Below are 57,671 nucleotides of genomic sequence, written 5' to 3'. Positions count from 1 at the left end.
AAGCGTCCGCCGGACCTGCCGACATTGGCACAGATGACTGGAAAGGCGATCGAGCTTCTCAAGATCAACGAAAAAGGCCTCTTTCTGCAGGTCGAAAGCGCCTCGATCGACAAGCAGGACCATGTCGCCAATCCCTGTGGTCAGATCGGGGAAACCGTCGCACTCGACGAAGCCGTGCAGGTTGCGCTGGATTTCGCTCGCGAAGACGGCAATACGCTGGTGATCGTTACGGCTGACCACGCCCATGCGAGCCAGATCATCGATCCCGATGTGCGGGTCCCCGGCCTCAGTCAGGCGCTGCGGACGAAGGACGGGGCGATCATGGCCATCAGTTATGCGACTTCGGATGAGCCCGACCATCAAAACCACACCGGCACGCAATTGCGCGTCGCGGCCTATGGTCCGGGTGCGGCCAATTTCACCGGCCTCACCGACCAGACGGATATGTTCTACACCATCCGGGACGTTCTGGGGATTCAGGACAAATCGGGAGTGGCAGCGAAGCTGCGTTAGAGCGGGGTGCGGCGGGCCTACAGGCCCGCCATGTCAGCCAGTATCTCGAACGACCGGATGCGGGCGGCGTGGTCGAATATCTGCGCCGTCACCATCAGCTCATCGGCGCCTGTTCGTTTGACGAAGGCGTCTAGGCCTTCTTTCACCGTCTGCGGCGAACCCACGATCGAGCAGGAGAGCGCGTGCTGGAGAAGCGCGCGCGCCGTGGCATCCAGCCCCTCCTCATAATTCTCGACGGGTGGCGGTAGCTTCCCCGGCTTACCGGTGCGCAGATTGACGAAGGCCTGCTGCAACGAGCTGAAACGCAGCTTCGCCTCGCGGTCGGTCTCCGCGGCGAAGACATTGAGGCCCAGCATCACATAGGGTTTGTCCAGATGCTCCGACGGCTCGAAGCGGGCGCGATAGATCTCGATGGCATGGTCCAGTTCGGCGGGGGCGAAATGCGAAGCGAAGGCATATGGCAGCCCCAGCGCGGCGGCAAGCTGTGCACCGAAAAGGCTCGAGCCCAGGATCCAGACAGGCACGTCAAGGCCGGCACCAGGCACGGCGCGCACCCGCTGGCCGGGCTCAGCCGGCCGGAAATAATTCATCAGCTCCACCACATCCTGCGGAAATGCATCCGCATCGCTGTTGAGATTGCGGCGCAAGGCACGGGCGGTCAGCTGATCGGTACCCGGCGCGCGCCCCAGGCCGAGATCGATGCGCCCCGGAAAAAGGGCCGCCAGCGTGCCGAACTGCTCGGCAACGAGAAGCGGCGCGTGGTTGGGCAGCATGATGCCGCCTGCTCCGACGCGGATGGTCGAGGTGCCGGCGGCGACATGGCCGATCACCACGGCGGTGGCCGCACTGGCGATGCCCGCCATGTTGTGGTGCTCGGCGAACCAGATGCGGCGATAGCCGAGACGCTCGGCATGGCGGGCAAGATCGAGCGAGTTGCGCAGGGACTGGCCTACGTCGCTGCCTTCGGGAACAGGTGAAAGGTCAAGAACGGAAAGCGGGATCATGATGCTCACAGAATATAGAACCGGACACGCGTGAAGCGCATGTCATGCTTATGAAAGGTCGATCCGTTTCATCTCCAAAAACGAAAACGCCAGCTATCAGGGATAGCTGGCGTTGCGCGTTGCAGTAAATGCAAGTTTCAGTGATGTGCCGGAGCCGGCGCCTGACCGTCGGGCGGAGTCCCTTCGCTGGTTGCTTCCGCGAGCCCCTCCTTCTTGGAGATGTAGGTATAGAACATCGGCACCACGAATAGGGTGAAGATCGTTCCAACCAGGATGCCGGTGAAGATCACCAGCCCCATGGAGTAGCGCGCCGCGGCGCCCGCACCCGTGGCGATGATCAGCGGCACGACGCCGAGCGCCATGGCGGCCGTGGTCATCAGGATCGGGCGCAGACGGGTCTGGGCCGCAACGACGATCGCCTCACGGCGCGAGAGGCCATGCAGCTCGCGCTGCTGATTGGCGAACTCGACCATCAGGATACCGTGCTTGGTGATCAGTCCCACAAGGGTGATCAGGCCGACCTGTGTATAGATATTGAGCGTACCGAGGCCGAGATTGAGCGGCACGATGGCGCCGAAGATCGAAAGCGGCACCGACATCATGATGATGAACGGATCGCGGAAGCTTTCGAACTGGGCGGCCAGGACCAGATAGATGACGACAACGGCGAGAATGAAGGCGACGAGAATCGTGTTGCCCTGCGTGGCTTCCAGGCGGGACTGGCCGGAATAATCGATGAAATACCCTTCCGGCAGGTTCTTCGTGGCGATATCGACAACGGTCTGGAGGCCCGCGCCCGATGTCACGTTCGGCAGCGGCAGGGCGGAGATCGTGGCCGAGTTCAACTGGTTGAACTGCTCGATCGCCGCCGGCGCCGCGTTCTCGGAAATCTTGATGACCGAGTTCAGCGGTATCATCTGGCCCGAGGCGCTGCGCACATAGTACGCACCCAGATTGTCCGGATTGATGCGATAGAAATCCGGCACCTGCGGGATGATATCATAGCTGTTGGAATCGCGGTCGAACTTGGCGACCGACGCGCCACCGGTCAGAAGCCCGAGCGTCTGGCCGATATCGCTGACCTTGACGCCCAGCGCCGCAGCGCGGTCGCGGTCGATGGTGACCGTCGTCTGCGGCGAATCGTAGGAAAGCGAATTCTGCACCACAATGAACTGGCCGGAAGCCTGTGCCTCGTTCTTGATTTTCTCCGCCACCTCGTAGACCTGATCGGCGGGGCCGGTGGACTGGATGACGACAGAAATAGGCAGGCCGCCGCCGGCGCCCGGCAGCGAAGGCAGCGCAAAGGCAAACGCCTGCACGCCCGCCAGCTTGGAGAGGCGCTGGGTGATTTCCGCCTGCAACTCCTTCTGCGACTTCGTGCGCTGCGACCAATCCTTGAATGCCCAGAGCGCGATGCCGGAATTGGTGCTGCCGTCCATGCCAACGATCTGGAAGCGCGCGCGAAGCTCCGGGATATCCTTGGTCAGATTGTCCATCTGGTCGGAATAAAGCTTCATATATTGCGAAGTCGCGTATTTCGGCCCTTGGATCTGCGCGAAAAGCGCGCCCGAATCCTCCTCCGGCGCAAGCTCCGTCTGGGTGTGCGTGAAGAGGAAACCGGTCACGCCGATGAGCGAAAGGACGATCAGCAGCGTGATCGGACGGAAATTCAGCGAACCATCGACGAGGCGCGCATACCAGTTCTCGAACTTGGTGAAAGTGCGGTCAATGAACTGCTGGAAGCGTGAGGCATTGCCATGGGACAACATGCGCGCGCACATCATCGGCGAGATCGTCAGCGCTGCGATACCTGAGATGATGACCGCGCCGGCGAGCGTGAAGGCGAATTCGCGGAAGAGCGAACCCGTCAGACCACCGGTGAAGCCGAGCGGCGCGAATACGGCGGCGAGCGTGATCGTCATGGCGATGATCGGGCCGGTGATTTCACGCATGCCCTTCAGCGCCGCGTCGATGGGCCGAAGCCCTTCCTCGATGTGCCGGTGGATGTTCTCCAGCACCACGATGGCGTCGTCAACTACGAGGCCGATGGCAAGCACCATCGCCAGAAGCGAGAGAAGGTTGATCGAATAACCAAGCGCATAGAGGAAGAAGCAGACGCCGATCAGCGAGATCGGGATCGTCACGATGGGGATCAGAACCGACCGGAACGAACCCAGGAACAGGATGATGACGATGACGACGATGGCGACGGCTTCGCCGATGGTCGAGAACACCTCGTAGATCGAAGAACTGATCTGCTCGGTCGCGTCGTAGACGACGACGAGCGACATGCCCTCCGGCAGCGTCGACTGGATTTTGGGCATTTCCTTGTTGACCGCCGCCGCCACGTCGATTGGGTTGGCGCCGGGGGTAGGCATGATGCCCATGAAGGTGCCATCCTGGCCGTTGAACCGGACGATGGTATCGGTGCTTTCGGCGGCAAGCTCGACCTTGGCGACATCGCGCAGGCGCACGATGTTGTCACCGTCCGACTTGACCACCATGGCACCGAACGCCTCCGGCGTCTGGATCGTCGACTTCAGGAGAATCGACGTGCTGACGAATTGGTTCTTGGTCTTGCCGGGAGCCGATAGAAAGTTCGAGGCATTGATGGCCTGCAATATCTCGGCGGCGGTGATATTGCGCGCAGCAAGCTTGATGGGGTCGAGCCAGACGCGCATCGAATAGGTCTGCCCGCCCAGAATCTGCGCCTCGGCCACGCCGGGCACGGTCGAGAGGCGCGGCTTGATCACCCGATCCAGATATTCGGTGATCTGCTCGTTCGTCATGTTGGGGTTCTGCGCAGCCAGATACATGGTCGCGAAGCTTTGCCCGGTCCCCTTGAGGATAACCGGGTCCTTGGCCTCCTCAGGCAGTTCGCCGCGCACCTGGTTGACCTTGGAGATCACCTCCGTCAGCGCCGCGTCGGGATTTGCACCCAACCGCATGTGCACACTGACCGTGCTGGTCGACGGCGCGCTGGAGGAGGTCACATAGTCGATGTTCTCCGTCGTCGCCACCGCCTGCGCGATGGGCGATGAGATGAAGCCCTGGATCAGGTCCGCATCGGCGCCCGGATAGGACGTGGTGATGGTGATGACCGTCTCATCGACCTTCGGATATTCACGCACCGAGAGGTTGGCGATGCCCAGCGCACCCAGAAGCAGGATCATCAGGGCAACGACGGTGGCAAGAACCGGGCGACGGATGAAGATGTCGGAAAAACTCATGATTCCCGCCTATTGTTGCTTCGCTGCGTCGGCTGGATTGACAGTGTTGTCGATGGCCACATGCATTCCGGGGCTGAGGCGGTTCTGGCCGGCGTCGACGACGATATCCCCCTCCTTGAGGCCGCTGGTGACCTCCACTTGGCCTTGCGAACGGCGCCCGAGCTTGACAAAGACCTGATAGACAGCAAGGGGCTTGGCCTGCTCTCCGTCGGCCGGCTTCTCCGCGGCCTGTGCGGCCGTTTCCGAGGAAGAGTTCGCATCAGGCGCGTCCTGCGGACCCGGCTTTCTTTCCGGACGCACAGCGTAGACATAGTCACCATAAAGGCTGGTCACCACGGCCGTCTGCGGCAGGGCGATGACGTTGTCCTCCTTCGGCAGTTGCACGCGAACCTGCACGAACTGGCCGGGATTCAGCTTGCGGTCAGGGTTTTCCACCTGAGCTCTCACGGACACCAGACGGGTCGTAGGATCGATCTTGGGATCGATACCGATGATCTTGCCCTTGAATTCGAGGTTGTTGTCGGTGAGGCCGACCACGACGGACTGACCGATCTTCAACTGCGAAAGCGACTGTTCGGGAACGGTGAAATCCACCCGCATGGTATCGAGGTTCTGCAGCGTGGCAACGACATTTCCGGGCTGCAGATATTGCCCGATATCGATCTGGGGAATGCCGATCATGCCCGAGAACGGTGCGACCAGCCGCTTCTGGTCAAGCGTCGCCTGAAGCTTGGCCACCTGCGCCTGCGCCGATTCAAAAGCCGCCCTGGTGGTATCGACATTCGACAGCGCGCCAACGCCTTGCGTGCGCAGGGTCTGGGCGCGCTTGTAGTTCTGCTCGCTCAGCACGGCGTCGGCCTGTGCCGCGACCAGATCCGCCTGCTCGATGCTGTCATCGAGCTGCATGAGCACATCGCCTTGTTTGACGCGCTGGTTGGCCTTGAAGCGGATTTCCTTGACGATACCGGACAGCTGCACGGTGAGGTCAACGCCCTCGGAAGCATGTGCCGTGCCGATCGCCTCGATATTGGGCGTCCATGAGGTCGGCTTTACCGTGATGGTGGAGACCGTCTGCGCCGGCTGTTGCATGTTCGCGAAATAATCCTGGATCATCTTTTCGCGAAAGAAATTGAACCAGACGAGGCCACCGCAAATAGCCAAGATGAGCAGAAGAAGCAGATAGGGAAGAAGACGGCGGAGGAAGCGAAGGATGGCCATCGGTCGGAGGCTCCAGCAGGGCGTGTAGGTTAGACGAAATGCCCGCCGCGCCGATCAGAGTCATGGCAGGAGCATCGTTTTGACTTGAATACTATGCGCGAATTACTGTACCGTCTGGACGGTATTGTCAACTCTGCGTTATCATGAAAGCCTTAGATGCACGGGAAAAAACTGTCGTCGCGTGAAAGAATTCTGCTGGCCGCCACTGCATTGGCAAAGGAAGTGGGGCCCGCGCATCTTTCCCTCGATGCCGTTGCCGCCCGCGCCGGTCTTTCCAAAGGCGGCCTGCTTTATCGATTCCCCACCAAGGCGAAACTTCTCGAAGCAGTCGTCGAAGAGCATCTGAAGGAACACGACAAGGCGCTGCGCGCGGAGGAAGAAAGCCGCAAAGGCGTCCCCAACAGCATTGCGGAGGCTTTTCTGGAGGTTTTCCGGAGCGAGTACCGTCACAAGGAACCGCCGCCATCGGGCGTCCTAGCGGCGCTTGCCGAAAATCCTGAGTTCATCAGCCCCATTCGGCGTTACAACCGGCAACTGCTCGACCGGATGCAGGCCCAGTCAAATGATCATGCCTCCGCCCTCGTCACCTTCCTGGCGATCGAAGGCATGCGGAGCATGCAGCTTCTGGACTGCGATGTGCTGACGGACACCGAACGCGACGCGATCATGCAGCGTCTTGCAGCGCTGCTGCGCGGCGTCGGTCCTGACAGCACCGATACCGGCAACATCCTCGAAACCTCTGGGCATTAAACATTTCTGCAACCGGATGAGATCATCCATTAAACCGCGGCCGCTGCGGTAAAATGCCGTCGACCGATCATCCCTCACGGCTGATGAATGGTCTTGACCTCGAGGAAATCTTCCAGCCCGAATTTCCCGCCTTCACGGCCGTTGCCGGATTGCTTGTAGCCGCCGAACGGGCTGCCATAGCGATGCGGTCCGCCATTGATGTGCACCATGCCGGCCTTCAGCCTGGAAGCCACCCTTTCGGCGCGCTTTGGATCACCCGTCTGCACATAGGCGGCAAGGCCGTAGGGGGTGTCGTTGGCGATGGCGATCGCCTCTTCCTCCGTGTCGAACGGGATCAGCGACAGGACCGGGCCGAAGACCTCCTCCCGGGCGATGCGCATGTCGTTGCGGACATCGGCAAAGATCGTCGGGCGAACAAAATAGCCTGTCTCGAAGCCTTCCGGTCTGCCAGCGCCGCCGACAAGGACGCGCGCACCCTCTTCTATGCCCGCCTCGATCAGCTTCCGCACCCGGTCGAACTGGATGTGGCTGACGAGCGGGCCGATATGCTCGCCCTCCTGTTCCGGATTGCCGACGCGCGCCTGTCTGCCCGCCTCCTCGGCGATCTTCACCACTTTGTCATAGACCGAACGCTGCACCAGCATGCGCGTCGGTGCATCGCATGACTGGCCTGAATTGTTGAAGCATTCAAGCACGCTGCTGGTGACGCGATCTTCCAGATCGGCATCCTCGAAGACGATGTTGGGCGATTTGCCACCAAGCTCCAGCGTCACCCGCTTGACCGTATCCGCCGCATCCTTGCTGACGGCGATGCCGGCGCGGGTCGAGCCGGTGAACGACATCATGTCGACATCCCTGTGCCGGGAGAGAGCCGCCCCGACGGTCGCGCCATCGCCATTGACCAGATTGAAGGTTCCCGCCGGGAAGCCGGCCTCGTCGATCATTTCGGCATAGAGCATCGCGTTGAGCGGTGTGAATTCGCTCGGCTTCAGGATGCAGGTGCTTCCAGTCGCCAGCGCCGGAATGACCTTCAGAGCGATCTGGTTGATCGGCCAGTTCCACGGCGTGATGAGGCCGCACACGCCGATCGGCTCCCGCACGACGATATCGCCGTTCGGCAGTTCCTCGCGCATCGGCAAATTCTTCAAGGCGGCGATGAAACCCTTGAGATGCCCGACGCCGACATCCGCCTGCTGTTCGGTGCTCATGGTGATCGGCGCACCGAGTTCAAGCGTGATGGTCCTCGCGACTTCATCATAACGTCGTTCGTAGATCGCCAGCAGCTTTTCCAGCAGCGCCAGCCGCTCCTCGACATAGGTCCGGCTATAGGTCTCGAACGCCTTCTTCGCCGCCGCCACAGCCCTGTCGATATCCGCGGCAGTACCCATCGAGATCACGGCGATTGGCTTTTCCGTTGCCGGGTTGATCACCTCGAAATCATGGGGCTCGAGAGGCGGGACCCATTTTCCGTCGACATAGAAATCCCGTTTGATGAGCATGGCACTCCCTCGGTTGATCCATTCGGCCTATTGTTGCGATCAGTCGGGCGAACGCAAGAGCGCCTGCGCCATGCAATGGATTCCGCCGCCGGTTTTCGAGATTTCGCTCATGTCGACGCTGGCCACTTCAAAGCCCAGCGCCGTCAGCTTTTCGATCAGCGTCTTGCTCGACGATGGTGCGATGACGCGATCGCTGCCCAGCGACATGAAGTTGCAGCCGAGATTGATCGTATCCTGAAATGGCACGTCGACGATCTCATGCCCCTTATTCTTCAGCCAGTCGACGATCCCCGGCTCGGTGCAGGCAAGGCAGACGGCGGTGAGCTTCGGGGCGATCGGCACGACCATCAGGTCAATATGCACGTAGTATTCATCGATGAAGGCAAGCCGCGTTTCCCAACCCTCCTTGCGGAACCAGCTCTCGACCTGCCGCGCGCCCTCCTCCTGCGTGCGTGCGCCGCCGCAGCCGATCAGCACGCAACCTTCCTCTATGACGTTGAAATCGCCACCCTCGAAAGTTCCCGCCGTCACCATGTCGTAGATCGGGATGCCGAGCCGCTCATAGGTACGGATCGCGGCATAGTTCTCGCCGCGCCGCCACCAATTGGCCATCGCCGTGATGATGGCGCCATAGGGCGTCATCACGCTGGAATCGCGGGAATAGACCTGCATCGGCAGTTCCGGCTCCGGCTCATGCCAGTGGATCCGCACGCCGAAATGCTCATAGGCCGCGACCAGCTCCTTGTGCTGCGCTTGCGCCACCTGGATGTTGCAGGGCGCTTCCCGCAGATGCTTGCGCGACAGCGAGCTCGTCGCCATGTGCCTGAGATAGGCTGGCGAGCCCAAAAGCACGTCGGTGAGCCGATCCGTCTCGTTGCGGAACCCCCAATGTTGCAATGGTGGGGTGCCGCCATCCGGGTTACGCCGCTGCAGCGTGAAGCCATCAGTCGCAAAGGCCTGTTCATGACGCGTCATCGATCAATCTCCTCTCGGTATCCACCAGTCGTGGCCGCGGGCTGTCGTTACATATTCAGGCCAGCGGAAATGGATGGGCGGCTCGTAATCGCAAAGCGGCGCGATCCATTTTTCGCCGCCGGTCCCGCCCTCCGTGCGCTCGACAAATTCAGCTCTTGCCGTCTGCCGTGCGCCCTCGTCCTCGAGCAGGCGCAAGGCCGTCAGGGCAATCGTCTTCGATGCACAGACCACCATCGGGTCGATCGTTTCGGCAATGCCGCCGAGCGCGTTCATCACCCAGCCGGGATAGGCAAAGCCGCGCGGTGCCTTTAAAGCCGGCCGCGCCACGTAAAGACGCGCGGTCGGCGCATGCCATGTCATGTCCGTATAGTCGTCTGAGGTTGAATTGACCTGCGAAGGCGGAAGGTCGCGGCGCAGAATGGCCTCGGCCTCGCGCGGGGGGATCAGCTGCTCGCATTCGTCGATGAACGGCTCCTCCATCGCCTCGGCGCCGACGTTGACCTGGATCTCGCGCGCGATCGCCTTGGCCTCCTCATTCCAGCGCGGCGGACCGACCGCCTGCAAAGCCTCCCAAGCGATTTCCGCCATCGCGTGATTGGCGAGACCCGGCCGCGACTTACAGACCCAATGCCGCTCCGCGCGGCATCCGGTCATGGCGGCCGCGTGCTCGGCATTACTGTCGAGAACAGCGGTTACCTGCTCAGCCATCGCAATGGTCGGCACGCGGACCATGTACTGGATTTCGGCAAGCCCGGCCGGCAGATTGTCGGCCGTCGCCTGTCCCGCGGTCAGGATCGCCTCGCTGATCGACCAGCCGCCCTGATGCGGCAGCATGGAATCGCGCAAGGCTTTCGACGTCATATACATCGTCATCAGCGCATCGTTCGCACCCGGCGCCCGCACCGCGGAATGCGATTGCGGGATCGGTGCGCCGTCGCCTGCGCCCCATTTCTCCGGCTGATCGCAGATAAAGCGGTAGATCATCGAATAGGCCGCGCCGCAATGCGTGTCCCAGCGCACGGTGTTGCAGAGCGGCAGCATGTAGAACGGGTGAAACGAGATCATCCCGTCCAGCCCGTCATAATAGCCCTTGGCGGCATGGATGGGCTTCGATCCTCTCACCTTTTCCGCCGGTTCGCCGGTAAAGCGCAACGTGCCGGCAATGCCGTGCCGTTCCATGGCCGCCTTCACCGCCAGAAGGCCGCCGAGGCTTGATATCCCAAGCGCCGAATGCGGGTCTGTATGACCGCCCGCATGTTCGCTCAAGCCCGGCCGCGGACGCCTGACGGTTGCGGCATCCTGGCAATTGCCGGGAACGGCGTCATATTCGGCATACATGCCGATCGTCGGAGCCGGGCTGTTCGTTCCCGCCCGGTTCGACCAGTGGGCGCAGAAGGCCGTCGGCATGCCGCCCGAACCGGCCTCCACATCGAAGCCGTGGCCACGCAGTAGCGTCACGTACCACTCTGCCGAGCGGTACTCGCGCCATGCCGTCTCGCCGAAATCGAAGATCGTGCGGGTCCAGGACGACAGATCGCCGCGATGGCTGTCGATGAAACCGAGCGCCGTTTCCTGAGCAGATGTGACCACGACATATCTCCCCTCACCGACGAGATAATCACCTGGATGGCGGGACAAAAAGTGATATGTTTTCGCAAAACCTGCAAATTCCATTCACCTCAAAGCTCGTGGCACCCGAAATGCGCATCCCTTCCACTCAGGCCCTACGGGCGCTGGAAAGCTTTGCGAGACACGGAAGCGTATGGCGGGCCGCGGAGGAACTGCATCTGACGCGCAGCGCCGTGAGCCATCAGCTGCGGCTGCTCGAGCGCGATCTCGGCTTCGAGCTCCTGCAACGCAGTGGAAAAGGAGTGATGCTCACCCCGCGCGGACGCAAATATGCCAACGACATCCGCAAGGCGCTGATCGTCATTGACGATGCGGGCGGAAGCCGGGGCCCGGCCGGCATCGAAGGCACGCTGCGCATCAGTTGCACCGCCGGCTTCGCCTCGCTCTGGCTATGCACCCATATCGCCGAGTTCCAGGAGAAATATCCTGATATCGCGCTGCGTATCGTCACGCCCCGCAAGCTCGACGATGTCAGCGATGCCAGCGTCGATCTGTTCATCGCCTTTGGCGACGGCAACTGGCCGGGCCGCGCAGTGGAGCTCCTTTGCGAGGTGCAGTTCACCCCGCTCTGCAGCCCGGTCCTTCTCAACAAGATCGGCGGGCTGGCGGAACCAAAGGACGTGTTGAGGGCGCCGCTCCTCCACCTCGACGATTTCGAGGACTGGACACGCTGGCTGGCGCTCGCCAATGTCGACAACCCGGATTGCGAGCGCGGCATCGTCTTCTCCGACATGAATCTCGTCTTTTCCGCCGCTATCACCGCGCAAGGTATCGCCATGGGCGACGAACTGACGTGCCGGAAGGCCATGAGAGCCGGTCAACTCATCAAGCCGTTCGACTTGAGCATCAAGTCCCCGAAATCCTATTTTCTGATCACCGACTTCGCCAAATCGGACCATCCCGCGCAACTTGCCTTTGCCGAATGGCTCAAATCCCGCCTTTCACAAACCTATACGGCGGAATGAAAAGAAATCCGCCTGGCGTGAAATTCATTCACGTGTCCCGGCAATATAATTCAATTGTCGTTGTGACGGATTGTGCCTAGGCTTTCCCGAAAAGGGGAAGAGGTCGATCGATGCCTCAACACAATCGAAAAGTCGAAATCGGGCAAATGGACGAAGCCAGAGCTGCCGAAATCACGGCCGAGGGCATTGGCAAGACATTCGGCGCCTTCCGCGCGCTGAAGGACCTCTCCCTCGATATCAGGCGCGGTGAATTCCTCACCCTTCTCGGGCCTTCCGGGTCCGGCAAGACTACGTTCCTGATGATCCTTGCCGGTTTCGTCGATCCGAGCGAGGGCCGGTTGATGATGAACGGCAAGGACATCACCAATATCCCGGCGGAAGACCGCTCCTACGGCATGGTCTTTCAGGGCTATGCGCTTTTTCCGCATCTGACCGTCGAGCAAAACATCGCCTTTCCGCTCAAGGTCCGCCGCCGCACGCCATCCGATATCAAGCGCCGCGTCGGCGCGATGATCGAGCGGGTGGGTCTCGGTGGGCATGAGAAGAAACTGCCGGCAAAGCTCTCCGGCGGGCAGCAGCAGCGCGTGGCGCTTGCCCGCGCCCTCGTCTTTGGGCCTTCGGTGCTGCTGCTCGATGAGCCGTTCTCCGCGCTTGACAAGAATCTGCGCGCGATGATGCAGGAAGAGGTCAAGCGCCTGCATCAGGAAACCGGCACGACGTTTGTCTTTGTCACCCATGACCAGTCGGAAGCGCTGGCGCTCTCCTCTCGGGTCGCCATCTTCAACCACGGGGAACTCCTGCAGATCGGCAAGCCGCAGGACGTCTACGAACGGCCCGCCAGCCGCTTCGTCGCGGAGTTTCTGGGCGAGATCAATCTGCTGCCGCTTGAGCATGTCAGCCGCAACGGCAGCGGGGCGACCGGACGGTTCGAGGACCGGGCGATCATCTTCGACCAAACGGCGGAGAAGATCGGTCACGAGGCTGTCGCCGCCATCCGGCCCGAACATATGCACCTGACCGAGACGCCGCCCGCCGGCTGCAATGCCATTACCTGCTGCGTCGAGGGCACTACCTATCTCGGCGCGCTGACGAAATACCATCTGAAAACGAAAACCGGGACGCAAATCGCAGTCTCGATGCCGACGGCCGCGATGTCTTCTTTCCATCCTCAAAAGGATGTCTGGGTCTCATGGCCGACCAGGGAGGGATTTTTGCTGCCGGCAGGCAAGTAGCATTCGGAATGTGACGATAACAATCCAGAGGGAAACAAGATGGATCACGCATTTCAAAAGGATTGCCTCGAAATCCTGGCCGACAAGACGGCACGCGGCGAGATCAGCCGGCGGCGCTTCACCCAGATGGCGGCGCTCATCCTGGCGGGCGCACCAGCCCTGCTGCGCTCGACCGGCGTTTCCGCCCAGGCGAAGGATCTCGTCCTCGTCAATTGGGGCGGCGATGCCATAGCCGCCTATGACAAGGCCTACGGCCAGCCCTTCACCAAGGAGACAGGCATCGCGGTCAAGATGGACGGCTCCGGGCCGACCGAGGGTGCCATCACGGCGCAGTTCAAGAGTGGCAAGCCGAGCTGGGATCTGATGGATATCGACCCCTTCTCCGGCATCACGCTTGGCAGGGAAGGCATGCTGGAGCCGATCGACTATTCGGTTGTCGACAAGAACAAGATGCGCCCCGGCTTCGGCTGGGATCATGCCGCCTCCACCTATTTCTTCTCCTACGTCATCGCCTACGACGCATCGAAATTCGGTGATCAAGCGCCAACGGGAATGGCCGATTTCTTCGATGTGGAGAAATTCCCAGGCAAGCGTTCGCTCTATAAATGGGGCTCCGCCATGTGGGAAGCAGCCCTCATGGCCGACGGCGTGGAGCCGGAAAAGCTCTACCCGCTGGACCTCAAGCGCGCGCACGACAAGCTCGCCGCCTTCAAGGAGCATGTCGTCGCCTATTGGGGCGGCGGGGCAGAAAGCCAGTCGGTGCTGCTCGACGGCGAGGCCTCGATGGCCATCATCTGGTCGACACGCGCCCAGCTTCTCGAGCAGGATACTGGCGGCCAGATCAAGTTCATATGGGATCAGGGATTGATATCACCGGGTGCGCTGGGCGTGATGAAGAACAATCCCGGTGGCAGGGAAAATGCGATGAAATTCATCGCCAGCGCTCAAGCGCCCGAGCGGCAGCTTGAGATGTTCAACCTCCTTGGCCAGGGACCGGCCAATCCCGCCACCGATGCGCTCATTCCGGCGGACAGGAAGCGGATCAACTGCGTCGATCCCGCCAATATGGCCAAGCAAGTCCCGCTCGACATGGAGTGGTATGCCGAACACTACGCCTCGGCCTTCGACGAATATACCAAGATCATCTCGGCCTGAGCAAAGCGCCGGAGCGGTGTGCAGTTCCCCAAGACAGCGCCGCTCCGATCAATTTCGGTCTTCGAAAGACAATGAATGATCGCAAAACCATCCGGAAAATTTCTTCTGCTCGCGCCACTGCTCCTGTTTCTCGGCCTCGCCTATGCGGTACCGTTTCTGGGCGTCGTCCGATGGAGCTTTACGCTGCCCGAGCCAGGCATCGGCCAGTATAAAGCCGTCTTTTCCGATCCTCTCGTGCGATCCGTCTTCCTCAGGACATTGCGCATCTGCCTGATCGTCACCGTCGCTTCGCTGCTGGCGGCCTATGCCATTGCCTATGTCTGGGTGCGCGGCACACGCACGCAGCGCATGCTTGCCGAATTCTGCATCCTCGTTCCCTTCTGGATTTCGGTATTGACGCGCGCCTTCGGCTGGCTGGCGCTTCTCTCCAACCGTGGCCTGATCAATACCTGGTTGCAGGCGGCGGGCATCATCGGATCGCCTCTGGCGCTCGCCCGCAATGAGCTGGGCGTGATCATCGGCATGACGCATTTTCTCATTCCCTTCGCGGTCTTCCCCATCGCATCGGCCATGCGCAGCATCGATGAGCGTGTTCTACTCGCGGCACGCGGCATGGGTGCATCACGCAGCCGGATCTTCTGGACGGTCTTTGTGCCCCTGACCTATGGCGGGCTGATCGGCGCAGCCCTCATCGTCTTCGTCTTCGCGCTCGGCTTCTTCGTAACGCCTGCTATCCTTGGCGGTGGCCGCAGCGTCATGGTGGCCGAATTGGTCTATCTTCGAATTTTTCAGAGCCCTGACTGGGGTCTAGGTGCTGCGATCAGCGTCATTCTCGTGCTGTTCATTGCCGCGCTGCTGGCGCTGATGCGGCGCTTCATCAAACCGGCGCATCTCATTGGATAGGCGGATACCATGCGATCGTCGCGGCCAGGTCCTGTAATCCTCATCCTCGCGACAGCCGTCGCGCTGTTCCTGCTGATGCCGCTTGTCGCGGTCGTGCCCGTGTCCTTCACGCCAGCGCGTTTTCTTTCCATGCCTACGGGAACGCTGTCGCTTCGCCACTATCAGGCGCTCATCGAGAACCCGGCCTGGGCGGAGAGCATCCTGCTGAGCCTGCGTATCGGCATTCTCTCGAGCTTCATCGCCACGCTGCTCGCCACCCTCTTCGGCCTCGGCATCTGGATGTATCAGCCGCGCTTTTCCGCCCTGCTGATCGGCTTCGTACTGCTACCGCTCATCGTCCCACCGGTTGTTTCCGCCATGACGCTCTACTTCCTGATGACGGCGCTCTCCGCCTTCAACAATTGGATCGGCTACGACACATGGATCGGCGTCGCCCTCGCCCATGCGGTCATGATTACCCCCTTTGCGGTCGTCCTCATTCTGGTATCGCTCTACCAGGTGGACCGAAGGATCGATCTCGCCGCTCGCGGACTCGGCGCCAATCTCGCCACCCGTGCCTTCAGGGTGATCGTGCCCAACATCAGATTCGGCATCGCAACGGCGGCACTCCTCTCCTTTGTCCTCTCCTGGGAGGAGATCGGCGTCACCCTGTTCATCACCAGCATCAATGCCATCACCCTCCCGCGACTGATGTGGATGGGCCTGCGCGACAATATCGACCCGGCCATCGCGGCGATTTCCGTCCTGCTGATCATTGTCACCGCCCTCATCCTTGGCGTACGGATGATCGTCGAGCGACGCCGGCCGAACGACGCGCAATAAACGGAGATTTTGATTGATTTCAGCAGCGATAATCGCCGCGCTCGAAGCTATCGTCGGAAAGCGCGGTATCAGGGATGCCGACGCCCTGCGGCCAATCCATCCGGGCTTCGACAGCCGCAACCTCGATGCAGGCCTCATGGTCATCCCGAAATCCACTGCCGAAGTTGCCGGCGTGCTGTGCCTTTGCAACGAGCACGGGATTGCCGTCGTTCCTCAGGGCGGACGCACCGGTCTTGCGGGCGGCGCGACCTCGACGGCGGGCGAAATCATCCTTTCTCTGGCGAACTTGAACAGGATCGAGACGATATCGCCCGATGCACAGGTAGCGATTGTCGAAAGCGGTGTCACCCTGCAGGCCTTGCAGGAAGCGGCGGAACATCACGGCCTCTCCAGCGGTATAGACATCGCCGCGCGCGGCAGCGCCACCATCGGCGGCATGATCTCGACCAATGCCGGCGGCATGGAGGCTTTCCGGCTCGGCGTCATGCGCCAGCGCGTCCTCGGTCTTGAGGTGGTGCTTCCCGACGGATCGGTCATGAGCGATATGGCGCAGGTGACCAAGAGCAATGAAGGATATGACCTGAAACAACTCTTCATCGGCGCCGAGGGAACGCTTGGCATCGTCACCCGCGCTGTCCTGAAGCTTGCGCCGAAGGATGAATTCACCGCAACGGCGCTCGTCGCCTGCCCTTCCGTGGCAGCAGCCGTTACTCTTTTCGGCCGGCTGCAGCGCAGCCGCTCCATCCGCGTGTTGCGGGCCGAATTCATGGAGCGGTCTTACTTCCGGCTGGCCGCCGAAACCCTCGGGCCTCCAGCCCTCGCTGCCTTTACCGATGCCTCCGCCTATCTCATCCTCGAATCCGAGGCCCCGGATCAGCACACGGCGCAGACCTCCCTGGAGGAGGCGCTGGCGGCAGCCGTCGAAGACGAACTGATCCTCGATGCGATCATTGCACAAAGCGAAAGCGACCGGCAGCTTATCTGGAAGGTGCGTGAGGAGAGCGATACTGCCACCCGCGCCTATCCCGCCGGATATTGGTTCGACATTTCCGTGCCCTTGCAGGCCCTGCAGGCCTATCTCGACCGGTTTTCAGCTGAAATCACCGCCCTTGGCGACGGGACACGCGGTTTTGTCTTCGGTCATCTCGGCGATGGCAATCTGCACATCTGCGTCGCCAGTGACGGCACGATGCCGGACAAGAACGCGGCCAAGGCTATCGTCTATGTCGGCCTCAAGGAGATGGGCGGTTCTTTTTCCGCTGAACATGGGATTGGCCTCGACAAGAAGGCGGAACTGGAGGCCTTGGTAGATCCGGTGAAATTATCTGTGATGCGAACGATCAAGAAGGCACTGGACCCGAACGGCATCATGAATCCCGAAAAGATCATCGGTTAACGGCGGGCGCAAGTGTAGAAGCACGTGGGCGTCTTGCACTTCGTCCCATCATGTAATATGTAAAGTTACATGAAACGTGACAGCCGCCTCTCCTCCGTTCTCCACGCCCTTCTGCACATGGCCGCCAATGATGGCCCCATGACTTCCGAAGCGCTTGCCCACTGCATGCACACCAACCCGGTCGTCGTCCGGCGCACCATGGCCGGCTTGCGCGAGGCCGGACTGGTGCGCTCGGAGAAAGGGCACAATGGCGGCTGGACGATCGCCTGTGACCTGAGCGAAGTGACGCTGCGCGATATCCACATGGCACTTGGCGAGCCGGCGGTCTTCGCCATGGGCAACCGCAACGAGACGCCGGAATGCCTCGTCGAGCAGGCTGTCAATGCGGCGCTGGACGATACGTTTCACGAGATCGAAACATTGCTGATGGAGCGGTTCGGCCGCCTGACCCTGGCACAATTGGCCGAGGACTTTGCCCGGCGCCTCGCAGCGTATCGGCAGAAAATGGGAAACGAACAGAATGCAATATGATGTCATCATTGTCGGCGGCAGCTATGGGGGCATGGCGGCTGCGTTGCAGCTGGCGCGCGCCCGCCGCAAAATCATGGTGGTCGATGCCGGGCTTCGCCGTAACCGTTTCGCCGAGCACTCGCACGGCTTCCTCGGCCGCGATGGCCACGCCCCGGGTGCGATTGCGCAAGAAGCGAAAGAGCAGCTTCTCGCCTATCCCACCGTTACCTGGGTCGAGGGCAAGGTCCTGAGTGCGATCCGGACAGATAAAGGCTTCCGCGTCGAAACCGATGCCGGGCAGACCCCTGACGGCAGGCGGCTGATCCTGGCGCTCGGGGTCGAGGATCTCCTGCCCGACCTTCCCGGCCTGAAGGAGCGCTGGGGCAAGAGCATCTTCCATTGCCCCTATTGCCATGGCTACGAGCTTGACGAAGGCGATATCGGCGTCCTTGCCGTCGGGCCCGCTTCGATGCATCAGGCGCTGATGTTGCCCGACTGGGGCAAGACGATCCTTTTCACCAATGGTGTCTTCTCGCCCGATGAGGAACAGCTTGCCCAGCTTTCCGCCCGTGGCGTGACCGTGGAGCCCGTGCCGGTCGACGAAATCACCGGCCATGCCGATGTGCACCTCGCCGACGACAGGGTGGTCTCCCTCGCCGGCATTTTCACCGCACCGGCCACCCGGCCGGCAAGCCCGCTTGCCGGACAATTGGGCTGCGCGCTCGATGACGGGCCGATGGGCCCTTACATCCGCGTGAACGACCTCAAGGAGACGTCCGTCCCTGGCGTGTTCGCATGCGGCGACGCGGCCCGCGCCGCGGGTTCCGTCTCGCTTGCCGTCGGCGATGGCGCGTTCGCCGGAGCGTCGGTACACCGCTCGCTCATGTTCGGATAAGCATCACTTCAGAAAGGTCGACAGCGCCGCCGCCGTCTCGCGCGGATTTTCCTCCGGAAAGAAATGTCCGCCGGGGATCGGTGCACCGCTCACGTCATCGGCCCAATCCCGCCAAAGCGCCGAGGGGCCGCCTGCATCGGCATACCATTTCGCCAGTCCGCCCTCGGCGCTCCACAGCACCAGGGTTGGACAGGCGATCCGGCGGCCGGCCGCCAGATCGGCGGCATCATGCTCGCGATCCAGTGTTGCCGCGGCGCGATATTCCTCGCATATCGCATGCACATGCGCCGGGTCGCTCAAGGCTTCGATATAGGCTGCCCGTACCTCTGCGGGAAAGGCATCGTCCCGGGATCCCCATTGCGAGATCGCATTGTCGATCACCGCTTCCGGCGCAGCGATGATCAGGCGCTCGGGCAGCGGCTCGGCTTGCGCGAGCAGGCTCCACGGCCAGAATGCGAGTGCAAGCCGCGCGTCGGCGCGGTCCCAGACTGTCGCCGTGGGCACGATATCAAGGGCCGCCAGCCGGGAGACCGCACCGGGATGGTCGAGCGCCATGCGGTAGGCGACCCGCCCTCCCCGGTCATGTCCGACGACTGCGAATCTATCGAAGCCGAGCGCCTTCATGACCTCAACCATATCGTTGCCCATTGCCCGTTTGGCATGGGGCGAATGATCGGATAAAGCGCTCGGGCAACCGCTGCGGCCATAACCCCGCAGATCGGCACAGACCACCGTGAAATCCTGCATGAGCAGTGGCGCCACATCCCGCCACATCAGATGCGTCTCGGGAAAGCCATGAAGCAGAAGTAGCGGCGGTCCGGATCCCGCGAAGCAAACGAAGATATTCGTCCCGGCGGTCTCAATCCGTGCGTCCCGAAATTCGCTCAGCATCTTCTCGCTTCCGGTTATTGGATAAGCGCAACGCTCGCCGCGATGAAGCTCGCCATGGCGAAAACGGCGCGCGCGACATGGGAATACTCCCAGATGTCCCTCAATTTGGTCCAGTCGGCGCTGCCGTCACCGGCGCGGACCGAGAAGAACAGCCCGCCCGCGCCCTCCAGCTTCATGTCCTTCAGCCAGAAATTATTCACCGGGTGGGTAAAGAGCCAATAGGTCAGATGCGCCGTAGCCAACAGCACCAGCGATGCAAAAAGCCACCAGAATCGCCCTTCTCCGAACGGAACGAGGAAGAGCAGCACGACAAGCGCGATCATGCCGCCGATCTCGCTGAAGCCGCCATAGGTGAAGCCCGGATAATAAATCTGCTGGACGGCAAGATAGGTCTCCTTTGGCAGCCGCATCTTGCCCGGCAGCTCCAGCGCATGCGCAAGCGACAGGGCCATCGCGACCGAGACCAGTATCAGCGTGAAAATGTGGAAGGCGTCGACCATGGGTCCGATCCTCCTCTCGCATAGCCCCATACACCCTACATAGGCCTCGCGCTTTCAGATCAACCCCACGCTCTCAGCTTCGCGGCAGCGCGGTCGAGCCGCGGACGACGAGGTCCAAGTCGATTTTCTCGCGCCAGACTTCGCCTGCGTGGTCAAGGACCGCCCTCACCGCCCGACGGCCGATCTCCGCGATCGGCTGCTGGATGGTGGTGAGCGGCGGAATGGAGATGGCGCTTTCCGGCACGCCGTCGAAGCCGACGATGGAAACGTCGCCGGGCACCGAAAGCCCCTGCGCTTTCAGCCAATCGAGCGCGATGAATGCAATGCGATCCGACTGCGCCAGGACCGCCGTCGGCGGCGATGGCGAAGAAAAGATTTCCTCCAGCGCCGGAAAAACCGTCTCCTGATTGCCATGGGTCTCGTAGATCGGTACCTCCGTGGTGTCTATGCCGGCCGTCTCCAGCGCCTGGAAATAACCCTTCACGCGATCGCGCGAGGCAAGGAAGCTGGTGGCATTGACCCGTTCCATGTTCACCCGGCCGGACGCTCCGTGCTCGTCGAACCGCATGCCGAGAATGGCAAAGCGGCGATGGCCGAGATCGAGCAGGTGCTGCGCGGCGAGCCGCGCCCCGGCCACATCGTCGATGCCGACCACCGACATGGTCTCATCGTCACTGCCGAGCGCCAGCGCCACGAACGGCAATTGCCGCTCGCGTGAGGACTGGATCAGCTTGTCCGCGCCCTCGAGGCAGAAGAGGATGAAGCCGTCGACCAGCGCGTTCTGCATGTTCCAGGCAAGCTCCTCCTCATTCGCAGCCGAGACCAGCGAGATGCCGGTGCCGCTGGCGTCACACGCCTCGGTGATGCCGGACATGAGAACCCGTGCGTAAGGATCCTCGAAGAAATAGCCGAGCGGCAGCACCGTCGCGACGCCGATGGCGTTCACCTTGCCGGCGCTCAAGAGCCGCCCCTTGGGATCGGGACCGCGATAACCTATCGCCCTGGCAACCTCGAGAACGCGCTCGCGCACCTCGTCGCGCACGATCCCCGGCCTGTTGAAGACATTGGACGCCGTCCCCTTGGAAACCCCCGCCGCCTGGGCCAGATCGTGCAGCGTCGGCACCTTTCCAAAATTGATCTTCGCCATGCCCTGTCCTTCACCTCGTTCCTAAACCCTTGATATAACACCGACCTTGAACCGGTTCAAATTTTCACTTGATCTCGAAAGAAAGAGATGTATGATTGAACCGGTTCAAGCGATCGCTTCCCCTGTTTTGAACCGGTCCAACGACCGAACGGGAAGGAATTAGACCAATGACCGCGATAGAATTATCCGCAAGAGCCCGTGAGAAGACCGCCCGCTACGATTTCCTCGGCACGCTCATCGCCGGCTGGCGCGCCATGCGACGCCACCGCCAGGAGCGCCGCGAACTCGTCGCCCTCTCCCGCCGCACGCCCCGCGTCATCCGCGATATGGGTTTTGATCCCGAAGAAATCTATGCCGCCCTCAACAGTAGCTGGGACGAGGTCGACCCCGCCCGGTTCCACAGCCATCTGCCGAAAAAAGAGAAGGTGTGATCAAGGGCAATTCGCTGCATCCTAAAGACACGCGATTCTACGAAGCACTGAAACATGGGAAAATGGCGCACCGTCGCGGGCGAAGATGAGAACTATGTCTACGCTATAGCCCTATAAATGGGAGCTGTCATCGGTCGGAACTCGCAATATAACGGAGGAATCCGGCCTAGGCAGGTTGGTTCTCGCTGGATCATAGGGCGATGGAGTGGGTCCTAGCTGTGCCGGTCGATGTATTGCTTCTGGTCCCGCGAAAGGTCGCGAACAGCAATCTAAGCTCATGGCGTAAGGGGGGCCGTGAACGGACTGGCGGCTTTGCGATGGGAGAGCCAAAAGAGCAGACACGCGCTTGCATCCGGGCCGCACTTCGCCTTGACCGTGCGCCCACCGGTTCAGTTCCCGTCTTCGGCGTCGGGATCGGGCGTCAAGATCGGCCAAGGGCGTCCCGACGCAAGATCGGGATGACGTGGTTCCGATTCTGGCGCACCGTACTCGTCCCGGAGCTTGTCTATGAGGTTGAGACAGCGGGCGGCGGGGTCATCCTTGCCGCCGCTTCCCGTCATCGCCAGCAACTTCCGGCGCAGCTTGACTGCCGGGACAGGCACGACATCGTAAGCACCCTCCCAGTTCTCTGCCGGGACGTGCTCCGTGACAGCGCTTTGGATCGACCGCCACGTCATGAACGAACGTCCGGTTTTCATCTCAAAGTCGATCAGCATCAGTATGCCGTCCGTACCAGGGACTTCGGCAACTGCGCTAGCTAGCAAGGCAAGCTGCTTCGTTGTCGGCCCATCCTTCAAGAGGTCGTGGACATAGGCGCGGACCTCGGAGAACTCCGAAATCAAGCCACTCAATTCGCTTTGCCAACGCCACCCGTCGTATGACTTGCCGTCGAGCGCGCCGCTGACGGTCAAGTCAACAAGGCGGCGCGCGGCGGATACGGTGCCGAACCTCAATGCGGTCGCGCGCCACTGTTGGTTCTGGTAGAGACGCGGGTCTTCTTCTGCGAGCGTGAAAATCACATCTTCTGCGTCGTCCGAGGACGAACTGCCGAGTCCGCGGACCATCTCTTCGAGTATTCGTGGATGGCGCTGAGCGTCCGGCATGCCGCGCACGATGGCGGGCAGATCGGTGACAGGCGTGGCAAACGGCAAAAGGCGCAACCAATCGCGTAGCTGATACGCGTCGCTTTGTGTCAGAATCCAAGTCTCCTTCTCGGCCGCCTCAAAGGTCTCAGCTATGCCGTCGGCCACGAGCTTGATGTCGATGTCCTCGCCAGAGAGGACCAGCGACAACAACAAGGCTGCGCGCGCCTGCCTCGGCGCGAGAGAAATGAGCTTCTGGATCGTCGCGTCACGCTGGCCGTGGGGGAGCCGTGCTCCTACAATGCCGAGCGCAACCGCCAGCTTCACTTGCGCATCTGATGAACCATCGACAATCAAGGTCTCGATTGCGCCGAAGATCGCCTCCGCCTCGATCGATGTCGCGGCGGGATCGGCGGCGCGGGCGTCCCGACGCGCTTCCACGCGCGAGAAGTCTACGCCGATGAGGAACTTTTTGTCGTCCTTGGGTTCGTTTGCCTCAACCCACTGGGCAGCCAGCACACGCGCCGCCAGCTCGCCAAAATGCTCATCCGTCAGGTATTGACGCATCAGCGCAGCGGTCTCTGACGCATTGATTGCCAAGAACGCACGTTGGTACTCGTGCATGTGCGGATGCTGTGCTTCGTGGACAGCGTCGCGATCCTTCCAGCCGCTCGCAGTCGCTTCTTCGCGGAAAGCCCGATAACGACGTAAATTGTCGTCAAGCATGCTTTTCAAGAGTGGAAGATGTGCGACGGACGGTGCGTGGCTCATCATCGTTGCAATGGTAGCCACTCGCCAGCGCTTCTCATCCCCAGCGGCTAGCATGTGCTCAGCCCATTTGCGCGCGAGCACACCGATTGCAGCCAAGCCTTCTTCGCTAAAAGGTCGCGCCCGTTCTTCGTCATCGTTGGTCTCGCGGGAAAACAGCTCGGCCAGTTGGACGATTTCCTCATTATCGGCATCTGCCGCCCGCGCCTGAACGGCGGCCACCAAACTTGCGCCCGGCGTGTGGCCGATACGGTCTCGCAGACCGTGATAGCGATCACCCGCAGCCTGATCGTATTTCCCGCTGGCGTCGCGCACGACTTTCCCAGCGGCAAGATACGCGTCGATCAGCCGGCCGACAGCGATTGGTCCTAACACTGAGGCGGCAGCTTCTGCGCGGTCGTCGTGGCGGTTTGTCTCTTCGAGGGAAATTCCGAGCAGCTTGTCGTCCTCAAGGGAAAACCCGGCGGCGGCAAGAATATTGTCCGCGCCGTAGAAGAGATTTCGGTGCTCGCGCACGCGCCGTAGCAACCCCTTGGCGAGAGCCTGCGGATAGCGTTTTCGCACTTCATACAAAAGGTGGAATTCGGCATCGCGCTTCCGGTCGATCTCCATTTCAGCAACAATCTCAGCGACCTCGGCATCGCGATCATCTCCCTCCGGCGCGTAGACGAGCGTGCGCAGGCGCTGGAAGTGCGAAATGCCAAAAGCTTTGCGCCGCTCACGCGCGCTCTGGAGTTTCCGCTGGATGGCATCGACTGCAATATCGTCGAGGTGACCCTTTTCGGCGAGGATGTCGTAGGTCGCGTCGCCGGCGTCAGCGAGCAAGTCGGCGACGTGGCGATCCGCTCGTCGAAATGAGAGCGCATCGACCACTGTCGCCTTCACGTCCGGATCGCCGTCAGTTTTCGCGATTGCGGTCGCAAGGTCGAGACCGTCGATTCCGCCATGCGATGCGATTTCATGCAGTACATTTTTGCGGATTTCCGGTGGCAAGGCTGCGATGCGCGCCGACGCGTCGTTCCCAAGCACGGATGGGCGAAATCGCTTCGCCGCTCGGAGAGCGGGCAAGTGCACTTGGCTGTTTGGGTGCGAAATAAGCGGCCAAATCAGGTCGCCGAATTCCGGCCTGCCGGACGCGATCATGAATCGCACCGCGCGATCCACCTTGCCGGGCGCGTGCCACTGCTCGGCGAGGCTCCGCATTTCGGCGCCGATCGGCGCCCATATCTCGTCGGTGGCGCGGAAGATCATCTCGCCCGCGAGGACGGGATCGACGTCAAAAGCTGTGCGGATGGCGGCGCTGCATGCGGCCTTATGCGCGGCGTCGCCGCGCGCGCTCCGTTCGACGGCGAACAGGACTGCTTCCTCCCACGGGCGCTGATCGAGCACGTCGGCTTTCAGTTTCTCCCGTGCTGCCGGATCGCTGACGGCTTGTAGCATCAGTCGTTCGACGTAGTGCGAGGCGTACCATTCCTGAAATTGCTGGTGCTGGAACGAATAGCCCGGCGTGTCGCCGGAGCGCGTCAGAACATGATTGCTGACAAGCGTGTCGAGCAACGTGTCCGGCTGTGTGGTGATGGTCATCTGCCCATCGGCCATCAGGACCCGCGCGGTCTCGGCAACCGATTTGCGCGCGTTGCTGTCCGTAATCGCCGTGTTAGCCGTTGTCGTGGCGAACACGGCGAGATTATCCAAATAGTCCTGCTGGAAGCCGAGGGCCACGGCATGAAGCGCCGCAGCACGGCGGGCTTCCTGCTCGTGCGCGGCAACGAAGCGCCGTAGCACTTCTTCCTTTGTGGTCGGAAAAGGTGCGCCCTCTGGCAGCGACAGCAGTGCCGTGAGATAGAGAGGGATGGTGACGAGTTCGCGGACGCCCGCTGTCCGCCAGGCTTGATCGACGAGCTGTGCGCCATCCTCGCCGCGCATGGCGCGCGCAATCTCCATTTGCTGCTCGTCGTCAAGCGGCAGCAAATCGACCCGCGTCCCACCGAAAGGAATGTCGAGGGCCTGCTTGCGCGTGGAAATGACAAGACCGAGCTCCGGCAATTCAGTCTTGAGGGCAGTGATTTGCACGCGCGCGCGTTCGCGTGCGGCGGGATCCAGTTCGTTCCAGCCGTCAAGAAGCAGCACAACGCCAGGATTCGTCGCGACGGTGCGGAAATCCTTTTCCGAAATGTCGTGGAATGCAGGACGTTTCAGGATGGATACCAGCAGCGTGTCGGCACCGGTGGCCCAATCGCCCAAGGGTACGATAAGCGGTGTGCAGTTGCCGATCTCCAACACTCCTTCAGCGATCTGAAAGAGTGTCGTCGTCTTTCCCATTCCAGGCGCCGCGACAAGCATCAGGTCGTCCAACGTGGTCACAGCGTTAGCGAGCGCGCGCGTGCTCAGCGCCTCATCCACATGCTTCACCTTCAATGTGAGCGTGAGCGCCACGTTTGTGCCCGGCCATTTGGGTGTTCGGCGGAACACGGCCAAGTCGGCGGCGGCGGCGACTTGCAGGCGAGCGCTGATTTCCCCAACAGTTGGCGGCATTGACGGGCCGAAAGCGATCTTGTCAATTACGCTGCGCCACATGTCCTCCGAGTGCTTCTTTTTCCACTCTTGCAAGAACGACTCGGAAAAAGCGGGATCAGCCGAATCGATCGCTTTGGCGCAGTCTTGGCAAAGCCAAATTCCGTTCTCATGCGATTTTCGTTGCTCGGGCGTCATATCGGCGCGATAGCGGCGCGCGCCAGGTCCGGGGGCTGCAGCGCAGATATGGGCGGCAACTCCAATGTTTACTTCCTTTACACCGTCGCTCGTCGGCGCTGATGTCAACTTTCTGCAGCTAGGATTGCTGCAATGATACCGGGCTTGCTTTGCAAGACGATTCTTTGTCGCCTGAGAAAAGTCATCTCTGTTGCTATTCTTTGCCATCGAAGGTTGCTCGGATTATGTATCTTGGATAGTTTTTGCGAGTTGCCCTTTCAAGGAAAGGTCGCCGATCTCGGCTGCCATCAAAAGCAAAGACACATACCCAATTACCTCAACAAGATCGCCAGCGCTTCCATCAATCGCAGCCACCGATTCCGCTGCGAAATCAACATCCCCTGTTCGCAGGTGTTCAATCAACTCCAAAGCCACCGATTGCAAATCCACATCAAAATCATGAAATCGCTTGGTCAGTTCATCGCGCCGCCTAACGAAGCCTGTATCTAACTTTCGGCGGGTGGCGATTTCTTCTTCAGGACGAATCTCGGTTCCAAGGCCTTTTTGATCCATTGCGCCAAGTTCGCCGGCCAGACTTGTCACCTCCCCAAACAAGACTGCCACAGCAGATGAAGCTTGCTGCAAGCCAAGTTCTTCAGCCCAGAAGGCAGCGCCTTCCACGTCAGGGAGGAGAGTCTGGTAACCAGACTTTGCGAGCGCCGGGAACACGACATCCTCAATGTAAGGCATGATTGTCAGGTGGATAGACGAGTCCACCAATGACCGCACGAGTTCGGCTTGTTCAGCGAGCGTGACTACCGCATCTGCAATGTCGGGTGCGCGTAACAGCGCGAGAACATCTGCTGGCGGCCAGGGTAAAATACCCTTGGCGTTAACGCGAAGATGAAACTCCGCGACGACCCCGGCCTCCTCGGCCAAGCGCTCAATTTCTGCCTTTCGCTGAGCTAGTCGTGTTTCCCCGGCAACTTTGGCAGAAAGGGATACAAACCGAACGGCATTGCCTACTCGCGCCCCTTTGCCTCGTGCCGCCCAAGTTACCGCTGGCGCTTCCTTCCTTTCATGGGCTTCTCCGGCCAGAACTCGCAACGTCTCCAAGAGCGTTTTGAGTCGGGTAAGCATTGGCGGAGGACCATCGGCGATGAGCTGCCAAGGCTCTTCGGTAATTGCAGTGTCGACATCGGCGATGAGATCGCTCAACCAGGCAATGTATGCGCCAGCTTGGTCGGGCAGTATCGCGAACCTCTTGACGAGATTGACGCTTGCGCTGTTCAGGAGGTTCTGAAACTTGGTGACGGCTGTACTAGCCTCTCCGCTTCCCGTGCCCGACGCTTCCCATGACGAAACAGCAGGAGGTGTCAGCGCTTCAGTATCCGCATTGAGTGAATTCAGCCTGTCGGCGAGGCTGACGAGAGCATCCTTTCCTCGAAAATGAGCATCGAAGACCTTCTCCAACGTCGGCACAAGGGCCTCGAGAATGACCACGCCTCTTGCAAGATAATCGCTATAGCTCGGAGCGGCGACGCGGCGGGAGATCAGATCCCGCCAACGCCGGTTCCATTGAGGAACTGACGGTGGAGGGAGATTGTCACGGGGCATCCGCTTTGTCGCGAGCGGCAACTGGGCAAGGCCAGCCAATTCGCCGCTTGCGGTGATGGCGTTGGACACCGCAATGTCAGCCGACGGGCACAGGGCCAAAATCAGCTTGCACAAACTCACAACCGCGTCATGCGGATTTTCCTGTACGGAGCTGGCAACGTACCAAAGATCGCAACGGACGATCACTCCATCATCGGCATCTTTTATTGTTACAGGCCCGGCCCAAGCCGTCTCTGCCTGAACCCGTGCGAACAGCGCCTCTTGCCCGACCTCGGCGACCCAATGACTGGCGATCTCACGATCCAGAGCGGAGAGTGTGCCCATCACCGACCCCACAAGATTTAGATCGGCGTTCAACAGCCCATCTGGAGCATGCACGAGGCTGGCCCGTACTGCGGCCGGTAAAGGCATTCCGACCAAGGCCGCGAGAATCTCATCAAGGCTCGCGAGGTCCGCTGTCTCGATCACGGCAGACAAGGCAGAAGGCGACATACGCTCCATCAACAGGCGACGGGGGTCATCTTCCGGCGAGCCTTTGATCTGCGAAAGTCGATCTGCCGCAGCCTGGACCTTCGGGATGATGCTGAGACTACTCAGATCAATACCGGCGATCCCGAACATTGCAGCGCTCCCGACTTGCGTTCGCGGCAGCGCACGCGCTTCAGGAGTGTCCAGCCATTCGTCCACGCCCAAGGAAACGCGGCCTGAACCTAGACCCCGGAGCGCCGAGGCCAACGCCCGCGCATCCTGCTCGTTCTCCAAGCGGGCAATCAAGCCATCGAGCACGGCCGGGACAGGTAGGCGCCGCACAGATAGCGTGTCGGCGACCAAGGGCTCGAGACCGGTGGCGAGAACGCTTGCAACTGTCCGTTCGAAACTCGTTTGGAGGGTCGGCAATATTGTCTGGTGTGTGAGCCGCAGCAATTCTTCGGATCGAAGCTGGTGTAGGCCGGTAACCGCGCCCGGAGCAGGCGAACGAACCAGATGTTCCTGGATAAGGCGCTGTAAAGCGCGTGACAGATCGGCATCACTGACCGAGAGCGTTCGCGCCAATCGCGACGCATCGACTTCAGCATTTGCCGCGCCCGCCCAGGCGCCGGATCGCAAAATATCGAGTTCAAGGAAACGATCCGGATCCGAAACTCTGGCCGCGACTTGATCAGCGAGGAGTTCGTGCATCCTTTGCCCGCGCGTCAGGATATGGACATATTCTAAAAGAAGGCCATCGCTCATCTTCCACGGCTCGCGCCAACCGGCCCAGTTCGTCTTTTCAGCTTCGCGTAGTTCTCGCCAGAGTCGTTCTGCGAGTTCATCATCGGGATCGACGCGTATTTCGGCTGCACGCGCACGCTCGGCAATCAGCGTGACATCTTCTTCCCGGACCGAACCGAGTAGGACGACGCCGGGCACGGACATCGCTTCTTTGAGCAAGGCGCCCCAGCTTTCCGGCCCATTCCGACCGACATCATCCATGACAAAGCCCAAGGGGCTGTCTTCTGAAGCGCGGAACGTCCGGACTAACTGGCGCAGCGATGGAATATCCGCCGCGCTCAGACGACGGATACGAAACCACCGCACCGTATGGCGCAATGCGTTGGCGGTCTCCCACATTAAGGCGGATTTTCCGGCCCCTGACGGTCCGACGATCAACGCGGCCCGGCGTTTTTCAATAGCGTCCACCAACGCCGATCTGGTCCGGGGACGTTCAGCCACCAATCCTGCCGCGATGTGACCGGGTTCCACATCAACCCCAAGATAAAAGTTCGGATCATTGAGAGGTGTGAGGAAATCGACCGGTTCGCAGATGCCATCCCTGAGGGCGCGTTCGATTGCATCAACGTCGATGGTGGCCAAGACATCGCGGATTGACGCTTCGGTGTCAGAGATCGAAAGGCCGCGATAGTTCTCAGGCGCCAATCGGCCATTCGCGTCTGCCAAAGAGCCCACGCGAACAAGCAGTTCGGCAAAGCACATCTGGGCCGCAATCGGGGCGCAGTTCAACCGATCTACGATCAGGCTGATCCCCCATTCCTGCGGCGAGGTCGCCACGATGATCGATGTTCTCGGGAGAAGATCAGAGGCTCCACTGAACTTTGAAAGTCTGGTGCTGATCGGACCTTCGATTGAGCGGACTGGGGGGTGGTCGTCGGGGGGACTGAGGCCCGCCACCTCCCGCTCAAGAACGAGTTCCAGTCGTTGCGGCCGCGGTGCGGAGCCAAGCGACCGGTTCCACAGGTCCTCAATGTGTCCGACCGTCTCGCCTCCGGTATAGTCCCCGAGGTGTTCCCGCCGGCTCTTGACTTGGACAAAGCTCGTTGCTTCGCCACGCAGCTCAATATCGTCACCACCTTCCGGCATCACGATGGCAGGCGCTCGCTGACCAGCCCATATCTCCACTGCCAACCAAGCGGACACGGCGTCTTGGTAGCGAAAGCCGCGGCCTGCGTTGGATCCGGCCCTAGACGCAGCCTTGGCCGGCTTAGACGATGGCTTTGGGTCACGACTCCGCTTGTTGTGTTTAGCCTTCTTCTCCAAGTATCCCATCCCTAGCCTTCTCGGTCTCAAGCTGCAACGGGACGACCTCGCTGTCGAGATCAAGGAGCTTCAGGAGCGGCTGTCGTCCAGCGAGCCCGAGATCACACCGGACAAGATCAAGCGGTTCGCCCGATTATTGCGCGACCGGCTGACGAACGGCTCCCCGGAATTCCGGCAGGCCTATGCGCGAATCCTCATGCAGGAGGTGCGTGTTACGAAGGAAGAGATCAGGATCAGCGGCTCGAAAGCGATCCTCGCAAAGGCCGCCTCTCAGGAAACGGGAAAGACCCCGCCTGCAGTTCTCTCTTTTGTTCGAGAATGGCGCACCCGACAGGATTCGAACCTGTGACCTCTGCCTTCGGAGGGCAGCACTCTATCCAACTGAGCTACGGGTGCAGACATCCGGCCGGAGCCGCATGCGCGTTGCGTTTCTAGCCGAAGCAATCCGTCGCTTCAATGGCCAATTTTGCCTTTCTACAGAAGAGGAGCCGCGGCGGTGGCGGACGAGCTTCCCCTGTCGGAGAAATGCCCTGCCCCCTGGTTCCCGCACCGGGAGGTCGAGTATGCCACCGCGCGCGGCAACCCCGCCTCACAAAGCGGCAATCTTTTTCTCACGAACATGCCTGCTGGCGCGCACGATATGATCGAAATGCTCGATCGAAGCCGGCTCGCCCAGATGGAAGCCCTGCCCCGCCGAGCAATATTCCTCCGTCAGGAAGCGCAATTCGTCGGAAGTCTCGATTCCTTCTGCAAGGACCGGCAGGCCCAGCCCGCGGCCAAGCCCGAGAACGGCCCTGACGATGGCGGCCGCCTGCTGGTTCTTGTCGACCGATTTGATGAACGACCGGTCGATCTTGATCACATCGAACGGGAATGCCCGGATATTCGACAGTGAGGAATAGCCCGTGCCGAAATCGTCCATGGCGACGCGGACGCCAAGTGATTTCACCTGCCGCAGGGTGCCCAGTGCGCGGTTCATGTCCTTGATCAGCGCCGTTTCGGTGATCTCCAGCTCCAGCCTGTGCGGCGGCAGGCCCGTCTTGACGAGCACATCATGGACCTTCTGCGGGAAGTCCTGACTGTGGAGCTGGACGACCGAGACATTAACCGCCACCGTCAGGGGCAATTCCCAAGAGGCAGCTTCGCGGCAGGCCTCAAGCATCGCCCAGTCACCGAGCTCGACGATGAGGCCGCTTTCCTCGGCGATGGGAATGAAGACATTGGGCGGCACATCGCCGCGGCGACGGTTGTGCCAGCGCATCAGCGCCTCGAAGCCGATGATCTCGCCGCTGTCGATCTGCATCTGCGGCTGGTAGACCAGCTTGAGCTCGCCGCCGGATATCGCATGACGCAGCTCGTGTTCGATCAGCCGGCGCTCCTTCGTCTCCTCACCCATCTTCGCTTCGAAGAAACGATAGGTGTTCCGGCCCTCGGCCTTGGAGCGGTAAAGCGCCGTGTCGGCATGGCTGAGCAATGTCTCGCGATCCGCGCCGTCTTCCGGATAGATGGCGATGCCGATGCTGCTCGACACGACCGACCGCGCGGGCGAATTCGCGTTTTCGGCCTTTAGGGCATCCAGGATGTTCTCCGCCAGCCGGCTGATCGCGGCCGTGCTGGTGACGCCGGGCACGATGATGGCGAACTCGTCCCCGCCGAGGCGCGCCAGCATGTCCTCGCTGCTTAGAAGGCGGCTGACGATCGTAGCCATCTTCTGCAATATCTCGTCGCCGGCGGCATGCCCGAAAAGATCATTCACCTCCTTGAACCGGTCGAGATCGAGGCAGAGAAGCGCAACGCGGTTTTCGCCCCTGATATCCGTGGTCGCGATCAGCTGATCGAGCCGCGCCGCAAAGCTGCGGCGGTTTGGCAGCCCCGTCAGCATGTCGTGATGCGCGAGATAGCTGATATGCGCCTCCGCCTCCTTGCGGGCCCGCAGGTCGCGAATGGCCACCGCCCGATGCCGCTTTCCGCCGAAATCGATATTCTGGGCGATCAGCTCCACCGGTATCATCTCGCCGTCCACCGTCTTCAGGTCCGCCTCCAGCACCTCGTTCTGGCCGCTTGCTAGCTTGCTGCGGACATGGGCATCAGACAGCATTTGACCGATGGAGGCGCCAATGAGCGATTGGCTGCTGATGCCGGAAAGGACCGAAAAGCTCTCATTGGCGGTGATGATGATGTCTCCGTCGCAGATGACGAGGCCTTCCACCGCCGCGTTGACCAGCTTGCGCATACGGTCCATTTCCGTCGCTGTCCGGCGGCTGCGCATGTCGAGGGCCGCGACCGCCAGGGCGGATATGAGAATCACGACGCTGGCAAGCGCGATCGCGACCGCGAGCCAGCCGGAGGCGATCGCCGTGACCGGAACCTTGATCGAACTGTCGGGCATGATGCTTATCGCGCCCATGGCGGTGAAATGATGGCTGCATATGGCAAGGGTGAGAAGCGCAGCTCCCGCCAGTTTGCTCTTCATGCCGCCGGCGGCAAGAGCGACGCGCATGGCGGCCGCCCCCAGGAGCACACCCAGCACGATTGCCGCGATGACGAACACCGGATCCCAAGCGATCTGCCCCTCCACCTTGAAAGCCGCCATTCCCGTGAAATGCATCGCGGCGATGCCCCCGCCGACGATGGCACCCCCAAGCAGATCGCCATGCGGATATCGGCTTTTCACCGCTACCAGCCCGCCGAGGCCCGTCATCGCCACCGCAAAGACCAGCGAAAGGCCGGCGAGCGTGACGTTATAGCCCTGCGGGAGGTTGGGGGAAAAGGCGAGCATCGCGATGAAATGCGTCGACCATATGCCGAAGCCGCAGGCGACTGCCGCAATCGACAACCACAATGTCGGGGCGTTCGACCTGCGTGCATAGCGCAGCAGATTGACCGCGGCAAAGGAGGCGAGCGCACAGACGATCGCAGCCAGAAAAACGAGCCGCAGATCATGCTCGTTGACAATACAATTATATACGGTCAGCACACCGCTCTCCCAAACGCCCCGATATGAACTCCCCGATTGAACAATCGATAATATTAGCTAGCTCTGCAAATTGGAACCGGAAAAAAGACCTTTTGGTAAAAAGAACACAGGGAAACAAATACTTAAAAATGCATCAAAATTGGGAACCATTTAGTATCGGAAACCGGGCAGAGGCGCGATGACGCGATCGGCCGGCCCGTTTCTTCACCCGTCCGCAGCCGAACAACAAATCCGTCGCGCAACCGTTGATCGTTCCCGGCGTTTGCCTATCTGGTCGAAAGAAGAACACGCCGTTCCGGTCTGCCGGCATCGAGGAGGATTGAGATCGTGAGCATCACGCGCGAAGAGGTCATTTCCGTGCTCGGGCCAGTGGACGACACACTGGTCGCCGATATCGTGACCACCGGCGCCACGCTTGAAGAACTCGTTCGCGCGTGGGGGTGGATCAACAATGACGAAGCACTGGTGAAGGAGGGAATTTCGCCCCCTACCGGACGGGCGGCAGAGCTTATCGACCTCCTGTCACAGGATGACGAGGAGGAGGAAATATAAGTGCCATGAAGAAGCGGTAGCCCCTTCGACGACGGCGCGCGCCGGGCGACTGCGGCGCCTCGAATTTTTCTGCTATACTTCTCTTGAAACGGATTTTCGGCGCAACCAGATTTTTTGCGCGCGATGCCGTTCAGCGGGTTGCGCGTCCCGTGCCGGGCGTTTTCGGCCGGCGCGAGGAGCTTTCTAAACTTGTTTGTCACCCTTGCTTATCCAGGAGGAGAACAATGAAGTTCCGCCCATTGCATGACCGCATACTTGTTCGCCGCATCGAGGCCGAGGAACGAACGGCCGGCGGCATCATCATCCCGGATACGGCTAGGGAAAAGCCGCAGGAAGGCGAGGTCATCGCCGTCGGCCCCGGCACCCGCAGCGAGAGCGGACGATTGCAGCCGCTCGACGTGAAGGTCGGCGATCGCATTCTCTTCGGCAAATGGTCTGGAACCGAGATCAAGCTTGATGGCGAGGACCTGCTGATCATGAAGGAAGCCGATGTGATGGGCATCGTGGAAGCTGATGCCGCGCAAGCGAAGGCTGCCTGAAACGACCGGTTCCCGGAGAACACCTGAATACTGCCTCATGAAGGAGTAGAACAATGGCTGCCAAGGAAGTGAAATTTCATTCGGATGCCCGCGATCGCATGTTGCGTGGCGTCGATATTCTGGCCAACGCCGTCAAGGTGACGCTGGGCCCCAAGGGCCGCAACGTGGTCATCGACAAGTCCTTCGGCGCACCGCGCATCACCAAGGACGGTGTATCGGTCGCCAAGGAGATCGAACTGGAGGACAAGTTCGAGAATATGGGCGCCCAGATGCTGCGCGAGGTGGCGTCGAAGACGAGCGATGTGGCCGGCGACGGCACGACCACGGCCACTGTCCTCGCCCAGGCGATCGTGCGCGAAGGCGCGAAAGCCGTCGCCTCCGGCATGAACCCGATGGACCTGAAACGCGGCATCGATACCGCCGTGGAGGCGGTCGTGGGCGAGTTGAAGAAGAATGCCCGCAAGATCTCCAACAATTCCGAGATCGCCCAGGTCGGCACCATTTCCGCCAATGGCGATACGGATATCGGACAATTCCTTGCCGAAGCGATGGAAAAGGTCGGCAATGAGGGCGTCATCACCGTGGAGGAAGCCAAGACCGCCCAGACCGAGCTGGAAGTGGTCGAAGGCATGCAGTTCGACCGCGGCTATCTCTCCCCTTACTTTATCACCAATCAGGAAAAGATGCGGGTGGAGTTCGAGGATCCCTATATCCTCATCCATGAGAAGAAGCTCTCCAATCTGCAGGCCCTGCTTCCCGTGCTCGAAGCAGTGGTGCAATCCGGCAAGCCGCTTCTCATCATAGCTGAGGATGTCGAGGGCGAAGCGCTTGCCACGCTCGTCGTCAACAAGCTGCGCGGCGGCCTGAAGGTCGCCGCCGTGAAGGCGCCTGGCTTCGGCGATCGCCGCAAGGCCATGCTCGAGGATATCGCCATCCTGACCGGCGGCACCGCCGTCTCCGAGGATCTCGGCATCAAGCTCGAAAACGTCACGCTGCAGATGCTCGGCAGGGCCAAGCGCGTGCTCGTCGAGAAGGAGAACACCACCATCGTCGATGGCGCCGGTTCGAAAGATGAAATCCACGGTCGCGTCAACCAGATCAAGACGCAGATTGAGGAGACCACCTCCGACTATGACCGCGAGAAGCTGCAGGAGCGCCTGGCTAAGCTTGCCGGCGGCGTTGCCGTCATCCGCGTCGGCGGATCGACGGAAATCGAGGTGAAGGAGAAGAAGGACCGCGTCGACGACGCCCTGCACGCGACCCGGGCCGCTGTAGAGGAAGGCATTCTGCCGGGCGGCGGCGTGGCGCTTTTGCGCGCGGCGAAAGCGCTCGACAATCTTCCCGTGGCCAATGACGACCAGCGCGTCGGCGTCGAGATCGTCCGCCGCGCCATCGAGGCCCCTGCCCGCCAGATCGCCGAGAATGCCGGCGCGGAAGGCTCGATCGTCGTCGGCAAGCTGCGCGACAATCCGGATTTCTCCTATGGCTGGAATGCGCAGACCGGCGAGTTCGGCGATCTCTATAAGGCCGGCGTGATCGACCCGGCCAAGGTGGTGCGCACCGCGCTCCAGGATGCCGCATCGGTGGCGGGCCTTCTGGTGACGACCGAGGCCATGGTCGCCGAGAAGCCGAAGGCGGAAGCCCCAGCTCCGGCCATGCCTGGTGGCGGGATGGACTTCTAAAACGCCCCATCCGGTTCGCAGATGAAAAAAACCGCCGCTTCGAAGCCCGAAGCGGCGGTTTTCATTTATTTGAAGATCGCAAGCGGCTTATTCGGCCGCGACGATCTTGCCGTTTTCCCACTTGTAGAGGTCGAAGCTCGGCGAGGAGAGATCGCCGGTCTCGGCATAGGTGAGCTTGCCGATCACCGTGTCGATCGCGTCACCCGACTTGAGCGCCTTCGCGACAGCCTGGGCATCGTCTGCGGAGCCCGCCTTTTCGATGCCGGCCTTCAGCACCTGAACCGCAGCATAGGCGTTGAGCGTGAACGCCTCGGCAGGAATATTGTTCGCCTGCAGTTCCTTGATGATGTCGGCAGCGGCCGGATTCTTGGTGGCGTCCGAAGCGTTGGTGAAGATCGTTCCGGCGGCAGCATCACCGGCGATTGCCCAATATTCGGTGTTGGAGAGGCCCTCACCGCCGATGATGGTGGCGTTAACGTTCTGGTCCTTCAGTTGCCGGGCGAGCAGGCCGCCCTCGGGATGATAACCGCCGAAATAGATCACATCGGCCTTCGCCTCTTTCAGGCGGGTTACCAGCACGCTGAAATCCTTGTCACCGGCATTGAGCGATTCGTCGAGCACTTCGTTGACGCCGCCCTTGTTCAACGTCGCCTTGAAGGCGTCGGCGAGACCCTTGCCATAGGGCCCCTTGTCATTGACGATGGCAATGTTCTTGCCCTTCAGGTTCTTCAGCACATAGTCGGCGGCGACTTCCGCCTGCTGGTCGTCGCGGCCGCAGGTGCGGAACACATTCCACAGATCGCGGCTGGTCAGGGCCGGGGTCGTAGCCGTCGGCGTCACCATGAGGGTGCCGTTCTCCGCCAGGATATCGGATACCGGCATGGAGGTGCCCGACAGCACCGGGCCGACCACGTAATGGATGCCCTCACCTATGAGCTGGTTGGCGACGGAAACCGCCTGCTTCGGCTCACCGGCGGTATCGACCAGCTTCAGCACGATCTTCTCGCCGCCGATGCCGCCGGCCTTGTTGATCGCCTCGACGGCGCTTTCAGTGCCGTTTTGGACCTGGATGCCATAGGCCGCCACCGGTCCGGTCACCGGCGCGATCAGGCCGATCGTGATATCGGCATGGGCCAGTGGCACGAACATGATGCTCGCCGCGAGCGTAACCCCAGAAAACAACGAAAAACGCATGATTTCCTCCTTCATGAGAGCCCCCCCGGGGCTATTGGCTTAAAACACGAGATACAGGCATTACTTGTGTAGAGAACTTAATGCAGTTCTGAGAGGTTGTTGCAAGAGTGAACAGGCAGAACCGCGCACTGGAAGCGGTCAATCCTCCGCTTCCAGCATTTCCTTCACTGCCGTGGCGAGCTGCTTGAGCGAGAAAGGCTTGGGCAGGAAGCCGAATTTGGCATCCGCCGGCAGGTTCTTGGCAAAAGCGTCCTCGGCGTAGCCGGAAACGAAGATGAACTTGATGTCGGGATGGTCCTTGCGCAGTTCGCGCAGCAGCGTCGGACCGTCCATCTCCGGCATGACCACGTCGGAGACCACGATGTCGACCTTGCCGTCCAGGCCGGCGAGCACTTCCAGCGCCTCCACGCCGGACGATGCCTCGTGCACCGTATAGCCGCGCGACTGCAGCGCCCTCACCCCGCCCATGCGCACCGCATCCTCGTCCTCGACGAGGAGCACGGTCGCCGAACCCGAAAGATCCCGGGGCTTTTCGGCCTTCTTTTCTTTTGCGGCCTCCTTCCGGCCGTTTTCTGCAAGCGCATCCTCGGCGGAGACCGCCGCTTCCACGTGCCTGGGCAGGAAGATCTTGAAAATGGTCCCCTTGCCCACTTCGGAATCGCAATAGATGAAACCGCCCGTCTGCTTGATGATGCCATAGACCATCGACAGGCCAAGCCCTGTGCCCTTGCCGACTTCCTTGGTGGTGAAGAACGGCTCGAAGATCTTCTCGATCACATCGGGCGCAATGCCCGTGCCGCTATCTTCAACCTCCACAAGCACGTAATCGGCGGCGGGGAGTTCGCGATAGTTGAAGGTCGCCGCCTCCGCCTGGTCCACATTGCGCGTGCGGATGGTCACCGTGCCGCCTTCCGGCATGGCGTCGCGCGCATTGACGGCGAGATTGACCGCCACCTGCTCGAACTGCCCGAGATCGGCCCGCACCGGCCACAGATCGCGGCCGTGATCGATCTTCAATTCGATATCCTTGCCGACAAGGCGGGCAAGCAGCATCCGGAGATCGGCCAGAACGTCGGTGAGATCGAGTATTTCCGGCCGCAATGTCTGCCGGCGCGAGAAAGCGAGAAGCTGGCGCACCAGCGAAGCGGCGCGGTTGGCGTTCTGCTTGATGTTCATGATATCCGGAAAGGACGGATCGGACGCGCGGTGGTTGGTCAGGAGCAGGTCCGACGACATGATGATCGCCGTCAGCACATTGTTGAAATCATGCGCAATGCCGCCGGCGAGCTGGCCCACCGCCTGCATCTTCTGGCTCTGCGCCATCTGGCCTTCTAGGGCCTTCTGCTCCGTCGTCTCCACCGCCGAGACGATCGCCGCCTCCTCGGCTCCCTCGCCCCCGACATCGGAAACCGGGCTGACATAGAAGCGGATATGCCGCTGCTCATCGTTCGGCAGAACCGTATCCACCGGCGATATCTCAGCCTGCCCCGCGAAAGCGGCGGCCAGCGCCCGTGAAAAGGCCTCGCGGTCGCGCTCATGCACCACGCTTTCGAGCTTGACGCGGCGGTCGACGGCATCGCTGTCGACGACGGGAGAGAAGATGTCGAGAAACCGCGCATTGGTCCTGAGCGTCTGACCCTTGGCGTCGACCGCGGCGATGGCCATGGGCGCGGAATTGAAGAAGCGGGTGAAGCGCACTTCCGCCGCCCGCAAGGCTGCGGATGCATCCTGTCCCTCGGCCCTGTTGAGCACGATGGTCCGGCTCGTGCCGCGTTTGCCGTCGCGCTGCGCCTGCACACGATGGTAGAAGCGCACGGCGAGGCTCTGGCCGTTGAGCTTGGCGAGGTCGAGATCGATGACCGTGTTGCGGCTCGAACCCGGATCGGCCTTGACCGCATTGATAAGCGCCATGCCGTTGCCGGCGACGATATCGCTCAGCATCAGCGAGCCGGGAACGAATTTGGTGAGATCGACGCCGAGCCATTCCGCGAGCGTCGCGTTGAGATAGATGATGCGACCCGACGGATCGGTGGAGAAGAAGCCGGCCGGCGCGTGATCGAGATGATCGATGGCTTCCTGCAGGTCCTGGAAAAAGCGCTCCTGTTCCGCCCGCTCCTCCGAAATATCGGCAATCTGCCAAGCGAAGAGCGGTCCTTTGTGATCCGGCGTCGAAGCGATCGGCCGCGCCTTGATGCGATACCAAGTGGGACCGGTCGCCGCCGCGCCGTCGGCCGTCGGCGCCATTGCTTGTGAAAGACGAACCTCCTCCTGCGCCGGCACGCCGTCGCGCACCGCATTGGCCAGGCGATAGATCGCATCGGAGGCCGCCACCTCACCCGACAATATGGTGTCCAGCGTGCGGACGTCGGTCGCCTCGGTCGCTCCCGTTATGGCGGCATAAGCCTGGTTGGCATAGACGATACGTCCCTTGGCATCCAGGATCACCGTGCCCTCGGGAAGCGAATCGATGAAGGCGTTGGCAAGATCGTCGCCCATGACGCGAGGCGTGAACTGGATGAGGCCGATGGCTGAGCCAAACAGATAGAATACGCCGATCATCGCCAGAATGCCGAGCAGACCGAGCAGGAACGCATCGCCAAGCTGCTCGCGGAACACGAAATAGAGAAAGGCCGCGCCCGTCAGCACGACACCAAGGACCAGAAGCCTGATCGCTGCGCCGGGCCCTCTTTTGCCCGAGACGATCGGCTTTGGATAAAGATCGGTCCTTGCCTCGTGAGACATATGCCTCAACCCCTCTTTCTGTCAGCCGCGTCTCGCCGGGCGCATGTGACCGGCATGTATATCGACCGTTTTACTGTCGTTTCCGTCACGCCACCCCGCGCGCGGAAAGGCATCCAATGCATCACGGAGCAAGGGAATAGCCGATTCGCCGATTGCTTGAATCATACATTCCTGCACGCGAAAACCCCACACGAGCGATATGCAAACAAATTCCACCCGTCGAGCCGCATTCTTGCCCGATTGTCACATTTTCTGTTGGCTGTGTGAGCATTTCAATTAAGACAGGAATATTTCAATCGATGATTGTTTCCTTTAGCCGCCTTGGTCGGTTATGCCTAATACTATTGAATTGCGTATGGGGACGCATCCACAGAGGCTATTTCGGGATGATGCAGGTGCATCTGCATAAGGAGAACGCGGCATGAACGAGTGGTTGGCTGGAATTGTCGGCGAGAACGCCGCGCGTATTGCAGGTTTCATACTCCTGTTTCTGCTGATCCTTGTGGCGATTGTCATCGTTTTCGCCATCATTCGCCGGCTCACCGGAGGCACCTTCGTGGCAGGTGGACGCGGCCGCGCACCGCGCCTGTCGGTCATGGACGCAGCCGCCGTGGACAACCGCCGGCGGCTCGTCCTGGTGCGCCGCGACGATGTGGAGCATTTGATCCTGATCGGCGGCCCGACGGACGTCGTCGTCGAGCAGAATATCGTCCAGGCGGCTCGCGCTCAGAGCCGCACGCACACGCCGAAAGCCGAGGCCGAGCCTTTCGTCAGCGCCCCTGCTCCTTCTCCGGCCTTTACCGGTGCTCCGACCAGGGAACAGCCGGCCGCGGAACCCCGCGAATCCGAGCCGGCCGCGGCTGCCGCCGAGCCCGCCCCGCCCATCGCGCCGCCGGTAAGCGGCACGCCCGTAAAACGACCGCCCGCCCCGGCCCCCTCTTCTCCGGAACGCGCCGTGGAAAGGCCGCAGGAGCGTCCGCGTCCGCCTGTGCCCCCCTCCAGGCCGGCGGCCCCTGCGCAGCCGGCCGCGCCGAAACCGGCACCGCAATTCGCGCCGGCTCCACAATTCACGCAACCGCCGCGCCCGGCGCCCTCCTACCCGCCGCAGCCGCGCACCGTCCTGCCGCAGCCTCCGCAGCCGGTCGCGCGCGCGCATCCCGCCTATCCGCTGAGCCAGGTCGCCAAGGGCGTGATAACCGCCACGTCAGGTGCCGCCGCCGCATCCGCCGCTGCGGCAAGCCTCAACATAGCGCCGAGCCGCGATACGACGCGGACCTCCACTCCTGAGAACGAGGCACCCAAGGCGCCGTCCATCGATGACGAAAAGCCGGGAAGTGCCCCGCAATCAGGCTTCGAGGAAAGCCCAGCCGAACCGCTTACGCCGGCGCCGCCCGCGCGGGAAGACGTCTCCGATAAGCTCGATGAATCAGACGCGGAACTTCACGATGCCATCCTCGATGAATTTGTCGTGGAAGAACCGGAACCCGTTGAAGAAAAAGAGAATGCTTCCGCCGAGGGCAACATCCCGGATGCGGAACTCGTCAATATTTTCGAGGACGAGCTCTCGAGCGAGCTCAACATTTCACCCAGCGAAAATGCGTCGGACAAGCCGGAGGCCGGCAGCATCGAGGACGAGATGGAGAAGCTGTTGGGCGAACTGTCCAAGCCCAACGGGAAATGATGGAATTTGCGTAATTGGCTGACGAAGCCGCCAATTTCCCTTCTCCCCGCGGAGAAGGGCTTGAGCGAAGGGGGAAGGCCGCAGCGTTTGAAGTTGACGCTAGCTCACCAACTCCGCACGGCAAAAAAAAAGCCACGGAGAAACTCCGCAGCCAATCAGACAAGAAATCTGTCAAACGTGTTCTTTTCGAACAGATAGCGCCGGCCTGTTCCGCCGGTCGCCTCAAATTCAATCAATCGTCGCGATAGACCTTTTCCCGCCGCTCATGCCTCTCCTGCGCCTCGATGGAAAGCGTGGCGATCGGACGCGCGTCCAGCCGCTTGAGGCTGATCGGCTCACCGGTCTCTTCACAGAAGCCGTATGTGCCATCATCGATGCGCTGGAGGGCGGCATCGATCTTGGAGATCAGCTTGCGCTGGCGGTCGCGGGCGCGCAACTCGATCGCACGGTCCGTTTCCGATGAGGCTCTGTCGGCAAGATCAGGATGGTTGGCGTTTTCCTGCTGCAAGGCTTCGAGCGTTTCACGTGCCTCGCGGAGGATATCGTTTTTCCAGGCGACCAGCTTTGTGCGGAAGTAAGACTTTTGCCGTTCGTTCATGAACGGCTCGTCTTCAGTGGGCCTGTAGTCAAGGTCAATCAATTCACTCATATCTGAATCACCCCACATCTAGGAGACGCGAGGCCTATATATGTCCAGACGAAACGTCGCACAATAAGAAATGACCACCGACCACCACTTTTTAGTGCATTGATTTTGCTCAAAAATGCAGCAAAGTTGAGTTTTAGTTCCTAATTCGTTCGTATATTGCTGCCGGAATTCCCCTTTTGATTGACCTCGTTTGCTTCCCTCCACTGATTTTTGAATAAAATTACTCGCAAAAAATCGCCCGCACCACATATCCGTGATAATGCACAAATTTTAAGCCTCGCCTGCTTTTATCTCATTCCCCTCAACCAAGCGTGGCCGAACAAAAAAATGTGTTCTGCTGACTGGCTGCGACGCGCAGCGGTTCGGGACGTGCAAAACGCTGCTTTTCATGACAGAAACAGCGATCGCGACATCAGCCTAAGGAACGGGGAACATGAGTCGTATCTATCTTCTGCGTCACGCGAAAGCGGTGGCCGCCGCTCCCGGAATGAGGGATTTTGACCGGCCGCTCTCCAACGGAGGCGCGAAAGCCGCCAGGAACATGGGTTCCGCCATGGCCGTCGCCGGGTTCATTCCCGATCTGGCGATCTGCTCGACGGCAAAACGCACACGCGAAACGCTCGATAATCTCCGCCTCACCCTCACCTCCCCTTTTCCTGCCGCCGACAGCGACGCACTCTATACGGCCAATGCGAATGGCTATCTCGATGCGGTTCATGATGCCGGTGACGCGTCCTGCGTGCTTGTGATCGGACATAATCCGTCCATGGAGGAACTGGCGCTGGCGCTTGCAACCAAAGGCCATCCCGCCCTGCTCCAACGCCTTTCACATGGCTTCCCGACAGCGGGCCTTGCCGTCATCGATTTCGAGGGTCCGCTCGCCGACGCCGCGGCTGGCGCCGGAACTTTGCGCGCCTTCATCACACCCGCAGATATTTGACTGATTTCACCCGCTTTCTTGTGATTTTAACCGTTCCATCCTTATATCCGGAGCCGCAAGCAATTTCGGCGAGGCCATCTTGGGAACACTGACCACCCTGACAGACGAGGCGAAAATTGCCCTCGATACCCTGGCCGACCGGACGACCGGTCTCATCTCGCCATCGCTACGTCTCGGCGTTACCGGCCTTTCCCGCGCCGGCAAGACGGTGTTCATCACCGCGCTGGTCCATAATCTCATTGCAGGCGGCCGCCTGCCGCTGTTCGAGGCGCAGAAGCAGGGCCGCATCTCACGCGCCTTTCTGGAGCCGCAACCGGACGATGCCGTGCCGCGCTTTCAGTATGAAGAGCACCTGAAGGCGCTCATCGATGAAAGGGAGTGGCCGGAATCCACCCGCGCCATATCCGAGCTTCGCCTGACCATCGAATATGAATCCGCATCCTCCTGGAACCGGATGTTCTCGGCCGGCCGGCTTTCGGTCGATATCGTCGATTATCCCGGCGAATGGCTGCTCGATTTGCCGCTTTTAGGCAAAACCTATGCGGATTTTTCAAAAGATTCCTTCGATCTCGCCCGCATGCCGGCCCATGCCGAGCTGGCGCGCCAGTGGTTAGCCGAAGCGCAAACCGTGCAGCCGGAAGCGGAAGCCGACGAGCTGACGGCGCAAAGGCTTGCCAAAAGCTTCACCGCTTACTTGCGTGCTGGAAAGGCCGATGAAAAAGCGCTTTCCACCCTGCCGCCCGGACGCTTTCTCATGCCGGGCGATCTGGATGGCTCGCCGGCGCTGACCTTCGCACCCCTGCCGGACCTGAAGCCTGGAAGCCACAAGGCGGGATCGCTCGCCGCCATGATGGAGCGGCGTTACGAGGCTTATAAGACCCATGTGGTCAAGCCGTTCTTCCGCGAGCATATCGCCCGGCTCGACCGCCAGATCGTGCTTATCGACGCCATGCAGGCGATGAATGCCGGCGCTCCCGCCGTCGCCGATCTCGAACGGGCGCTGACGGAAATCCTCTCCTGTTTCCGCCCGGGCCGCACCAATTTCCTGACCGGTCTCGTTCAGCGGCGTATCGGCCGCATCCTCGTCGCCGCCACCAAGGCGGATCACCTGCATCACGAAAGCCATGACCGGCTGGAGGCTATCGTCCGCCGTCTCGTCGACCGGGCGATCAGGCGCGCAGGCTTTTCCGGCGCCAGCATCGACGTGCTGGCCATGGCGGCGGTCCGCGCCACGCGCGAGGCGACCGTCACGCAAGGCAAGGAAACCCTTCCCGTCATCATCGGCACGCCGTTGAAGGGCGAGATGATCGACGGCGAAATCTTCGACGGGAAAACCGAAACAGCCATATTTCCCGGTGACTTGCCGAAGAATCCGGAATCGATTTTTGAAGAATCCACTCACCCCGCCCATGATCTGATCCGTTTCGTCCGCTTCCGCCCGCCGAAACTGGAGCGAACCGCCGAGGGCATCACGCTGTCGCTGCCGCATATCCGGCTCGATCGCGCGCTGCAATTCCTGATCGGAGACCGCCTCGCATGACTGAGACACCGCCGCGCAAGCCAGCCGCTTTCCGTCTCGACAGCCCCGCGGTCTCGGTCGAGGGGAAGGAAGAGCGCAGGCAATCCGCATCTGCTCAGGAGGGAAAGAAACAAGCGACAGTCCGTAAGCCGACCGCGATCCGCGACATCGCCGTCGTCACCCCGGCACCGGTCGATGTCTTCGAGATGGAAAGCCTGGACACTGCCGAGCTCGACGCCCTCACCCCGCCGCCAGCCCTGCCGCCGCGCCGGCGCTTCTCCTTCGCCGGCCTTCTCACGGGGGCGCTGGGCATCCTCGTCTCGCTTGCCATCGGCATATGGACCGACGACCTGATCCGCGCGCTATTCGACCGCGCCACCTGGCTCGGCTGGGCGGCTCTCGGTGTTGCCGCGGTAGCGCTTCTGGCGCTGGCCGTTATCGTCATCCGTGAAGCGCTGGCGCTAAGAAGACTAGCCTCGGTGCAGTTCCTGCGCGAGGAAGCCGCCGATGCGGCCGCACGAGACGACGCCCGCGCCGCACGTGACGCCGTGGCCAGCTTGACGTCCATTGCCTCAAGCCTGCCCGCCACGGCGCGCGGGCGCGAGACACTGAAGGCGCTTGAAGGCGACATCATCGACGGGCGCGACCTGATCCGGCTGGCAGAAACCGAAATCCTGCGCCCGCTCGACCGAGAGGCGCGCGGCATGATCCTCGCCGCCGCCAAGCGGGTCTCCATCGTCACCGCCGTCAGCCCGCGCGCGCTGGTCGATGTCGGCTACGTGCTCTTCGAAGCGGCAAGGCTGATCCGCCGTTTATCGGAGCTCTATGCCGGTCGTCCCGGCACCTTCGGCTTTTTGAAGCTGACCCGGCGCGTCATCGCCCATCTCGCCGTCACCGGCACGATCGCGGTCGGTGACAGTCTCGTCCAGCAGATCATCGGCCACGGCCTGGCTTCGCGGCTTTCGACCAGGCTTGGCGAAGGTGTCATCAACGGCCTGATGACCGCACGGATCGGCATTTCCGCCATGGATCTCGTTCGTCCTTTCCCCTTCAACGCCGAGAAACGGCCGGGTATCGGCGATTTCATCGGCGATCTTGCAAGGCTCAATGGGGAGAAAGTCCCACAGAAGAAGGATTGACAATTAGGGCGACGCAAACCAAGCATTAACCAATCCGGCCGATTATCGGCTTTGAATCGCCCTGTGCAGAACCCCGAGTCCAACTTATGAAAAATTGCCTTGCCGCATGTCTCTTCCTGCTGCCTTTGGCGGGCGCAGCCTCCCAGGCGCAGGCCGCCGACACGGATGAGCGGTTTTTCCGCAATGTCGAGGGCCAGTGGACTGGTCCGGGCGAAATTGTCGCCGGGAAATACAAAGGCACCAAATTCACCTGCACGCTTGCAGGCACCACGCCGGAAGATGCCGTCGGCATGACGCTCGACGGCTCCTGCCGTGTCGGCGTCTTTTCCCAGCCGATGAAGGCAACCGTCATGCGCAAGGGCAAGACCTATACCGGCATGTTCAACGATGGCGCTGCAGGCAAGGGTCTGGACGTCACCTCTGGCACCGTCAGCCGCGACCGGGTGGTGTTTGGCCTCAACCGCAAGCAGTTGAATGGCGCGATGCTCGCTCGCATCGCCGACGACAACACCATGAACGTCACGGTCTCCGTTCGCGTGGAACAGGAACTCGTCCCCGTCATCGGCATGAGCCTCAAGCGCGTCGACGGCGCGGCCGTGGGCAGCATCGCGAAGAACTGACGCGTCTGGAGTAGTCCACTTCACTGCGATGCGGTTTCCGTTTGGAACGTTCCGGAATGGATCCTCGGGTCAAGCCCGAGGATCCATTCCGGAACATCGTCACTCCATCAGCGCTCGGCCATAAAGACACGAACCGTTCTACTAAAAGTGCCGCCACCAGCCCGCCTCGTCGCGGGCTTTTTCTATGCCTGACAGGTCGCAATCCCCGCGCCATGCCTCGATCGTCCGCCCATTAACCTCAAGCCCCGGCGCGATCTCCGCCAGCGGCACCAGCACGAAGGCGCGCTCCGTCATGCGCGGATGCGGCAATGTGAGCGCCGGATCCTGCAGCGTTTCCACGCCTTCGAACACCAGCACATCGATATCGATGGTGCGCGGGCCCCAGCGTTCCGCCCGCTGCCTTTTCATCTGCTTTTCGATGCCGAGACAGGCTTCCAGCAATGCGACAGGCGCAAGGCTCGTTTCTACCTCCGCGCAGGCATTGTGGAACCAGTCCTGATCGGTCTTCCCCCATGGCGGCGTGCGATAGACGGACGATACCGCCACGACCCGCGTATCGGCACGCGCGTCGAGCGCGCGCAGCGCCTGGCCCATGGCCGCGACGGGATCGCCGATATTGCCGCCAAGGCCGAGCCAGGCTTTGCGCATGCCGCCCATCGTCATGCGCCGGCCCGGCTTTTCAGGATGGCGTCGGCGACGACCAGCGCATCCCGGTTTACAGCGACATTATGCACCCGGAAGATATCTGCGCCTGCAAGCCGCAGGATGGCGGAAGTCGCCGCAGTACCGACATCGCGATCTGCCGCCTCCCGTCCGGTCATCGCGCCGATCAGCCGCTTGCGCGATGTACCGACGAGCAGCGGAAAGCCGAATGTCCGCAACTCCGCAAACCGCGCCATCAATGCGATATTCTCTTCAGAATCCTTGGCAAAGCCGAAGCCCGGATCGAGCACGATGCGGCTTTCCTCGACATTTGCCGCCTTTGCGATCTCAAGTGACCGGTCGAGGAAGGCGAACTGGTCGGCGATTACGTCGGGGTCGCGCTCGCGCTCGCGGCCGGTATGCATGATGACGAGCCCTGCCCCCGTCTCGGCCGCAAGATTGGCGATCCCCGGCTCGCGCTGCAGCCCCCAGACATCGTTGACGACATGCGCGCCGGCCTTGACCGCGAGCCGCGCGGTCTCCTCGCGATAGGTGTCGACGGAGATGAGACAATCCGTATCCTGGGCAAGCGTTGCGATCACCGGCAGGATCCGCGCTTGCTCAGTCTCCGCATCGACGGGAACCGCGCCCGGCCGCGTCGATTCCCCCCCGACATCGATGATCGCCGCCCCCGCATCCAGCATGGCGCGAGCAGCCGTGAGCGCCCTCGGCAGATCGTCATGCAATCCGCCGTCGGAAAAGGAGTCCGGCGTGACATTGAGAATGCCCATGATGACGGCTTCTTCGCCCAGGATAAGGCTGCGCCCATGGGCAAGCCGCCATTCTCTTCGCATTTCCGCTTTGCTCCCCTTTTGTCGATCGGCCATCATCCCACTTGTGCCGACGAGAACCCAAGGCGTCAACCAACATCAACCCGTCAATTTTTACGACAATTATATTTGTCTTGACGATTGTGCGTCATGCTGAACCTATCCGCGATCAGAAATGTTATACTGGCATTCGAAGCTGCAAAGGACCTGGGTGAAAATGATTTCCATGCGTAAGGTTCTGGCCTTGACGGCCGTGCTCGCTTTTGCGGCCACTACAGCTGAGGCTGCCAAGATCCACCGCAGCTACAGCTATTACACCGTCTCAGGCAAGACCGCCGCCGATCTCGACAAGGCGCTGTCGAGCGGGGGCCATTTGCTGAAAAGCACCGGCCAGCGCCATCCCGGAGCGGCGCAGATCCGCTTCGACGCGAAGGCGCGCTATGGCTCCAACGGAAAGGCCTGCCGCGTCACTGGTGTTTATGTGAATGTCTATGCCAAGGTTTTCCTGCCGCGCTGGAAGCAGCGCCGCACCGCATCGCAGGAACTGGCCCTCGTCTGGGATACGCTCTCGCAGGATATCAAGCGCCACGAGGAGAGCCACATCGTCATCGCCCGCAGCCATGCGAGCGATATAGAGCGTCAGGTGAAGGCGCTGCCTTCACGGCCCGATTGCGCGCTGCTGCGCCAGGATATCGACAAGATCACCACACGGGTGATGAAGGATCACGACGCCGCGCAAAAGCGGTTCGATCGCGTCGAGACGCTCAATTTCGAGAAGCGTTTCGAACGCCTCCTGACCTATCGCCTCGAACGCGAGTTCGGCAAATCGAATTAGGATAAACCCGGCGTCACTGGACGCCGAGCTTCTTCTGCAGGCTCGTTGAAGAGGTTGTGTACTGGAAGACGACCCGCTCGCCGGGGCTGACGATGCGCTTTGCCGCCTGGGTCATCAGCGCCGCCTCGTGGAAGCCCGAAAGAATCAGCTTCAGCTTTCCCGGATACCAGTTGATGTCGCCGATGGCGAAAATGCCGGGTTCGGACGTCTCGAACTTCTCCGTATCGACCGCGATCAGATTCTCGTGGAGATTGAGCCCCCAATCCGCGACCGGCCCGAGCTTCATCGTCAGACCGAAGAACGGCAGCATGCGCGTGGCGGGCAGCTCCTTCTCGCCGTCGCTGTCTTTGATCTTCACCGCGGCGATCTGGCCGTTTTCGCCCTTCAGCCCTGTCACCTGCCCGAGTTCGAAGCGGATGCCGCCGCTGTCGACCAGCTCGAACATCTTCTTCACGCTGTCAGGCGCGGCGCGGAACTCGGCGCGCCGGTGCACGAGCGTCAGGCTCTTGGCGATCGGCTGCAGGTTGAGCGCCCAGTCGAGCGCGGAGTCGCCGCCGCCGACGATCATCACGTCCTGGTCGCGGAAGGCTTCCATGCGGCGCACGGAATAAAAGACGCTGGTGCCCTCATAGGCCTCGATGCCGGGCACCGGCGGACGCTTCGGCTGGAAGGAACCGCCGCCGGCGGCGATCACCACCACCTTTGTCTCGAAGATCTCGCCCTCGTCCGTCTCCACACGGAAGCTGCCGTCAGCCTGCCGCTCAAGCTTGGTCACCATCCGGTTGAGGTGGAATTGCGGCGAGAAAGGCTTGATCTGCTCCATCAGCCGGTCGACCAGCGCCTGGCCTGATATCTCCGGCCATGCCGGAATGTCGTAGATCGGCTTTTCCGGATAGAGTTCCGCGCACTGGCCGCCCGGACGGTCGAGAATATCGATGAGATGACATTTGAGGTCATAGAGCCCCAGCTCGAAAACGGCAAAAAGCCCGACCGGGCCGGCTCCGACGATCACGACGTCCGTGCGGATAATTTCACTCATTTCGTCATCCTGTCCACTGCCTGAAAATGTATTGAGATTCCGGTCAGGGCGAGGTGGAATCCCTAGCTCTGCCGTTCCGGAATATGCACCACGAGCCCGTCCATCTCGTCCCTCACCTTGATCTGACAGGAAAGCCGAGAGGTCGGACGCACATCATAGGCAAAATCCAGCATATCCTCTTCCATCGGCTCCGGCTCGCCGACTTCCTGCGTCCATTCCTCGTCGACATAAACATGGCAGGTCGCACAGGCACAGGCGCCGCCGCACTCCGCATCAATGCCGGGGATGGCGTTGCGGATGGCATTCTCCATCACCGTGGAGCCATTCTCCGCGTCGACTTCGGTGCGTGTTGTGCCGTCGAAAGAGACAAAGGTGATTTTCGTCATTCTGCGATCCCAAGCTTATTGAGTTCCGCAGATACTGCCTCGCAGGCGCAAGTTCAACCCGGCTTCAGCCTGCCAGGCGGCGCTCCGCGCCATCTGCGGCATTATGCAGCCGGTGGAGCGCCGTCATGATGTTGGATGGATAGGATTTACGCCGTCAGCGGCTGATGGCCGCGATGAATTCCTGCACGTCCGTCAGGGCATCGTAAAGGACGGCGACGACCTTGTCATTGGCCGGATCAGATTCGATCTTTTCTGCGAGTTCCGCCACGCGGAACGCGCCAACGGAACGGGCCGAGCCTTTCAGCGAATGAGCGAGAAGCCCCCGCTCCTTGCCCGTGACCTGGCCGATGCGGTCGGCCACCCCGCTTGCCTGCTTGGAAAACAGCGCAAGCACTTCCGCTTCCAGCGTGCGGTCGCCGAGGGTCTGGCGCGCCAGATGGACGAGATCGATCGGACGGCTGCGCGACGGACTGGAGATTTCGCCGCCCGGCTGGACGAAAGCGATGGCAGCACTTTCCACGGGAGCGACTCGGTTGTTGCTTTGACGGGCTACCGCCATTTTATTCTCCTTGGATCCTTTTCGGTGCATTCCCGTTCGCCTTCAAAAATGGCATATTCGAGACTTGCACCTTGCCTGTCGATGCAGATTTCCACAATTTGGTTAAAACAGGTGTAAGGGCGGAAAACGGCGATTTTTACGACACGTCAAGCGCCCAGCATTAACCTTGTGTTTAAACTTTTAAGCATTTGCGAATTCGGATGTTTCTTTCCGGCACACGAGCCGGTACGATATAAGATGGGCGTAATAAGTTCGGTGCGGCATCTGAACGCGATGCCCCATCAGTAATGAGTACGAGGTAAGTAACGGCGATGGCACCCAAAACCAAAGCGGAGAAGATCGACCTCGAGGTCGAGGAAGCGCTGGAAAAGGCCCTGGATATCGATTTCGACGACGATCTGGGCATCGATATGAACCTCGGCTCGGTCGAAGATGATTTTTCGCTTGATGATCTGGAGGAGCAGATCTCGCGTGCGGCCGAAGAACTGGCCAATGAGAAGAAGGCTGCGCCCGCTCCGTTTGCATCCGCCAAGCCGACGGCCGCCAAACCGGCTTCCTCAACGGTAAAGCCCGCCATCGTCGCGGCGCCGCCTCCGCCGCCCTCTCCGCCGCGCGTCGTGGCCGTGACTACGCCCGCAAACGATCCGGCAGTGGATATTTCAGCCGCCCAGCCACAATTCCAAGGCCAGTCCCAGAACCAGCCGAAAGCCGCGTCCCTGACACCGGCCAACGACGACTTGCGGAGTGACGCGGCGCTTCTGCGCCGGAGCCTGACTCAGCGCCCGTCAAACCGCATCTATTGGACGACGACCGCCCTGAGCGCGCTCTGGGCCGCCGGCGGCCTCGCGATCGGCCATTCGCTCAGCGCGTCGGGTCTGACATCGCCGCAAGCCATCGGCAATTTCTTCTCCTCGCCCACCGGCATCGCGGTCGCGACCGGCATCACCGTGCCGATCCTCATGTTCTGGGGCTTCGCCCACATGCTGCGGCGTGCCCAGGAAATGCAGTTCGCGGCCCGCACCATGACGGAAGCAGCCATGCGTCTCGCCGAACCCGAGGCGATCGCCGGCGAACGCGTCACCTCGCTCGGCCAGGCGGTCCGCCGCGAAGTGGCGGCCATGAGCGAAGGCATCGAGCGCACGCTTGCCCGCGCCGTCGAGCTCGAAACCCTCGTTCAAACGGAGGTCAACGAGCTGGAGCGCGCCTATACGGACAATGAAATCCGCATCCGCACGCTGGTCGGCGAACTCGGCAATGAGCGTGAAGCGGTCGTCACCCACGCCGAACGCGTCCGTTCCTCGATCTCCGGCGCGCATGAGCAGCTGAAGGAAGAGCTCACTACCGCCAGCAGCATCATTCGCGACAGCGTGCTGGGCGCCTCGACGCAATTGACGGAATCGCTCAACCTGTCCGGTGAGAACCTCGTCAACAGGATCAACGAAAGCGGCAATACGATCACCGGCGCCATCAACACGCGCGCCGACGACGTCTCCTCCCGCATCACCACCTCCGGCGAGGCTTTTGCCAATCTCCTGGATACGCGCATCGCCGCGTTGAACGAACAGACGCAGACGGTAGCCGCAAATCTTGAGGAAGCGCTGGACAAGCGTACCAGCGGCATCGCTTCCCTGCTCGGCAACGCGACGCAGACGATGGTCAGCGAGTTCGACGAACGTCTCGCCAATCTCGACAACACGCTTTCCGAGCGCGGCCGCTCGCTGCTGAGCGAGTTCGAGACCCGTGCGCAGTCTCTCGACGCCAGCACGGAAAAGCTCAATGCGGCGCTGGAGGCGCGTTCGCGCCAGATCAACGAGAACCTCATCGCTCGCACGCGGGAGATCGCCGAGACCTTCTCTGAAGGGCGTACGTCGATCAGCGGCGTCATCGACGAGACGAAGACGCGGATATCAAGCGATCTCTCGGGCATCGCCGAATCGGTCGCCAGCCTTCTCAATGAAAAGGCCGCGTCCTTCGCGGGTCAGTTGGCGGAAGGCCGCGATGCCCTCGCGGCCTCGCTCGCCGGCGAGACCGACCGTGTTCAGGCTGTCATTCGCGATCACGCCGATACGCTTGCCGGTCATACGTCCGATATCGAGAAGGCCGTCGCCGCCAGCGCGGCGACGCTCGGTGGCGTCACGGAGAACCACGCATCACTGCTCGAGGAGCGCACCGCCGCGATCCGCGCTGCCATCGCCGAAAACAGCGCCCTTCTCGACAAGACCTTTGAAAAGCACGGCGCTACGCTTGATGAACGCACCACCGGCATCCGCGCGGCGCTGGCCGAGAACAACACGGTGCTGCAGAACGTCTTCGAAAACCACGTCAGGTCGATCGATGAGCGCACCAGCGGCGTCCGCGACCTCCTCGGCGAAAGCCAGGATGCGCTCGCCCGCGCCCTTGATGAGCGTACGCAGGGCATCCGCGATCTCTTGAACGGAAGCCAGGATGCGCTTGCCCGCACGATCGATGACCGTACCAGCGGTGTCCGTGACGTTCTGACCGAGGGCCAGGATGGGCTTGCCCGTGCGCTCGACGAGCGTACCGCTGCCATCCGCGCCGCGCTTGCGGAAAGCCGCGATACGTTTGGCACGAGCTTCGAAGATCACGCCCGCACCATCGAGGAGCGCACTGCCGGCCTCAACTCCGTCCTTGTGCAGAACCATGCCGCCCTCGCCCAGACGCTGGACGGGCATGAGCGCACGATCGAGGACCGCGCCGCCGAAATCCGCGCAGCACTGACGGAGAGCACGGCTTCGCTCGGTGAAACGCTTCAGGATCACAGCGCAATCCTTGAACAGCGCACGGCCATGCTGCACCAGGCCATCGGCGAAAGCAGCGCGGTGATCGGACGGGCATTCGACGATCAGACCGGCATTATCGACGAGCGCACCTCGACCATGCAGAAGGCGTTGTCGATCGGTGTGGACAATGTGCGCAAGTCGCTTGAGCAGAGTGCATCGGTCGTTGCCGGTGCCTTGCGCGAGAAGATCGGCGAAGCCGCCAACACGCTTTCGGCTGAAGCCGCGCGGGCCAGCGAAGCGCTCGACGGCTATGGCGAATCCTTCAGCGCCCGCCTCATCGAAAATCTCGACAGCACCGAATCCCGCCTCAACGAGCGCGCCGATGCCATTGCCATGAGCCTCGGCGAGATCGGATCGCGTGTGGCAACCGAACTCGGCTCGATCGAGGCGCGCATAGCCAATGTGACGGAGAACACCTCGGCCACGCTGGAAGAGCGCACGCGCGAACTCAACACCGTTCTGGCCGCGCGCTCGCAGGAGATCACCCGCATCCTTCACGATACCGCGGAACCGCTCGTCGAGCGTCTTGCCGACAGCGGTCGTGGTCTCGCCAGCCAGCTCGAAGAAGCCACCCATGCCGCGACCGACAGGCTCCGTGCGGAGAATGCGGCGCTGGTCAATGCGCTTGCCAGCCGGACGGCGGAAACCATCTCCGCGATCCAGGAAGCCAAGACCGGCCTGTCGGAGGGTGTGGGCGATCTCATCGACCGCCTGGCGACCTCCAACACCAAACTTGGCGAACTCATCGATGTCGCCACGCGCAATCTCGGGGATATCGATACCCGTCTCCTCGATACAACCTCGTCCTTTGCCGAGAATACCAGCCGGGCGGCCGAAACCTTCGCCTCTTCGACCCGCCTCATCGATGGCAATATCAATTCGCTCAGCAGCCTCTCCAACGAGACGCTGAAGCAGATCACCAATATTGCCGAGCGCTTCGAGGAACATGGCCGGATGCTCGGCTCCGCCAACGAGATGATCGGCTCGGCGCAGAGCAATCTCGCCGCCACGCTCGAAGAGCGTCAGCAGGCGCTGCAGGACCTCGCCTCCGGCTTGGTCCAGAGGTCGGAAGGCATCGAGCAGGTCATGCGCTCCTTCGAGAAGCTGGTGTCGACCGCGTTCGAACGCGCCGAGGGCCGCACCCGCATGTCGGCCGAGCAGATGCGCGCGGCCATCTCCGACGTTGTCGAGCAGGCGTCGCAGAAGTTCACCACCGCGACGGACGAAATCCGCCGCACGGCCGCAGAAATCCGCGCTGAGCTCGACGTGACGCGCAGCGAACTGAAGCGCGGCGTGCTGGATATGCCCGCCGAGGCCAAGGAATCGACCACAGCCATGCGCAAAGCCGTTTCCGAGCAGATCAACGCGCTCAAGGAACTGGCGGAGATCGTGAATAAATCAGGTCGCCTGGTCGATGTCGGCGAGAGCCGGGCTGACAGGACGGTCTCCCGCCCTGCTCCGGCGCCCCGTCCCGCACCGGCCGCGTCAATTCCGGCAGCCCCGGCGCCTCGTGCTCCCGAACGTGCGTTTTCAGCAGAGGAGCCGATCGGCGGCGGCAGGAGCCAGCCCGCTCCCGCACAGGGCGGCGCGCCGCGCAATGGCGGCGGCTGGGTCTCCGACCTTCTCGCCCGCGCCTCGCGCGAGGACGAACAGCCCGAGCAGATCCGCGCGCAGCCGAGCGGCACACCGCGCTCACCCGCCCATGTCGTGGAATCGCTTAATTCGCTGTCGGTCGATATCGCCCGCGCCATCGACCACGACGCATCCGTGGAGCTCTGGGACCGCTACCGTCGCGGCGAGCGCAATGTCTTCACGCGCCGCCTCTACACGCTCAAGGGTCAGCAGACCTTCGACGAGATCAAGCGCAAATACCAGTCCGACAGCGAGTTCCGCCGCGCGGTGGACCGCTATATGGACGATTTCCAGCGCCTGCTCGAGGATGTCGCCCGCAACGACCGCGACAATATGGTGACGCAGACCTATCTGACGTCGGATACCGGCAAGGTCTACACCATGCTGGCCCACGCCAGCGGTCGCCTGCGCTGATATGCAAAGGGCATGAATGCAAAAAACGCGGCTCCCGGGCCGCGTTTTTTGTTTTTGGAGCATTTCACTCGAAACGGAAATGCTGGCATGAATAGCACCGCTTTGCCCTCCTGACGTCATTCTCGGCTTGCCCCGAGAATCTGCGACAAAGCTGGAAGTGAGCTAGACCTGAGCTTTCATGTTTTGATGGAATCGCTCGACCTTCAGGCCGTTCCGCACAGCCGACGTAGTGGGGAGGCAAGGCAGTTGCACACCCACCGGCGTCATCCTCGGGCTTGACCCGAGTATGACGCAATTGCGATGTTTTGTCCCCATCGTGGAACCTGCGGCAGCGGCGAATGACCAGAGCCTGCCTCGCTGCAGATTCTCGGGACAAGCCCGAGAATGACGACGGAGAAGGCCTCGATGATACCGCCAAAACGGGAACCGCCGAGCACCGGCAATCCTTTGGTAGGAGACGAAAGCGAGGAGAGGTTCGCGCTATGGCAAGAGGCCGCGCTTCTCGCTCAAATCACCGAAAGCGTCCAGCTGACGATTTCGCCGGTGACCTTGTCGAAAGCCTCGTTGAGCGCGCGCACATAAGCCGCATTGCCGGTTCCGCGCACCGGTGCCGAAGCGCTGAACACGCGTGTCGAGCGGACCTCACCGTTCTTGTCGTTCAATATCTTGGTCGCGATCTCGACGACCGCCATCCGCGGCGAATTGAAGGTATCGACGCCGAAGGCGCGGATATCGGTGATGATCTGGTAATTGATGGCAAGCCCGTCGCCGGGCCGTCCGACACCGCCCAGCCGGCCAGTATTTTCAAAAGCCTGCACCAGGCGCGACTGCACGATATTGGGCAGCCGATCTCCCCACTGTGCTCCCTTCAGATATTCGATCTCGCCCGGGGAGGTGTTGATGACGATGTTCTCACCATCGAGCGCCTTGAGCGCCGCGGGGGCGGCAATCAGTATCTGGATATTTTTCCGGTTTTTGGCCGACACCGCAGGATAGGACGTCACCAGGTCGAACGTATCCAATGGCGTCGTGCCGCAGGATGCGACAGTCGTGGCCAGCAGAATGGCGCCGGCAGTCCGCCCGAATTGTCGAAATATCGTCAAATGCAAGCCCGTCCCTCTCGCCGCACGGAATTTCTTCTTCTCACGGGAACGCAACCGGATCAACGCCGTGTGCGCCCGTCATATTGCGGGACGGTGCCCTGTCCACCGAAAATAAGCCTTTGCGGATCCCGTTCGAGGTCGCTGATCGCCCGCTCGATGCGCTGGATCGAGCGGCGGCTCTCGGTGACGAGCGCCTGCACATCGCGCAGCCCCGATCCCGAAAATTGCTGGAGATTGTCAGCAATCGGCGCGAGACGGGCATTGAGCGTATCAGATGTCTTGCGGATGGATTCGAGTGTCTGCTTGGTTTGCGCCACGACACTGTTCTTGTCGTCATCTGACAGTAGCTTGTCCACCTTCTGCATGATGCCGTCGACCTGCACCGAGGCGGCATTGAGCCTGCTCATCGCCTCGCGTGCATTCCTGACGATATCCTGCACATCGTCGGTATTGGCTGCGAGCTTGTCGATGACGTCCGAATTCTTGGCCAGAGCGTCGGTAAAGGTTTTTGTGTTCTTGACGGTATCCGTCAGCGGTGCGCGCACGTCCTTGATGAAGCCTTCGAGCGCTTCAAGCGCGCTGTTGGCGCGGGCGAAGATGTCCTGCGCCGTTTCCAGGAGATTGTTGACGGCATTGGGATCAGCATCGATGCGCGCCACGGTATCGCTTTTCTCCGCTTCCTCCAGCAGGTTGGGCTCATTCAGGCTGCCGCCCTTCAACTCGATATAGGCCAGTCCGGTGAGGCCTTGAAATCCAAGCTCGGCCTTGGTCGAACGGGTGATCGGCGTCGTCCGGTTCACCTCGGTCCGCACGATCACCATGTTCGGGTCCGTGTCAT

General features: G+C 61.3%; 44 protein-coding genes and 1 tRNA gene (2 of these 45 only partly in view). 22 read left to right on the top strand and 23 right to left on the bottom strand.

Going from position 1 to position 57,671, the window contains the following annotated elements:
- On the top strand, positions 1–513 hold the 3' portion of the coding sequence (phoA, locus tag ATN84_RS16075; RefSeq protein ID WP_068882715.1) for an alkaline phosphatase. It extends 945 nt beyond the left edge of the window; the window shows 513 of its 1,458 coding nt (coding positions 946–1,458); the start codon falls outside the window, past its left edge; its stop codon occupies positions 511–513.
- A 17-nt stretch (positions 514–530) separates the two neighbouring features.
- On the opposite strand, the gene ATN84_RS16070 is transcribed toward phoA, so the two are convergent.
- The 3 genes from ATN84_RS16070 to ATN84_RS16060 all read right to left on the bottom strand — a co-directional run bounded on the left by ATN84_RS16070 (position 531) and on the right by ATN84_RS16060 (position 5,860).
- The gene (locus ATN84_RS16070; protein WP_068882620.1) at positions 531–1,517 is read right to left on the bottom strand and encodes an LLM class flavin-dependent oxidoreductase; all 987 of its coding nucleotides are present in this window, start codon (positions 1,515–1,517) and stop codon (positions 531–533) included.
- A 137-nt stretch (positions 1,518–1,654) separates the two neighbouring features.
- Positions 1,655–4,747: an efflux RND transporter permease subunit gene (locus ATN84_RS16065; RefSeq protein ID WP_068882619.1), complete on the bottom strand. Its 3,093-nt coding sequence runs from the start codon at positions 4,745–4,747 to the stop codon at positions 1,655–1,657.
- Between the two features lie 9 nt (positions 4,748–4,756).
- On the bottom strand, positions 4,757–5,860 hold the full coding sequence (locus tag ATN84_RS16060; protein ID WP_201026386.1) for an efflux RND transporter periplasmic adaptor subunit: 1,104 nt from the start codon (positions 5,858–5,860) through the stop codon (positions 4,757–4,759).
- Between the two features lie 261 nt (positions 5,861–6,121).
- Here ATN84_RS16060 and ATN84_RS16055 point away from each other — a divergent pair, with 261 nt between their 5' ends.
- On the top strand, positions 6,122–6,715 hold the full coding sequence (locus tag ATN84_RS16055) for a TetR/AcrR family transcriptional regulator (RefSeq protein ID WP_068882617.1): 594 nt from the start codon (positions 6,122–6,124) through the stop codon (positions 6,713–6,715).
- Positions 6,716–6,789: 74 nt separating this feature from the next.
- Here ATN84_RS16055 and ATN84_RS16050 read toward each other — a convergent pair whose 3' ends face one another.
- Genes ATN84_RS16050 through ATN84_RS16040 form a run of 3 tightly spaced genes read right to left on the bottom strand, consistent with a single transcriptional unit; the run spans position 6,790 to position 10,779 of the window.
- The gene (locus tag ATN84_RS16050) at positions 6,790–8,214 is read right to left on the bottom strand and encodes an aldehyde dehydrogenase family protein (RefSeq protein WP_068882616.1); all 1,425 of its coding nucleotides are present in this window, start codon (positions 8,212–8,214) and stop codon (positions 6,790–6,792) included.
- Between the two features lie 39 nt (positions 8,215–8,253).
- Complete coding sequence (locus ATN84_RS16045) at positions 8,254–9,189, bottom strand: dimethylarginine dimethylaminohydrolase family protein (RefSeq protein ID WP_068882615.1); 936 nt, start codon at positions 9,187–9,189, stop codon at positions 8,254–8,256.
- Positions 9,190–9,192: 3 nt separating this feature from the next.
- Positions 9,193–10,779, bottom strand: coding sequence for a zinc-binding metallopeptidase family protein (locus ATN84_RS16040; RefSeq protein ID WP_068882614.1), 1,587 nt, complete (start codon positions 10,777–10,779; stop codon positions 9,193–9,195).
- Between the two features lie 110 nt (positions 10,780–10,889).
- Between ATN84_RS16040 and ATN84_RS16035 the strand changes: the two genes are divergently transcribed.
- From ATN84_RS16035 to ATN84_RS16000, 8 genes are all read left to right on the top strand, one after another.
- Positions 10,890–11,783: a LysR substrate-binding domain-containing protein gene (locus tag ATN84_RS16035; protein WP_068882714.1), complete on the top strand. Its 894-nt coding sequence runs from the start codon at positions 10,890–10,892 to the stop codon at positions 11,781–11,783.
- A 146-nt stretch (positions 11,784–11,929) separates the two neighbouring features.
- Positions 11,930–13,015 (top strand): ABC transporter ATP-binding protein, encoded by a 1,086-nt coding sequence (locus ATN84_RS16030; protein WP_068882613.1) that lies wholly within the window; start codon positions 11,930–11,932, stop codon positions 13,013–13,015.
- Between the two features lie 39 nt (positions 13,016–13,054).
- The gene (locus tag ATN84_RS16025) at positions 13,055–14,170 is read left to right on the top strand and encodes an ABC transporter substrate-binding protein (RefSeq protein WP_068882612.1); all 1,116 of its coding nucleotides are present in this window, start codon (positions 13,055–13,057) and stop codon (positions 14,168–14,170) included.
- Positions 14,171–14,245: 75 nt separating this feature from the next.
- Positions 14,246–15,073, top strand: a complete 828-nt coding sequence (locus ATN84_RS16020; protein WP_068882611.1) for an ABC transporter permease — start codon at positions 14,246–14,248, stop codon at positions 15,071–15,073.
- 9 nt (positions 15,074–15,082) lie between these two features.
- Positions 15,083–15,895 (top strand): ABC transporter permease, encoded by an 813-nt coding sequence (locus ATN84_RS16015; protein ID WP_068882610.1) that lies wholly within the window; start codon positions 15,083–15,085, stop codon positions 15,893–15,895.
- Between the two features lie 13 nt (positions 15,896–15,908).
- Positions 15,909–17,291: an FAD-binding oxidoreductase gene (locus tag ATN84_RS16010; protein ID WP_068882609.1), complete on the top strand. Its 1,383-nt coding sequence runs from the start codon at positions 15,909–15,911 to the stop codon at positions 17,289–17,291.
- A 69-nt stretch (positions 17,292–17,360) separates the two neighbouring features.
- Entirely contained in the window at positions 17,361–17,822 is a 462-nt protein-coding gene (locus ATN84_RS16005; protein WP_068882608.1) for an Rrf2 family transcriptional regulator, read from the top strand.
- Positions 17,812–18,696, top strand: coding sequence for an NAD(P)/FAD-dependent oxidoreductase (locus ATN84_RS16000; RefSeq protein WP_068882607.1), 885 nt, complete (start codon positions 17,812–17,814; stop codon positions 18,694–18,696). Before ATN84_RS16005 ends, ATN84_RS16000 begins: the two co-directional genes overlap by 11 nt.
- A 3-nt stretch (positions 18,697–18,699) precedes the next feature.
- Here ATN84_RS16000 and ATN84_RS15995 read toward each other — a convergent pair whose 3' ends face one another.
- The 3 genes from ATN84_RS15995 to ATN84_RS15985 all read right to left on the bottom strand — a co-directional run bounded on the left by ATN84_RS15995 (position 18,700) and on the right by ATN84_RS15985 (position 21,234).
- The gene (locus tag ATN84_RS15995) at positions 18,700–19,587 is read right to left on the bottom strand and encodes an alpha/beta fold hydrolase (protein ID WP_068882606.1); all 888 of its coding nucleotides are present in this window, start codon (positions 19,585–19,587) and stop codon (positions 18,700–18,702) included.
- A 14-nt stretch (positions 19,588–19,601) separates the two neighbouring features.
- Positions 19,602–20,087 carry an anthrone oxygenase family protein gene (locus ATN84_RS15990; RefSeq protein ID WP_068882605.1) on the bottom strand — a complete coding sequence of 162 codons (486 nt, stop codon included), beginning with the start codon at positions 20,085–20,087 and terminating at the stop codon, positions 19,602–19,604.
- Positions 20,088–20,160: 73 nt separating this feature from the next.
- Positions 20,161–21,234, bottom strand: coding sequence for a LacI family DNA-binding transcriptional regulator (locus ATN84_RS15985; protein ID WP_068882604.1), 1,074 nt, complete (start codon positions 21,232–21,234; stop codon positions 20,161–20,163).
- Positions 21,235–21,401: 167 nt separating this feature from the next.
- Here ATN84_RS15985 and ATN84_RS15980 point away from each other — a divergent pair, with 167 nt between their 5' ends.
- Entirely contained in the window at positions 21,402–21,665 is a 264-nt protein-coding gene (locus ATN84_RS15980) for a YjiS-like domain-containing protein (RefSeq protein WP_068882603.1), read from the top strand.
- 389 nt (positions 21,666–22,054) lie between these two features.
- Here the strand turns inward: ATN84_RS15980 and ATN84_RS15975 are convergent, their stop codons facing one another.
- Together ATN84_RS15975 and ATN84_RS15970 are read right to left on the bottom strand one after the other, a co-directional pair.
- Complete coding sequence (locus ATN84_RS15975) at positions 22,055–26,335, bottom strand: NACHT domain-containing protein (RefSeq protein WP_244491101.1); 4,281 nt, start codon at positions 26,333–26,335, stop codon at positions 22,055–22,057.
- A gap of 114 nt (positions 26,336–26,449) precedes the next feature.
- Positions 26,450–30,181, bottom strand: a complete 3,732-nt coding sequence (locus ATN84_RS15970; RefSeq protein WP_244491112.1) for a hypothetical protein — start codon at positions 30,179–30,181, stop codon at positions 26,450–26,452.
- A gap of 112 nt (positions 30,182–30,293) precedes the next feature.
- On the opposite strand from ATN84_RS15970, the gene ATN84_RS26245 reads away from it, so the two are divergent.
- Positions 30,294–30,707: a hypothetical protein gene (locus ATN84_RS26245; RefSeq protein ID WP_201026389.1), complete on the top strand. Its 414-nt coding sequence runs from the start codon at positions 30,294–30,296 to the stop codon at positions 30,705–30,707.
- Here the strand turns inward: ATN84_RS26245 and ATN84_RS15965 are convergent.
- Positions 30,678–30,754: transfer RNA gene (locus ATN84_RS15965), tRNA-Arg, on the bottom strand. The two genes, ATN84_RS26245 and ATN84_RS15965, sit on opposite strands and share 30 nt — an antisense overlap.
- 193 nt (positions 30,755–30,947) lie before the next feature.
- The gene (locus ATN84_RS15960; RefSeq protein WP_068882601.1) at positions 30,948–33,335 is read right to left on the bottom strand and encodes a bifunctional diguanylate cyclase/phosphodiesterase; all 2,388 of its coding nucleotides are present in this window, start codon (positions 33,333–33,335) and stop codon (positions 30,948–30,950) included.
- Positions 33,336–33,662: 327 nt separating this feature from the next.
- On the opposite strand from ATN84_RS15960, the gene ATN84_RS15955 reads away from it, so the two are divergent.
- The 3 genes from ATN84_RS15955 to groL all read left to right on the top strand — a co-directional run bounded on the left by ATN84_RS15955 (position 33,663) and on the right by groL (position 36,108).
- Complete coding sequence (locus tag ATN84_RS15955; RefSeq protein WP_068882600.1) at positions 33,663–33,887, top strand: hypothetical protein; 225 nt, start codon at positions 33,663–33,665, stop codon at positions 33,885–33,887.
- A 224-nt stretch (positions 33,888–34,111) separates the two neighbouring features.
- Entirely contained in the window at positions 34,112–34,426 is a 315-nt protein-coding gene (locus tag ATN84_RS15950) for a co-chaperone GroES (RefSeq protein ID WP_068882599.1), read from the top strand.
- A gap of 53 nt (positions 34,427–34,479) precedes the next feature.
- Complete coding sequence (gene groL / locus ATN84_RS15945) at positions 34,480–36,108, top strand: chaperonin GroEL (protein WP_068882598.1); 1,629 nt, start codon at positions 34,480–34,482, stop codon at positions 36,106–36,108.
- An 87-nt stretch (positions 36,109–36,195) separates the two neighbouring features.
- Here groL and ATN84_RS15940 read toward each other — a convergent pair whose 3' ends face one another.
- Both ATN84_RS15940 and cckA read right to left on the bottom strand, forming a co-directional pair.
- Positions 36,196–37,302 carry a branched-chain amino acid ABC transporter substrate-binding protein gene (locus ATN84_RS15940; protein ID WP_068882597.1) on the bottom strand — a complete coding sequence of 369 codons (1,107 nt, stop codon included), beginning with the start codon at positions 37,300–37,302 and terminating at the stop codon, positions 36,196–36,198.
- Positions 37,303–37,440: 138 nt separating this feature from the next.
- Positions 37,441–40,044: a cell cycle histidine kinase CckA gene (gene cckA, locus ATN84_RS15935; protein WP_068882596.1), complete on the bottom strand. Its 2,604-nt coding sequence runs from the start codon at positions 40,042–40,044 to the stop codon at positions 37,441–37,443.
- A gap of 421 nt (positions 40,045–40,465) precedes the next feature.
- Between cckA and ATN84_RS15930 the strand changes: the two genes are divergently transcribed.
- On the top strand, positions 40,466–41,725 hold the full coding sequence (locus tag ATN84_RS15930; protein WP_068882595.1) for a flagellar biosynthetic protein FliO: 1,260 nt from the start codon (positions 40,466–40,468) through the stop codon (positions 41,723–41,725).
- Between the two features lie 232 nt (positions 41,726–41,957).
- On the opposite strand, the gene dksA is transcribed toward ATN84_RS15930, so the two are convergent.
- Positions 41,958–42,374: an RNA polymerase-binding protein DksA gene (gene dksA / locus ATN84_RS15925; protein WP_068882594.1), complete on the bottom strand. Its 417-nt coding sequence runs from the start codon at positions 42,372–42,374 to the stop codon at positions 41,958–41,960.
- Positions 42,375–42,807: 433 nt separating this feature from the next.
- Between dksA and ATN84_RS15920 the strand changes: the two genes are divergently transcribed.
- From ATN84_RS15920 to ATN84_RS15905, 4 genes are all read left to right on the top strand, one after another.
- Positions 42,808–43,314: a SixA phosphatase family protein gene (locus ATN84_RS15920; RefSeq protein WP_068882593.1), complete on the top strand. Its 507-nt coding sequence runs from the start codon at positions 42,808–42,810 to the stop codon at positions 43,312–43,314.
- A 76-nt stretch (positions 43,315–43,390) separates the two neighbouring features.
- Positions 43,391–44,854, top strand: coding sequence for a YcjX family GTP-binding protein (locus ATN84_RS15915; RefSeq protein WP_153020260.1), 1,464 nt, complete (start codon positions 43,391–43,393; stop codon positions 44,852–44,854).
- Positions 44,851–45,972, top strand: coding sequence for a YcjF family protein (locus tag ATN84_RS15910; protein ID WP_068882591.1), 1,122 nt, complete (start codon positions 44,851–44,853; stop codon positions 45,970–45,972). Before ATN84_RS15915 ends, ATN84_RS15910 begins: the two co-directional genes overlap by 4 nt.
- An 86-nt stretch (positions 45,973–46,058) precedes the next feature.
- Entirely contained in the window at positions 46,059–46,592 is a 534-nt protein-coding gene (locus ATN84_RS15905; protein ID WP_068882590.1) for a hypothetical protein, read from the top strand.
- A 141-nt stretch (positions 46,593–46,733) separates the two neighbouring features.
- On the opposite strand, the gene folK is transcribed toward ATN84_RS15905, so the two are convergent.
- Together folK and folP are read right to left on the bottom strand one after the other, a co-directional pair.
- On the bottom strand, positions 46,734–47,255 hold the full coding sequence (gene folK / locus ATN84_RS15900; RefSeq protein WP_068882589.1) for a 2-amino-4-hydroxy-6-hydroxymethyldihydropteridine diphosphokinase: 522 nt from the start codon (positions 47,253–47,255) through the stop codon (positions 46,734–46,736).
- Entirely contained in the window at positions 47,252–48,088 is an 837-nt protein-coding gene (gene folP, locus ATN84_RS15895; protein ID WP_068882588.1) for a dihydropteroate synthase, read from the bottom strand. Before folP ends, folK begins: the two co-directional genes overlap by 4 nt.
- A 202-nt stretch (positions 48,089–48,290) precedes the next feature.
- Between folP and ATN84_RS15890 the strand changes: the two genes are divergently transcribed.
- Positions 48,291–48,899, top strand: coding sequence for a DUF922 domain-containing Zn-dependent protease (locus tag ATN84_RS15890; protein WP_425287410.1), 609 nt, complete (start codon positions 48,291–48,293; stop codon positions 48,897–48,899).
- 13 nt (positions 48,900–48,912) lie between these two features.
- Here ATN84_RS15890 and ATN84_RS15885 read toward each other — a convergent pair whose 3' ends face one another.
- From ATN84_RS15885 to ATN84_RS15875, 3 genes are all read right to left on the bottom strand, one after another.
- Positions 48,913–49,938: an NAD(P)/FAD-dependent oxidoreductase gene (locus ATN84_RS15885; RefSeq protein ID WP_068882586.1), complete on the bottom strand. Its 1,026-nt coding sequence runs from the start codon at positions 49,936–49,938 to the stop codon at positions 48,913–48,915.
- 62 nt (positions 49,939–50,000) lie between these two features.
- A complete protein-coding gene (locus ATN84_RS15880) occupies positions 50,001–50,324 on the bottom strand; it encodes a 2Fe-2S iron-sulfur cluster-binding protein (protein WP_068882585.1) in 324 nt (107 codons plus the stop codon).
- Positions 50,325–50,478: 154 nt separating this feature from the next.
- A complete protein-coding gene (locus ATN84_RS15875) occupies positions 50,479–50,883 on the bottom strand; it encodes an Hpt domain-containing protein (protein WP_068882584.1) in 405 nt (134 codons plus the stop codon).
- Positions 50,884–51,194: 311 nt separating this feature from the next.
- On the opposite strand from ATN84_RS15875, the gene ATN84_RS15870 reads away from it, so the two are divergent.
- Positions 51,195–55,730 carry an apolipoprotein A-IV repeat region-like domain-containing protein gene (locus tag ATN84_RS15870; RefSeq protein ID WP_068882583.1) on the top strand — a complete coding sequence of 1,512 codons (4,536 nt, stop codon included), beginning with the start codon at positions 51,195–51,197 and terminating at the stop codon, positions 55,728–55,730.
- Between the two features lie 506 nt (positions 55,731–56,236).
- Here ATN84_RS15870 and ATN84_RS15865 read toward each other — a convergent pair.
- Positions 56,237–56,827 (bottom strand): ABC-type transport auxiliary lipoprotein family protein, encoded by a 591-nt coding sequence (locus tag ATN84_RS15865; protein ID WP_068882712.1) that lies wholly within the window; start codon positions 56,825–56,827, stop codon positions 56,237–56,239.
- A gap of 65 nt (positions 56,828–56,892) precedes the next feature.
- Positions 56,893–57,671, bottom strand: partial view of an MlaD family protein gene (locus ATN84_RS15860; RefSeq protein WP_068882582.1) — the 3' portion only. The gene runs 217 nt beyond the window's last position; only the last 779 of its 996 coding nucleotides appear in the window; its start codon lies beyond the right edge, outside the window; its stop codon occupies positions 56,893–56,895.

Source organism: Paramesorhizobium deserti (assembly GCF_001558695.1).
GTDB classification, from domain to species: domain Bacteria; phylum Pseudomonadota; class Alphaproteobacteria; order Rhizobiales; family Rhizobiaceae; genus Paramesorhizobium; species Paramesorhizobium deserti.
This window is presented reverse-complemented; position numbering and strand designations above follow the sequence as displayed.

Bases quoted from the DNA above. Each gene is read 5' to 3' on its own strand.
- ATN84_RS16035 (WP_068882714.1), top strand. From the start codon at position 10,890: ATGCGCATCCCTTCCACTCAGGCCCTACGGGCGCTGGAAAGCTTTGCG.
- ATN84_RS15875 (WP_068882584.1), bottom strand. From the start codon at position 50,883: ATGGCGGTAGCCCGTCAAAGCAACAACCGAGTCGCTCCCGTGGAAAGT.
- dksA (WP_068882594.1), bottom strand. From the start codon at position 42,374: ATGAGTGAATTGATTGACCTTGACTACAGGCCCACTGAAGACGAGCCG.
- folK (WP_068882589.1), bottom strand. From the start codon at position 47,255: ATGACGATGGGCGGCATGCGCAAAGCCTGGCTCGGCCTTGGCGGCAAT.
- ATN84_RS16055 (WP_068882617.1), top strand. From the start codon at position 6,122: ATGCACGGGAAAAAACTGTCGTCGCGTGAAAGAATTCTGCTGGCCGCC.
- ATN84_RS15890 (WP_425287410.1), top strand. From the start codon at position 48,291: ATGCGTAAGGTTCTGGCCTTGACGGCCGTGCTCGCTTTTGCGGCCACT.
- groL (WP_068882598.1), top strand. From the start codon at position 34,480: ATGGCTGCCAAGGAAGTGAAATTTCATTCGGATGCCCGCGATCGCATG.
- ATN84_RS15980 (WP_068882603.1), top strand. From the start codon at position 21,402: ATGACCGCGATAGAATTATCCGCAAGAGCCCGTGAGAAGACCGCCCGC.
- folP (WP_068882588.1), bottom strand. From the start codon at position 48,088: ATGCGAAGAGAATGGCGGCTTGCCCATGGGCGCAGCCTTATCCTGGGC.
- ATN84_RS15985 (WP_068882604.1), bottom strand. From the start codon at position 21,234: ATGGCGAAGATCAATTTTGGAAAGGTGCCGACGCTGCACGATCTGGCC.
- ATN84_RS15990 (WP_068882605.1), bottom strand. From the start codon at position 20,087: ATGGTCGACGCCTTCCACATTTTCACGCTGATACTGGTCTCGGTCGCG.
- ATN84_RS16065 (WP_068882619.1), bottom strand. From the start codon at position 4,747: ATGAGTTTTTCCGACATCTTCATCCGTCGCCCGGTTCTTGCCACCGTC.
- ATN84_RS16020 (WP_068882611.1), top strand. From the start codon at position 14,246: ATGATCGCAAAACCATCCGGAAAATTTCTTCTGCTCGCGCCACTGCTC.
- ATN84_RS16025 (WP_068882612.1), top strand. From the start codon at position 13,055: ATGGATCACGCATTTCAAAAGGATTGCCTCGAAATCCTGGCCGACAAG.
- ATN84_RS16045 (WP_068882615.1), bottom strand. From the start codon at position 9,189: ATGACGCGTCATGAACAGGCCTTTGCGACTGATGGCTTCACGCTGCAG.
- ATN84_RS16050 (WP_068882616.1), bottom strand. From the start codon at position 8,214: ATGCTCATCAAACGGGATTTCTATGTCGACGGAAAATGGGTCCCGCCT.
- ATN84_RS15995 (WP_068882606.1), bottom strand. From the start codon at position 19,587: ATGCTGAGCGAATTTCGGGACGCACGGATTGAGACCGCCGGGACGAAT.
- ATN84_RS15910 (WP_068882591.1), top strand. From the start codon at position 44,851: ATGACTGAGACACCGCCGCGCAAGCCAGCCGCTTTCCGTCTCGACAGC.
- cckA (WP_068882596.1), bottom strand. From the start codon at position 40,044: ATGTCTCACGAGGCAAGGACCGATCTTTATCCAAAGCCGATCGTCTCG.
- ATN84_RS15970 (WP_244491112.1), bottom strand. From the start codon at position 30,181: ATGCCGGAAGGTGGTGACGATATTGAGCTGCGTGGCGAAGCAACGAGC.
- ATN84_RS15870 (WP_068882583.1), top strand. From the start codon at position 51,195: ATGGCACCCAAAACCAAAGCGGAGAAGATCGACCTCGAGGTCGAGGAA.
- ATN84_RS15880 (WP_068882585.1), bottom strand. From the start codon at position 50,324: ATGACGAAAATCACCTTTGTCTCTTTCGACGGCACAACACGCACCGAA.
- ATN84_RS16015 (WP_068882610.1), top strand. From the start codon at position 15,083: ATGCGATCGTCGCGGCCAGGTCCTGTAATCCTCATCCTCGCGACAGCC.
- ATN84_RS16005 (WP_068882608.1), top strand. From the start codon at position 17,361: ATGAAACGTGACAGCCGCCTCTCCTCCGTTCTCCACGCCCTTCTGCAC.
- ATN84_RS15950 (WP_068882599.1), top strand. From the start codon at position 34,112: ATGAAGTTCCGCCCATTGCATGACCGCATACTTGTTCGCCGCATCGAG.
- ATN84_RS15920 (WP_068882593.1), top strand. From the start codon at position 42,808: ATGAGTCGTATCTATCTTCTGCGTCACGCGAAAGCGGTGGCCGCCGCT.
- ATN84_RS16000 (WP_068882607.1), top strand. From the start codon at position 17,812: ATGCAATATGATGTCATCATTGTCGGCGGCAGCTATGGGGGCATGGCG.
- ATN84_RS15885 (WP_068882586.1), bottom strand. From the start codon at position 49,938: ATGAGTGAAATTATCCGCACGGACGTCGTGATCGTCGGAGCCGGCCCG.
- ATN84_RS16030 (WP_068882613.1), top strand. From the start codon at position 11,930: ATGGACGAAGCCAGAGCTGCCGAAATCACGGCCGAGGGCATTGGCAAG.
- ATN84_RS16070 (WP_068882620.1), bottom strand. From the start codon at position 1,517: ATGATCCCGCTTTCCGTTCTTGACCTTTCACCTGTTCCCGAAGGCAGC.
- ATN84_RS16060 (WP_201026386.1), bottom strand. From the start codon at position 5,860: ATGATCCAGGATTATTTCGCGAACATGCAACAGCCGGCGCAGACGGTC.
- ATN84_RS15905 (WP_068882590.1), top strand. From the start codon at position 46,059: ATGAAAAATTGCCTTGCCGCATGTCTCTTCCTGCTGCCTTTGGCGGGC.
- ATN84_RS15940 (WP_068882597.1), bottom strand. From the start codon at position 37,302: ATGCGTTTTTCGTTGTTTTCTGGGGTTACGCTCGCGGCGAGCATCATG.
- ATN84_RS15930 (WP_068882595.1), top strand. From the start codon at position 40,466: ATGAACGAGTGGTTGGCTGGAATTGTCGGCGAGAACGCCGCGCGTATT.